The organism is Mycobacterium sp. (genome assembly GCF_019247615.1).
In the GTDB taxonomy this organism is placed as follows: Bacteria; Actinomycetota; Actinomycetes; order Mycobacteriales; family Mycobacteriaceae; genus Mycobacterium.
Genome location: NZ_JAFBAT010000007.1, coordinates 1 through 55,248, shown reverse-complemented (window position 1 = coordinate 55,248; position 55,248 = coordinate 1). Strand labels below are relative to the sequence as shown.

At 66.6% G+C, this 55,248-nt stretch carries 47 protein-coding genes and 2 pseudogenes; 18 read left to right on the top strand and 31 right to left on the bottom strand.

Features of this window, described 5'->3' with window-relative positions:
• On the top strand, window positions 1-1,203 hold a 1,203-nt coding region (locus JO059_RS00575), incomplete at its 5' end, for a glycoside hydrolase family 15 protein (protein ID WP_293313802.1).
• Between the two features lie 7 nt (window positions 1,204-1,210).
• On the opposite strand, the gene JO059_RS00570 is transcribed toward JO059_RS00575, so the two are convergent.
• Entirely contained in the window at window positions 1,211-2,014 is an 804-nt protein-coding gene (locus JO059_RS00570) for a sensor domain-containing protein (RefSeq protein ID WP_293313799.1), read from the bottom strand.
• Window positions 2,015-2,104: 90 nt separating this feature from the next.
• Window positions 2,105-3,995: pseudogene (lepA, locus tag JO059_RS00565) on the bottom strand (translation elongation factor 4).
• 62 nt (window positions 3,996-4,057) lie between these two features.
• Here lepA and JO059_RS00560 point away from each other — a divergent pair.
• Window positions 4,058-4,660, top strand: a complete 603-nt coding sequence (locus tag JO059_RS00560; RefSeq protein WP_293313796.1) for a type II toxin-antitoxin system PemK/MazF family toxin — start codon at window positions 4,058-4,060, stop codon at window positions 4,658-4,660.
• Window positions 4,661-4,679: 19 nt separating this feature from the next.
• On the opposite strand, the gene JO059_RS00555 is transcribed toward JO059_RS00560, so the two are convergent.
• A complete protein-coding gene (locus JO059_RS00555; protein ID WP_293313814.1) occupies window positions 4,680-5,108 on the bottom strand; it encodes a CBS domain-containing protein in 429 nt (142 codons plus the stop codon).
• Between the two features lie 163 nt (window positions 5,109-5,271).
• On the opposite strand from JO059_RS00555, the gene JO059_RS00550 reads away from it, so the two are divergent.
• On the top strand, window positions 5,272-6,114 hold the full coding sequence (locus JO059_RS00550; protein WP_293313793.1) for a ribonuclease Z: 843 nt from the start codon (window positions 5,272-5,274) through the stop codon (window positions 6,112-6,114).
• Here JO059_RS00550 and JO059_RS00545 read toward each other — a convergent pair.
• Genes JO059_RS00545 through JO059_RS00530 form a run of 4 tightly spaced genes read right to left on the bottom strand, consistent with a single transcriptional unit; the run spans window position 6,098 to window position 10,362 of the window.
• Window positions 6,098-6,799 carry a hypothetical protein gene (locus JO059_RS00545; protein ID WP_293313791.1) on the bottom strand — a complete coding sequence of 234 codons (702 nt, stop codon included), beginning with the start codon at window positions 6,797-6,799 and terminating at the stop codon, window positions 6,098-6,100. The genes JO059_RS00550 and JO059_RS00545 overlap by 17 nt on opposite strands.
• Before the next feature lie 34 nt (window positions 6,800-6,833).
• Window positions 6,834-7,673, bottom strand: a complete 840-nt coding sequence (locus JO059_RS00540; protein ID WP_293313788.1) for a transglutaminase family protein — start codon at window positions 7,671-7,673, stop codon at window positions 6,834-6,836.
• Window positions 7,673-8,650: an alpha-E domain-containing protein gene (locus JO059_RS00535; protein WP_293313785.1), complete on the bottom strand. Its 978-nt coding sequence runs from the start codon at window positions 8,648-8,650 to the stop codon at window positions 7,673-7,675. Before JO059_RS00535 ends, JO059_RS00540 begins: the two co-directional genes overlap by 1 nt.
• On the bottom strand, window positions 8,650-10,362 hold the full coding sequence (locus JO059_RS00530) for a circularly permuted type 2 ATP-grasp protein (RefSeq protein WP_293313782.1): 1,713 nt from the start codon (window positions 10,360-10,362) through the stop codon (window positions 8,650-8,652). The genes JO059_RS00535 and JO059_RS00530 overlap by 1 nt, the downstream gene beginning before the upstream one ends.
• 156 nt (window positions 10,363-10,518) lie before the next feature.
• On the opposite strand from JO059_RS00530, the gene rpsT reads away from it, so the two are divergent.
• Window positions 10,519-10,779 (top strand): 30S ribosomal protein S20, encoded by a 261-nt coding sequence (gene rpsT / locus JO059_RS00525; protein WP_293313779.1) that lies wholly within the window; start codon window positions 10,519-10,521, stop codon window positions 10,777-10,779.
• Between the two features lie 108 nt (window positions 10,780-10,887).
• Here the strand turns inward: rpsT and holA are convergent, their stop codons facing one another.
• From holA to JO059_RS00510, 3 genes are all read right to left on the bottom strand, one after another.
• Entirely contained in the window at window positions 10,888-11,856 is a 969-nt protein-coding gene (gene holA, locus JO059_RS00520; protein WP_293313811.1) for a DNA polymerase III subunit delta, read from the bottom strand.
• Between the two features lie 14 nt (window positions 11,857-11,870).
• Window positions 11,871-13,409, bottom strand: coding sequence for a ComEC/Rec2 family competence protein (locus JO059_RS00515; protein WP_293313808.1), 1,539 nt, complete (start codon window positions 13,407-13,409; stop codon window positions 11,871-11,873).
• An 83-nt stretch (window positions 13,410-13,492) separates the two neighbouring features.
• A complete protein-coding gene (locus tag JO059_RS00510) occupies window positions 13,493-14,359 on the bottom strand; it encodes a ComEA family DNA-binding protein (RefSeq protein WP_293313776.1) in 867 nt (288 codons plus the stop codon).
• Window positions 14,360-14,583: 224 nt separating this feature from the next.
• On the opposite strand from JO059_RS00510, the gene JO059_RS00505 reads away from it, so the two are divergent.
• The 5 genes from JO059_RS00505 to JO059_RS00485 all read left to right on the top strand — a co-directional run bounded on the left by JO059_RS00505 (window position 14,584) and on the right by JO059_RS00485 (window position 21,565).
• Complete coding sequence (locus tag JO059_RS00505) at window positions 14,584-15,750, top strand: acyl-CoA dehydrogenase family protein (RefSeq protein WP_293313773.1); 1,167 nt, start codon at window positions 14,584-14,586, stop codon at window positions 15,748-15,750.
• Window positions 15,751-15,757: 7 nt separating this feature from the next.
• Window positions 15,758-16,873: an acyl-CoA dehydrogenase family protein gene (locus JO059_RS00500; protein ID WP_293313770.1), complete on the top strand. Its 1,116-nt coding sequence runs from the start codon at window positions 15,758-15,760 to the stop codon at window positions 16,871-16,873.
• A gap of 142 nt (window positions 16,874-17,015) precedes the next feature.
• The gene (locus JO059_RS00495) at window positions 17,016-18,074 is read left to right on the top strand and encodes a dihydrodipicolinate reductase (RefSeq protein WP_293313767.1); all 1,059 of its coding nucleotides are present in this window, start codon (window positions 17,016-17,018) and stop codon (window positions 18,072-18,074) included.
• 129 nt (window positions 18,075-18,203) lie between these two features.
• Window positions 18,204-18,659 (top strand): MmpS family transport accessory protein, encoded by a 456-nt coding sequence (locus JO059_RS00490; protein WP_293313764.1) that lies wholly within the window; start codon window positions 18,204-18,206, stop codon window positions 18,657-18,659.
• Complete coding sequence (locus JO059_RS00485; RefSeq protein ID WP_293313762.1) at window positions 18,656-21,565, top strand: MMPL family transporter; 2,910 nt, start codon at window positions 18,656-18,658, stop codon at window positions 21,563-21,565. The genes JO059_RS00490 and JO059_RS00485 overlap by 4 nt, the downstream gene beginning before the upstream one ends.
• 59 nt (window positions 21,566-21,624) lie before the next feature.
• Here the strand turns inward: JO059_RS00485 and JO059_RS00480 are convergent, their stop codons facing one another.
• Genes JO059_RS00480 through nadD form a run of 5 tightly spaced genes read right to left on the bottom strand, consistent with a single transcriptional unit; the run spans window position 21,625 to window position 24,993 of the window.
• Window positions 21,625-22,458 carry a DegV family protein gene (locus JO059_RS00480; protein WP_293313759.1) on the bottom strand — a complete coding sequence of 278 codons (834 nt, stop codon included), beginning with the start codon at window positions 22,456-22,458 and terminating at the stop codon, window positions 21,625-21,627.
• Between the two features lie 4 nt (window positions 22,459-22,462).
• Window positions 22,463-23,254, bottom strand: coding sequence for a diglucosylglycerate octanoyltransferase (octT, locus tag JO059_RS00475; RefSeq protein WP_293313757.1), 792 nt, complete (start codon window positions 23,252-23,254; stop codon window positions 22,463-22,465).
• Window positions 23,244-23,930: a glucosyl-3-phosphoglycerate phosphatase gene (gene gpgP, locus JO059_RS00470; protein WP_293313754.1), complete on the bottom strand. Its 687-nt coding sequence runs from the start codon at window positions 23,928-23,930 to the stop codon at window positions 23,244-23,246. The genes octT and gpgP overlap by 11 nt, the downstream gene beginning before the upstream one ends.
• Window positions 23,927-24,328, bottom strand: coding sequence for a ribosome silencing factor (gene rsfS, locus JO059_RS00465; RefSeq protein WP_293313751.1), 402 nt, complete (start codon window positions 24,326-24,328; stop codon window positions 23,927-23,929). The genes gpgP and rsfS overlap by 4 nt, the downstream gene beginning before the upstream one ends.
• Complete coding sequence (nadD, locus tag JO059_RS00460) at window positions 24,325-24,993, bottom strand: nicotinate-nucleotide adenylyltransferase (protein WP_293313748.1); 669 nt, start codon at window positions 24,991-24,993, stop codon at window positions 24,325-24,327. The genes rsfS and nadD overlap by 4 nt, the downstream gene beginning before the upstream one ends.
• A gap of 130 nt (window positions 24,994-25,123) precedes the next feature.
• Here nadD and JO059_RS00455 point away from each other — a divergent pair, with 130 nt between their 5' ends.
• On the top strand, window positions 25,124-26,167 hold the full coding sequence (locus JO059_RS00455) for a methyltransferase domain-containing protein (RefSeq protein WP_293313745.1): 1,044 nt from the start codon (window positions 25,124-25,126) through the stop codon (window positions 26,165-26,167).
• A 9-nt stretch (window positions 26,168-26,176) separates the two neighbouring features.
• Here the strand turns inward: JO059_RS00455 and JO059_RS00450 are convergent, their stop codons facing one another.
• The 5 genes from JO059_RS00450 to JO059_RS00430 form a co-directional block, all read right to left on the bottom strand.
• Window positions 26,177-27,625: a VWA domain-containing protein gene (locus JO059_RS00450; RefSeq protein ID WP_293313742.1), complete on the bottom strand. Its 1,449-nt coding sequence runs from the start codon at window positions 27,623-27,625 to the stop codon at window positions 26,177-26,179.
• Window positions 27,626-28,501, bottom strand: a complete 876-nt coding sequence (locus JO059_RS00445; protein WP_293313739.1) for a MoxR family ATPase — start codon at window positions 28,499-28,501, stop codon at window positions 27,626-27,628.
• A gap of 33 nt (window positions 28,502-28,534) precedes the next feature.
• Window positions 28,535-29,782 carry a glutamate-5-semialdehyde dehydrogenase gene (locus JO059_RS00440; RefSeq protein WP_293313737.1) on the bottom strand — a complete coding sequence of 416 codons (1,248 nt, stop codon included), beginning with the start codon at window positions 29,780-29,782 and terminating at the stop codon, window positions 28,535-28,537.
• Window positions 29,783-29,851: 69 nt separating this feature from the next.
• Window positions 29,852-31,282 (bottom strand): mechanosensitive ion channel family protein, encoded by a 1,431-nt coding sequence (locus JO059_RS00435; protein ID WP_293313735.1) that lies wholly within the window; start codon window positions 31,280-31,282, stop codon window positions 29,852-29,854.
• Window positions 31,282-33,342, bottom strand: a complete 2,061-nt coding sequence (locus tag JO059_RS00430; RefSeq protein WP_293313733.1) for an adenylate/guanylate cyclase domain-containing protein — start codon at window positions 33,340-33,342, stop codon at window positions 31,282-31,284. Before JO059_RS00430 ends, JO059_RS00435 begins: the two co-directional genes overlap by 1 nt.
• A gap of 366 nt (window positions 33,343-33,708) precedes the next feature.
• Here JO059_RS00430 and JO059_RS00425 point away from each other — a divergent pair, with 366 nt between their 5' ends.
• Both JO059_RS00425 and JO059_RS00420 read left to right on the top strand, forming a co-directional pair.
• Entirely contained in the window at window positions 33,709-34,593 is an 885-nt protein-coding gene (locus tag JO059_RS00425) for a ribokinase (RefSeq protein ID WP_293313730.1), read from the top strand.
• Between the two features lie 55 nt (window positions 34,594-34,648).
• Window positions 34,649-35,266 carry an isoprenylcysteine carboxylmethyltransferase family protein gene (locus tag JO059_RS00420; RefSeq protein WP_293313727.1) on the top strand — a complete coding sequence of 206 codons (618 nt, stop codon included), beginning with the start codon at window positions 34,649-34,651 and terminating at the stop codon, window positions 35,264-35,266.
• An 18-nt stretch (window positions 35,267-35,284) separates the two neighbouring features.
• On the opposite strand, the gene JO059_RS00415 is transcribed toward JO059_RS00420, so the two are convergent.
• A complete protein-coding gene (locus JO059_RS00415; RefSeq protein WP_293313724.1) occupies window positions 35,285-37,339 on the bottom strand; it encodes an NAD(+) synthase in 2,055 nt (684 codons plus the stop codon).
• A gap of 59 nt (window positions 37,340-37,398) precedes the next feature.
• Here JO059_RS00415 and JO059_RS00410 point away from each other — a divergent pair, with 59 nt between their 5' ends.
• The 4 genes from JO059_RS00410 (at window position 37,399) to JO059_RS00395 (ending at window position 43,383) form a co-directional block, all read left to right on the top strand.
• Window positions 37,399-37,941: an isochorismatase family cysteine hydrolase gene (locus JO059_RS00410; protein ID WP_293313721.1), complete on the top strand. Its 543-nt coding sequence runs from the start codon at window positions 37,399-37,401 to the stop codon at window positions 37,939-37,941.
• Window positions 37,942-38,060: 119 nt separating this feature from the next.
• Window positions 38,061-42,227 carry a SpoIIE family protein phosphatase gene (locus tag JO059_RS00405; protein ID WP_293313718.1) on the top strand — a complete coding sequence of 1,389 codons (4,167 nt, stop codon included), beginning with the start codon at window positions 38,061-38,063 and terminating at the stop codon, window positions 42,225-42,227.
• Entirely contained in the window at window positions 42,224-42,535 is a 312-nt protein-coding gene (locus tag JO059_RS00400) for an STAS domain-containing protein (RefSeq protein ID WP_293313715.1), read from the top strand. The genes JO059_RS00405 and JO059_RS00400 overlap by 4 nt, the downstream gene beginning before the upstream one ends.
• The gene (locus JO059_RS00395) at window positions 42,532-43,383 is read left to right on the top strand and encodes an NAD-dependent protein deacetylase (protein ID WP_293313712.1); all 852 of its coding nucleotides are present in this window, start codon (window positions 42,532-42,534) and stop codon (window positions 43,381-43,383) included. The genes JO059_RS00400 and JO059_RS00395 overlap by 4 nt, the downstream gene beginning before the upstream one ends.
• Here the strand turns inward: JO059_RS00395 and JO059_RS00390 are convergent.
• Window positions 43,380-44,639, bottom strand: a complete 1,260-nt coding sequence (locus JO059_RS00390; protein WP_293313805.1) for a cytochrome P450 — start codon at window positions 44,637-44,639, stop codon at window positions 43,380-43,382. The genes JO059_RS00395 and JO059_RS00390 overlap by 4 nt on opposite strands.
• A 94-nt stretch (window positions 44,640-44,733) precedes the next feature.
• Here JO059_RS00390 and JO059_RS00385 point away from each other — a divergent pair, with 94 nt between their 5' ends.
• On the top strand, window positions 44,734-45,384 hold the full coding sequence (locus JO059_RS00385) for a TetR/AcrR family transcriptional regulator (RefSeq protein ID WP_293313709.1): 651 nt from the start codon (window positions 44,734-44,736) through the stop codon (window positions 45,382-45,384).
• 179 nt (window positions 45,385-45,563) lie between these two features.
• Entirely contained in the window at window positions 45,564-45,983 is a 420-nt protein-coding gene (locus JO059_RS00380) for a DUF5313 domain-containing protein (RefSeq protein WP_293313706.1), read from the top strand.
• On the opposite strand, the gene proB is transcribed toward JO059_RS00380, so the two are convergent.
• The 9 genes and pseudogenes from proB to JO059_RS00335 all read right to left on the bottom strand — a co-directional run.
• Window positions 45,984-47,087: a glutamate 5-kinase gene (gene proB / locus JO059_RS00375; protein WP_293313703.1), complete on the bottom strand. Its 1,104-nt coding sequence runs from the start codon at window positions 47,085-47,087 to the stop codon at window positions 45,984-45,986.
• Complete coding sequence (obgE, locus tag JO059_RS00370; protein WP_293313700.1) at window positions 47,084-48,526, bottom strand: GTPase ObgE; 1,443 nt, start codon at window positions 48,524-48,526, stop codon at window positions 47,084-47,086. Before obgE ends, proB begins: the two co-directional genes overlap by 4 nt.
• Before the next feature lie 42 nt (window positions 48,527-48,568).
• A complete protein-coding gene (gene rpmA / locus JO059_RS00365) occupies window positions 48,569-48,835 on the bottom strand; it encodes a 50S ribosomal protein L27 (RefSeq protein ID WP_293313697.1) in 267 nt (88 codons plus the stop codon).
• 16 nt (window positions 48,836-48,851) lie between these two features.
• Window positions 48,852-49,163, bottom strand: coding sequence for a 50S ribosomal protein L21 (rplU, locus tag JO059_RS00360; protein WP_293313694.1), 312 nt, complete (start codon window positions 49,161-49,163; stop codon window positions 48,852-48,854).
• A gap of 242 nt (window positions 49,164-49,405) precedes the next feature.
• Complete coding sequence (locus tag JO059_RS00355) at window positions 49,406-52,237, bottom strand: Rne/Rng family ribonuclease (RefSeq protein ID WP_293313691.1); 2,832 nt, start codon at window positions 52,235-52,237, stop codon at window positions 49,406-49,408.
• A gap of 340 nt (window positions 52,238-52,577) precedes the next feature.
• Window positions 52,578-52,988: a nucleoside-diphosphate kinase gene (gene ndk / locus JO059_RS00350; protein WP_293313688.1), complete on the bottom strand. Its 411-nt coding sequence runs from the start codon at window positions 52,986-52,988 to the stop codon at window positions 52,578-52,580.
• Between the two features lie 42 nt (window positions 52,989-53,030).
• Window positions 53,031-53,399, bottom strand: a complete 369-nt coding sequence (locus JO059_RS00345; RefSeq protein ID WP_293313685.1) for a DUF4233 domain-containing protein — start codon at window positions 53,397-53,399, stop codon at window positions 53,031-53,033.
• On the bottom strand, window positions 53,396-54,865 hold the full coding sequence (locus JO059_RS00340) for a folylpolyglutamate synthase/dihydrofolate synthase family protein (protein WP_293313682.1): 1,470 nt from the start codon (window positions 54,863-54,865) through the stop codon (window positions 53,396-53,398). Before JO059_RS00340 ends, JO059_RS00345 begins: the two co-directional genes overlap by 4 nt.
• Window positions 54,862-55,248: pseudogene (locus tag JO059_RS00335) on the bottom strand (valine--tRNA ligase); the annotation flags it as partial. The gene JO059_RS00340 and the pseudogene JO059_RS00335, both read right to left, overlap by 4 nt.

The window sequence follows — 55,248 nt, the reverse complement described above, 5'->3', positions numbered from 1 at the left end:
ATCAACATCGGCAATTTCCCCGATCATCCGTGGCGGGCCTACCTGCAGCGCAGCGCGCTCACGTTGAAGGGGTTGACGTATTCCCCCACCGGCGCGCTGCTGGCCGCCAGCACGACGTCGCTTCCGGAGACGCCGCAGGGCGAACGGAACTGGGACTATCGCTATGCCTGGGTTCGCGACTCGACGTTCGCCCTCTGGGGCCTCTACACCCTTGGCCTCGACCGCGAGGCCGATGACTTCTTCGCCTTCATCGCAGACGTCTCCGGCGCCAACAGCAACGAGCGCCACCCGCTGCAGGTGATGTACGGCGTCGGGGGCGAGCGCAGTCTGGTGGAAGACGAACTGCATCATCTGTCCGGCTATGACCATGCCCGCCCCGTACGGATCGGCAACGGCGCCTACGACCAGGTTCAGCACGACATCTGGGGTTCGATCCTGGACTCGTTCTACCTGCACGCCAAATCGCGCGAGCAAATCCCGGAGACGCTCTGGCCGGTGCTGAAGAAGCAGGTGGAAGAGGCGATAAAGCACTGGCGCGAGCCCGACCGCGGAATCTGGGAGGTGCGCGGCGAGCCGCAGCACTTCACGTCGTCGAAGGTGATGTGCTGGGTGGCGCTCGATCGCGGCGCGAAGCTGGCCGAAAAGCAGGGCGAGAAAAGCTACGCCCAGCAGTGGCATGCCATCGCCGAGGAGATCAAGGCCGACATCCTCGCGCACGGGGTGGACTCGCGTGGCGTGTTCGTCCAGCGCTACGGCAGCAACGCGCTGGATGCCTCGCTGCTGCTGGTGGTGTTGACCCGCTTCCTGCCGCCGGACGACCCGCGCGTGCGCAACACCGTGCTGGCGATCGCCAACGAACTCACCGAGGAGGGCCTGGTGCTGCGGTACCGGGTCGAGCAAACCGACGACGGGCTGTCCGGCGAGGAAGGCACGTTCACCATCTGCTCGTTCTGGCTGGTGTCGGCACTGGTGGAGATCGGCGAGGTGACCCGAGCGAAGCGGCTGTGCGAGCGGCTGCTGTCCTATGCCAGCCCGCTGCACCTCTATGCGGAGGAGATCGAGCCCCGCACGGGTCGGCATCTGGGCAACTTCCCGCAGGCATTCACCCACCTGGCGTTGATCAATGCCGTGGTCCATGTCATCCGTGCCGAGGAGGAGGCCGACGGCTCGGGGACGTTCCAGCCGGCAAACGCACCGGTGTAGCGGGGCGTCAGCTCTGAGCGCCGACGTTTTCCAATATCGCGCGCGCGATGTCCACGGCACTGCTGCGCGGATCCGCGGCTACCGGTTCCGTCGGTTGCGGATGATGTTGCGGATTGCCGAAGAAGGCGACCTCGACCTCGACCAGGCAGTTCCCGCGGACGCCGAGGGCACGCCCCGATGGAATGGCGGCCGAATCGAGGGTGCGCGATGCGAACCCCATCGAAACCGTTGCCGCGACAAGCGAATCCGCGACTTCAACGTTGTTGGCCATCGCCTGCAGCCTGAACACGGTGCCCGACAGGGGCATCGTCGTGCCATCGCACTGCTGCCATTGCTGGGCGAATTTGGCGAACAGCGCCCGGGCTTCGGCGGCGCTGGTCAAGCTCACCACGCCCTCCCGCACGCTGGTCACCTCCACGGAGTTGGGAGCGTGCCGCCACGTTTCCACCGCGACGTGGCGCACCTGGCCGGATTGGTAGACGACTCGCTGCAGCATTGCCGCGACGCCGAGGCAGTCGCCGGGTGCGTCCCAACCGTCGTCCTGCAGCGTCTCCGGCCCCCCGAACCGCGGTGGAAACCGGGGATCGATCCGGAACGATCGGTTGAGAATCCGCGACAGCGCGTCGTCGGCAAGGAGCACCTGCCTGATGGTCGACCCGGTCAGCGATCGCGCGATCAAGTCTGCCGTCGGCCGGGCTGCACCCTCGACAACCGCCGAGCAGCCGGCGATGAGCGACACGAGCGCCAGCGCGGCGAGCGAGCGCGCCCTTCGGCCGCCGCCGGTGCAACTCGCCCGATGCTTTTGATTCACCCTTTATCTCCCTTTGGTTCACCGGGAGTTTACCTATGGGGAGGCGATCACGCCGCAGACACGCCCAAGACCCGGGGCGACCCATCGGCGCTACTTCTTGCCTGACGAGCTGGATTTGTCTGCGGCGGAATCCGTGGACAGCGCGGCGACGAACGCTTCCTGGGGCACTTCGACACGCCCAATGGTCTTCATCCGCTTCTTGCCTTCCTTCTGCTTTTCCAGAAGTTTGCGCTTACGGGTGATGTCACCGCCGTAGCACTTGGACAGCACATCTTTGCGAATCGCGCGGATGTTCTCGCGCGCAATGATTTTCGAGCCGATCGCGGCTTGCACCGGCACCTCGAACTGCTGGCGCGGGATGAGTTCCTTGAGCTTGGTGGTCATCTTGTTGCCGTAGGCGAATGCGGAATCCTTGTGCACGATCGCGCTGAACGCGTCGACCGCCTCACCCTGCAGCAGGATGTCGACCTTGACGAGCTGGGCCTCCTGCTCGCCGGCCTCCTCGTAGTCGAGGCTGGCATAACCGCGGGTGCGCGACTTCAGCGAATCGAAGAAGTCGAAGATGATCTCGCCGAGCGGCATCGTGTAACGCAACTCCACTCGCTCGGGCGACAGGTAATCCATGCCCCCCATCTCGCCGCGACGTGACTGGCACAGTTCCATGATGGTGCCGATGAACTCGCTGGGGGCGATGATGGTGGTCTTCACCACGGGCTCATACACAGTGCGCACCTTGCCCGCCGGCCAGTCCGACGGATTGGTCACCCGGATCTCGGTGTCGTCCTCTCGGATCACCCGGTACACGACGTTCGGTGATGTCGAGATCAGGTCCAAATCGAACTCGCGTTCCAGGCGTTCGCGGGTGATCTCCATGTGCAGCAGTCCCAGAAAGCCGCACCGGAAACCAAATCCGAGCGCCACCGACGTCTCCGGCTCGTAGGTCAGGGCCGCGTCGTTGAGCCGCAGCTTGTCCAGCGCGTCGCGCAGGTCCGGATAGTCGGAGCCGTCGACGGGATAGAGCCCCGAGTACACCATGGGCTTGGGTTCCCGGTAACCCGTCAGCGCCTCCGCCGCACCATTGCGGGCTGTGGTGACCGTGTCGCCGACCTTGGACTGGCGGACGTCCTTGACTCCAGTGATGAGATAACCCACCTCCCCGACACCGAGGCCTTCGCTGGCTTTCGGTTCGGGCGAGACGATGCCGACCTCGAGCAGTTCATGGGTGGCGCCGGTGGACATCATCAAGATGCGCTCACGGGGGGTGATCTTGCCGTCCACCACACGCACGTAGGTCACCACGCCGCGGTAGATGTCGTAGACGGAGTCGAAGATCATCGCGCGGGTGGGCGCGTCGGCGTCGCCCCGCGGGGGCGGCACCTCACGCACCACGTGGTCGAGCAGATCGGCGACGCCCTCGCCGGTCTTGCCGGAGACCCGCAGCACGTCGCCGGGTTCGCAGCCGATGATGTGGGCGATCTCTGCCGCGTAGCGGTCGGGATCGGCGGCGGGCAGGTCGATCTTGTTCAGCACAGGGATGACGTGCAGGTCGCGGTCCAGCGCCAGGTACAGGTTGGCCAGCGTCTGCGCCTCGATGCCCTGGGCGGCGTCGACCAGCAGTATCGCGCCCTCGCAGGCCTCGAGCGCCCGCGACACCTCGTAGGTGAAGTCGACGTGACCCGGGGTGTCGATCAGGTGCAGGACGTAATCTTCGTCGGCGACTTTCCACGGCAGCCGCACGTTCTGCGCCTTGATGGTGATCCCGCGCTCGCGCTCGATGTCCATGCGGTCGAGGTACTGGGCGCGCATCGACCGCTCATCGACGACGCCGGTGAGCTGAAGCATGCGGTCCGCCAGCGTCGACTTGCCGTGATCGATGTGAGCGATGATGCAGAAATTCCGAATCTGCGCCGGCGCGGTGAAGGTCTTGTCGGCGAAGCTGCTGATGGGAATCTCCTGGAAGCGGCGGTTTTCGAGTATCCAGCGTATCCGCGGACGGCGGTCAGGGCCCAATCCTGACCGGGCCCTCGCGTCTATGCTGCGAATATGGCGTCGGCCCGGAAGTCTCAGTGGAAGACGTTTCAGCGCTTCGCGGAGAACTTGGTTTTCGATCGGGCTCCGCGGCTGGTTCGGCAGGTGCAGAACTCGCAGCAGGTACTGCGGGAACTTCAGCAGGCCGTGAAGATCACCGCCAACGTCATCGCCGCGGCCGCCCCGCAACCACAGGTGGCGGTCACCGCCGGCCGACCGGTGACCAGCACAAGCTTCCCCACCGCCCAGCGGGCGCGGAAACTGGTGTACGCCCCGAACCTCGATGGCCGGGCCGATCCCGGGGAGATCGTGTGGACGTGGGTGGTCTACGAGGACGATCCCACCCGCGGCAAAGACCGGCCGGTGCTGGTTGTGGGTCGCGATCGCGGCGTGCTGTTGGGATTGATGGTGTCCAGCCAGGAGCGCCGCGCCGGCGACCGCGATTGGGTTGGAATCGGTTCCGGCGCTTGGGATTACGACGGCCGGCAAAGCTGGGTTCGGTTGGACCGGGTGCTCGACGTCCCCGAGGAGGGTATCCGCCGGGAGGGCGCGATCCTGGACCGCGAGATCTTCGACGTGGTGGCCGCACGGCTGCGCGCCGAGTACGCGTGGAGCTAGTGCTGATCAGCGGGGCAGGTCACCCCTGGGTGATGTAGGACTGCAGCTGCTGGTGTTCGGCCTCCAGCTCTTCCATCCGGGTCTTCACGACGTCACCGATGCTGACGATGCCGATCAGTTTCTTGCCGTCCAAGACCGGGACGTGGCGCACCCGGTTCTTGGTCATCAGGACATTCAAGGAGTCGACGGTGTCCGTCTTCTTGCAGGTGGCCACGGTCGAGGTCATGATCTTCGAGACCGGCCGGGACAGCACGCTGGCGCCATGCGTGTGCAGTTGGCGCACGACATCGCGCTCGGAGACGATGCCGACGACCCCGTCGTCGCCCACCACCACCATGGCGCCGATGTTTTGCTCGGCGAGGCCGGCGACCAACTCCTTGACCGTTGCCTCGGGATTGATGGTCACCACCGCCGCGCCCTTGTTCCGCAAGACGTCCGCAATCCGCATCAGGGCCTCCAGCCAGCCGGTTATGATCAGCTTCACATCAGGCTACGGCTAACTCGCGCGACGGGAAAGCCATCGCCGGCCGCCGAACCGGACAAAGGTCGAGCCGCCCGGTCCGGATTGGTCAACGCCACTGTTCTCACATGCGGCTTGGGAGGATATGGCCATGATCGAGATCACTTTGCTGGGCACAGGCAGCCCCATCCCGGATCCGAACCGTGCCGGGCCGTCGACCCTGGTGCGAGCCGGCGGCCAGGTGTTCCTGGTCGACTGCGGACGCGGAGTGCTGCAGCGCGCGGCGGCCGTGGGAGTGGGCGCCGCCGGGCTTTCGGCGCTGCTGCTCACCCACCTGCACAGCGACCACATTGGCGACCTCGGCGACCTTCTCATCACGCGCTGGATCTCCACATTCGCGCCGGACCCGCCGCCCCTGCCGATCATCGGACCGCCCGGCACCGCCGAGACGGTGGACGCGACGTTGAGGGCGTTCGGCCATGACATCGGCTACCGGATCGCTCATCATGCCGATCTGAACGCCCCGCCGGCGGTCGAAGTCCACGAATACACCGAAGGCCCGGCATGGGACCGCGACGGGGTGACCATTCGGGTGGCGCCCACCGATCACCGGCCGGTGGCACCGACCATCGGCTTCCGCATCGAATCCGGGAACACGTCGGTGGTGCTGGCGGGAGACACCGTGCCCTGCGCCGGCCTGGACCAGCTGGCCAGCGGCGCGGATGCCTTGGTGCACACCGTTATCCGCAAGGACATGGTCGCCAACATCCCCCAGCAGCGACTCAAGGACATCTGCGACTACCACTCATCGGTGCCGGAAGCGGCGGCAACCGCGGCCCGCGCGGGAGTCGGCACCCTGGTGATGACGCACTACGTTCCGGCGCTGGTGCCCGGCCAAGAGGAACAATGGCGGGCGCTGGCGGCCGGCGAATTCGGCGGTCGCATCGAACTCGGCGACGACCTGCATCGTGTCGAGGTCAATCCCCGACCGTGACCGTCGTTGGCTGAATTTCCTTGCGACCCAACGGCAGCAGCGCCCCGGCGACCACCAGCCACACCAACGCCAGGACCCGTGCGATCGGCAGGATCACCCCTAGTTCGGGCCACACCAGCACCAGCGTCCCCAGTTCGGCCAGGCCCGCGGTCACAATGCCGGCCCAGGCCACCGGCCGCGGCGTCAATCCCCGCACAAGACCCGGTACCGCCATGCCGGCGACCAACAGGCCCAAGGCCACGATGTGTCCCGGTCCGCCGACCAGAAATACCAGGAAGTAGACCAACCGTATGAGGGCCGCCTCAGCGCCGACCTCGGGTCGCGACAACGTCCACGCCAGCAATCCGGCGAGGCCCAGTGCGCCGGCCGCCAGGGTGCCGCCCGTGAGCGCGACCAATGCTCCGGGCGCCGAGACGCCCAAACGCCGCAACCGGGCGGCGACCGCCGCCGCGTACACGGCCAAGGGAACCGATGACGCGAACGTGGCGGTGGCGATGACCTGCACCGCCACCGGCTGGGCGTGGACGTAGGCGGTGACCGCGGTGGCGCGCCCGTAGGGCAACGGCAGCACGCCGCCCATGACGACGCCGATGGCGATCCCGCCGAAGAGCAGTCCGAGGCAAAGCAGTCCCAGGCCCGTCAAAACCCACCGACCGGGGGCCGCCGACGCTGACGAGTCGATCATTCGTCAAACCCTAGGGTCCGCAACGAACTGGCGGTCAAGCCAACCGGGTGATCTCCACGATCACGTCGAGATCGGTCGCCCCTTCCCCGGAGTAGATGCCTTTCAGCGGCGGAACGTCGGTGTAGTCACGCCCGGCGCCCACGCTGACGTATTGCTCGTTGATCTCCGTGTCGTTGGTCGGGTCGTAGTGCCACCAAGCCCCCGTCCACGCCTGAATCCAGGCGTGGCTGCGACCGTCGACGGTATCCCCGACGACGGCGTTACGCCTGGGGTGCAGGTAGCCGGAAACGTACAATCCCGGAATTCCCATGGCGCGCAACAGAATCAGAGATAAGTGCACGAAGTCCTGGCAGACGCCCTTGCCTTCGTTCAGCGCGTCCAGTCCGGACCAGTGCACTCCTGTGGTCCCAGGGAGGTATTCAAGCTGGCCCCGCACCCACTTGGCCGCCGCGACGACGGCTTCCGCGGGGTCACACGCTTTGCGAAGCTTCTTGGCCACCGACGCGACGGGCTTGTTCACGGGGGTGTGCGCCGTGGAGCGAAGCAATTCGTCGAAACGGTCGATCACCGCCTCGGATTGCAGCTCGTTCCAACTCACCTCGGATTCGCTCGCGTCCGGCCGCTCGGTCTCCACGACGGAGGATGACGTCACCGTGAGATCGGTGTGCGGCGCGTGCAGGTCGAACGCGGTCACGGCGGTACCCCAATAGTCGATGTAGCGGTAGGACCGGGTGGCGGGAATGGTTTCGACCCGGTTGAGGATTACGTTCTGCCGCGTGTCCGACCGCGGGGTGAGCCTGGCTTCGTTGTAGGAGGCGGTCACGGGCGACTGGTAAGCGTATCCCGTGGTGTGCACCACCCGTAACCGCCACATCAGGATTCGCCCTGCCTGCTGACCCGCCGCACCCGCTGGCCGGCATCCGACCACGCCACCCAGGGGGTGACGTGAAAGTACTGCAGCGACAACGCTTCTCCGACGTCACGGCACGTTCGCTGCAGGCCCGCCAGCCGGCTGTCCAACGACTCGAGCAGCACACCGGGTTGCACGAACTCGAGTTCGCTGCGTGCGCGACCGAGTAACCGTTGCGCCTCGGCGGTGGACCCGATCCGGCTCTGCGGATTGTGCAGCAGCTCGTCGAGGTTGTGTTCGGCCATCCGCAGCGAGTAGAACACCGAACGCGGAAACAGTCGGTCGAGCAGCATGAACTCCACCACCCGGCCGGCGTCCAGGACGCCGCGGTATGTGCGCAGATAGGTGTCGTGTGCACCGGCGGAGCGCAACAGCGTGACCCACGCCGGTGACGACGCGCTGTCCCCGACCCGCGAAAGCAGTAGCCGCACGGTCATGTCGACGCGTTCGATCGCGCGGCCCAGCACCATGAACCGGTATCCGTCATCGCGCGAAAGCGTCGAGTCGGCCAGGCCCGCGAACATGGCCGCCCGGCCTTCGATGAATGACAGAAACTCATGCGGACCAAGGCGTTTCGCGGCACGCTCGCGTTCGGCCAGGGCGTGGTAGGTGGTGTTCAGACACTCCCAGATTTCGCTCGATGTCACTTCCCGGGCCGACTTCGCGTTCTCGCGCGCGGCCGTAATGGCGTCGACGATCGAACAGCCCCCGGAGACGTTGGTGCTGAAGGCGACCAAGTCCGTCAACGACCAGACATCCAAGTCATGCTCCGGGGGGTCGATGCCGAGCACCCGCAGCAGCAGGCGAGATGCCTGGTCGGGGTCGACGCTGGAATCCTCCAGCAATTGGTGCAATGCAACGTCCAGAATCCGGGCGGTGTCATCGGCGCGCTCGACATAGCGACCGATCCAATAAAGCGCCTCGGCGTTGCGGGCCAGCATCAGCCGACCACCTCTTGGTGGGCCTTCTGCTGTTGCTGCTGCTGAGTCTGCTCCTCCTGCGGTTGGGTGCGCTGCGACTGGTGCTGGTTCGGCCGCGGCGCGGCGTCAAGCACCGGGTCCGGTATGGACTTGGGCAGCGAACGCACGACTTCGGCGGCGCCGAGCTCACGGTCGCGAGCGGCCGCGCGCGGCGCCAGAACCCAGGTGTCCTTCGAGCCACCGCCCTGGCTGGAGTTCACCACCCGCGAGCCCTCGACCAGGGCCACCCGGGTCAAGCCGCCGGGCAACACCCACACGTCGTTGCCATCGTTGACCGCGAAGGGCCGCAGATCGACGTAGCGGGGCGCCAGCGCGCTTCCGATCTGCGTCGGCACGGTCGACAGCTCCATCATCGGCTGCGCGATCCAGCTCCGGGGGTCGTCGCGGATCTTCTTGGCGACGGCGCCCAGCTCCTTCTCGGACGCCTCGGGTCCGAACACGATGCCATAGCCGCCCGAGCCCTCGACCGGCTTGAGGACCAATTCGTCGATGCGGTCGAGCACCTCCGCGCGTTCGTCCTCCAGCCAGCACCGGTAGGTCTCCACGTTGGCCAGCACGGGCTTCTCGCCCAGGTAGTACTCGATCATCGTCGGCACGTACGTGTAGACCAGCTTGTCGTCGCCCACCCCGTTGCCGATAGCGCTGGAAATGACGACGTTGCCGGCCCGGGCAGCGTTGACCAAACCGGCCACCCCCAGCACCGAGTCGGCGCGGAACTGCAGCGGGTCCAGGAAGGCGTCGTCGATGCGCCGGTAGATGACGTCGACCTGGCGCTCTCCTTCGGTGGTGCGCATGTATACCTGATTGTCGCGGCAGAACAGGTCGCGGCCTTCGACGAGCTCGACGCCCATCTGACGGGCAAGCAGCGAGTGCTCGAAGTAGGCCGAGTTCGCCACGCCCGGGGTCAGGACCACCACGGTGGGATCGGCCTCGTTGGTGGCCGCTGAGTTTCGTAGCGCCCGCAAGAGGTGCGACGAGTAGTCGTCGACCGCGCGCACCCGATGCGTGGCGAACAGGTTCGGGAAAACCCGCGCCATCGTGCGCCGGTTTTCCATGACATACGACACGCCGGAGGGCGAACGCAGGTTGTCCTCGAGCACTCGGAAATTGCCCCGCTCATCGCGGATCAGGTCGATGCCCGCGACGTGGATTCGCACGCCGTTCGGCGGGACGATGCCGACCGCCTGGCGGTGAAAATGCTCGCAGGAGGTAACTAGCCGGCGTGGGATGACGTCGTCGTTCAGGATCTCCTGCTCGCCGTAGATGTCGTCGAGATACATCTCGAGCGCCTTGACCCGCTGCGTGATGCCGCGCTCCAACCGATTCCACTCCGCGGCCGAGATCACCCGCGGCACCAGATCGAGTGGGAACGGCCGCTCCTGACCCGACAGCGAAAAGGTGATGCCCTGGTCGATGAAGGCCCGGCTCAGCGCCTCGGCGCGGGCCATCAGCTCGGAGGCGTCCGAGGGCGCTAGCTCGGCGTATATGCCCTTGTAGGGGCCGCGCACGTTGCCCTTGGCATCGAACATTTCGTCGAACGCCTTCGAATAAATGCCCGAATAGGAGTCCGACGTGTTGTATCCGCCAAAGATCCGCTCGGAACGCGCGTCCCGGCGCTCAGCGCCGCCGCGCGACCGCCGCCTGGTTTCCTCAAGCTGGCTCGCAAGACTCACTTAAGAGATGGTGCCTTACATCGAGCTTGCGGCCGGCCACAGGTCGAATTTTGGGAGAAAACGTTACGGACTGCTAACCTGGGCAGTCGCCATTGGGTGCGGGGACGCCCCCCAAAACAGGCGCAGCAAACACAGATCCGAAGAAGGAACCAGAGCGTGGCCAACATCAAGTCGCAGCAGAAGCGCAACCGCACCAACGAGCGCGCGCGACTGCGCAACAAGTCGGTGAAGTCCTCGCTTCGTACTTCTGTCCGCGCGTTCCGCGAGGCCGCCCACGCGGGCGACAAGGAGAAGGCCGCGGAGTTGCTGGTGTCGACCAACCGCAAGCTGGACAAGGCGGCCAGCAAGGGTGTGATCCACAAGAACCAGGCGGCCAATAAGAAGTCGGCGCTGGCGCGGGCCCTCAACAAGCTCTGAGGCACGCGGCGGCGCCCACCCCAGCTCCATTGGGGGGCCGCTCAGCGGCCAACTCCCTTGAGGGTCGCTCAGCGGCCAGCTCCATTGAGGGCCGCTCTAGCCAGCACTTCAGCGGCGCCGGCCACCCCCAACCGCCAGCTCGGCAACCCGCCTGACCGCGGATTCCAGCGCATAGTCCGCGTCTGCGACGGCGCCCTTGACGTTGGCGTTGAGTTCCGCCACCACATGCATCGCGGTCGCCACCGCGTCGCGCGACCAACGCCGCGCCTGCTTCTGCGCTTTTTGCACCCGCCACGGCGGCATGCCGAGTTCGGCCGCCAGACGGTACGGGTCGCCGGCGAGTGGCCCGACCCTTCCGATGGCGTGGATCGCTTCGGCCAGCGCGTCGGCCAATACCACCAGTGGCTCCCCGCGAAGCATTGCCCACCTCAGCGCCTCGGTGGCTCCTGCGACGTCGCCAACCACGGCCTTGTCGGCAATGTCGAAGCCCTTCACTTCGGCCTTGCCGCTGTGATACCGCCGCACCGCCGCCACATCGACGGCGCCGCCGGTGTCGGCGACCAATTGCGAACAGGCCGCGGCGAGCTCGCGCACGTCAGAACCGACCGCGTCCAGCAGCGCTGTCACCGTCGCCTCGTCGACCTGCACGCGCAACGCGCGAAACTCCTTGCGGACGAAGTCGACGCGTTCGCTCAGTTTGGTGATCCGGGCGCAGGGATGCACCACGGCGCCAAGCGACTGCAGCTCGTTGGCCAGTGCCTTGGCTCGCCCACCACCCGAGTGCACCACCACGAGCATCGTGCCCGGCGGAAGGTCGGCGGCGGCGCCGGCGATCAGCGCGGCGGCGTCCTTACCCGCTTCGGCGGCAGCCTCGAGGACCACAATGCGTTCGTCGGCAAACAGCGACGGGCTCAACAGTTCGGCGAGCTCGTAGGTGCCGACGTCGCCGGCCCGCGCCCGGCTGATCGGCACCGCATCGGGTCCCAGGTCGCTTCCCGCACTCCGACGCGTCGACCGCATTACCTCGGCGACCGCCCGCTCGACCAACAGTTCCTCGTCGCCCAGGACCAAGTGCAGTTGCGCCGACTCGCTCACCCCCCGATGGTGTCACGTGGCTCTGACGACGGGCCGGCGAGTTCCGACAGTGCCCAGGCCGCCGCGCACACCACCACCGTCGCCGCCGCCAGCCCAAGCGACGTCCGAAACCAGGGCCGCCGCCACAGCAGCGCGGCGGACAGGAGCACCGGCAGCGTGGCGGCGACCACGACCAGCACGCCGGCCGCGCCGCCGGGAACCGGAACGGTCGCCGCGGGTACGCCGGCCGCCCATTTCGCCACGGCCAGGACCCACCAAAGTTCGGGCCCGGTGAACCGGATCAACAACTGAGCGCCGGTCGGCCACACGACGGATAACACCGCCGCCGCGGTGCCCAGCACGGTGATCGGCGCTACCACCGGTGCCACCGCAAGGTTGGCGCCCGCAGCCACGAGGCTGACCCGACCCGAGATGCCGGCCACCAGTGGGGCGGTCACCACGTGCGCAGCCCATGCGACCGCGAGGGCATCCGCCAGCGGCTTGGGCCAGCCGATGGCGACCAACCGCCGGGACCATACGGGCGCGATGAGGACAAGCGCGGCCGTCGCCACCACCGAGAGCGCGAAACCGGCGTCGACTGCCAGTTGTGGAGCTAGTGCCAGCACGATCAGCACCGTGGCCGACAGAGCCGGAATCGCTTGCCGGCGGCGCGAAGACAGCATCCCAGCCAACGCGATAGCGCCCATAACGGCGGCCCGCAGGACGCTCGCAGTCGGTTGCACGACGATGACGAAAGCCACCAACGCCAGCGCGGCGAGCACGACGGCGGAGCGCGGACCGATCAACCGCGCCGTGAACAGGACCGCAGCGCACACGATCGTCACGTTGGCGCCCGATACCGCCGTCAGGTGCGTCATACCGGCCGCGCGAAAGTCGCGGCTGGTGGCGGCGCTGACGGCGGACGTATCGCCGAGGACCATCGCGGGCAGCATGGCGGCCTCGTCGCCCGGCAAGGTGTCGCGGATGGCGTCCACGAACGAACGACGCACGAGGTGTGCGGCTCGCTGCACCGCACCGGCCGTGCCAACGGTGGGCCGGCCCGACGCGGTGAGAACAGCGACCGTCAGGTCACGACGGGACGGGCGGTTGATGCGGGCGGTGAACCGCATCGGCCGGCCGACCATCACCCCGCCGGTCTCCGAGCCGAAATCCGCTGTGCGTGCAAATACCACTACCCGGCCAGACGTTGCGTCGACGCCCAGTCGCTGCAGGGTGGCACGGAACATCAGCCGACCACCGGAGCGCAGTATCAGGGCGCTTTCGGTGGGAGTGACCGTCACCTGCGCGACGGTTCCGAACGCTGCGGAAATCGGGTGGCGACCTACCGCATCGACGCGCAGGGCGATCGCCAGCCCGAACCCCGCACCCACAATTCCGATGGACATCAGGCCCGCGGCGACAGAACTCAACCAGCGAAATCGGCGGGGCCGGCGCACCGCATAACATGCAATCGCGCCCGCGGCGGCCGCGAGCACCACGCCGCAGGACGCCACGGCCCGACCGACCGGCCACCAGATCCCGGCCGCGGTCACCATCCAGCCGGTGAGCGCGGCAGGTACCAAGCGCACATCGACGCGCTCGACGGCCGACTCGCCGGGGCCGGGCAGGCGCACCGTGGTCAGACACGGACCAGCGTGCGGAGCTTGTCGAGTCGCGCCGGACCGATGCCGTCAACGTCGGCGAGTTGGTCGACGCTGGTGAATTTCCCGTTGGCCTGGCGCCACGCCACGATCGCGGCGGCGGTCACCGGCCCGACGCCGGGCAGCGCGTCGAGTTGCTCGGCGGTGGCGGTGTTGAGGTCGAGCACCTCTCCCGCTCTGGGCTTCGCCGTTCCGGATACTCGCGGTCCGGGTCCCCCGGACACCGGCGCGGAACCCGAAGTCACGGAGCTGCCCAGCGCCTTCGACTGTCCGGGGCCGGCAGCCAGTCCCACCACGATCTGCTCACCGTCTGCGACCGGGCGGGCCATGTTCAAGCCGACGGTGTCCGCGCCGTCCACCGTGCCGCCGGCGGCTTGTAGCGCGTCGGCGATGCGCGCGCCGGGCGCAAGGGTCACGAGTCCGGGGGTATGCACCAGACCGACGACGCTGACCACGACCGGCCGGTCGGGACCGGCGGGCTGGGCGGGGCCGGGACTCGCCGACGACCTCGGAGTTGCGGTGGACGCCTTCTCGACCGGCGGCAGCTTCGCCGACATCACCGGCGCGGGCCGGTCACGCATCAGGGTGAACACGGTGACCAGCACAGCGAGGGCGGCGACGATCGCCAACGCTATGGCACCGGCGCGGCCCGGGTCGGCCCGCACCCGGGCCACCCAGCCGCGGCTCTGGGATGCCTCGGGAACCCAGCGTGGCAGCAGCGAGCTCTGGTCATCGCTTTCCTGCTCGGCGGCCACTTCTGTGCCATCGCCATCGGCGTGGGGATCGGTTTCGGGATCGGCGCCGAGTCGCCGGTGTAGCCGCTCTGCCGCAAGTTCTGTTCGCATGAGCCGACCGTAGGTCGGTCGACCGCCATAGCGGCCGTGCGCCGCCCATCGCGACGCCCACCTGTGGACTAATCCGAGGCTGTGCACAACCGCCGTGTGCGATGAGTCAATATGGAAGTCGGAGCGAACGACCGGCAGCGGAAAATCCCAACGACCGTCGAAACATCGGGGATTGTCCGGAGCGGGTCGCCCAGGCTCTTCCCCGCTGACGACAGGAGGTCGCCGTGCAACTGGCGCTCACACCCGAGGAAGCCGCCTTTCGCGACGAGCTTCGTACCTTTTACACCACCCAAATCCCCGAGGAACTGCGCGAGTCGGTACGCCAGGGTGCGCCGGTGACAAAGGAACTCATTGTCACCAGTCACAAGATCCTGAACGATCACGGGCTTGCGGTGCCCAACTGGCCGGTCGAATGGGGCGGCAAGAATTGGACGCCCACCCAGCACCAGATTTGGGTCGACGAAATGCAACTGGCGTGCGTCCCCGAGCCGCTGAACTTCAACGTGAAGATGGTCGGCCCGGTGATCGCCGAGTTCGGGTCCCAGGAGATCAAGCAGCGCTTCCTGCCACCGACCGCGAGCATCGACATCTGGTGGTGCCAGGGCTTCTCCGAACCGGAAGCGGGCTCCGACCTCGCGTCGTTGCGCACCACCGCCGCGCGGGACGGTGACACCTACGTCGTCAACGGGCAGAAGACGTGGACGACCCTGGGCCAGTACGCGGACTGGATTTTTTGCCTGGTGCGAACCGATCCGCAGGCGCCCAAGCGCCAGGCCGGCATTTCGTTTTTGCTCATCGACATGGCAACGCCGGGCATCACGCTGCGACCGATCAAGTTGATAGACGGCGGCCGGGAAGTCAACGAGGTGTTCTTCGAAGACGTTCGGGTGCCGGCCGATCAGCTTGTGGGACAAGAGAATCAGGGCTGGACCTACGCAAAGTTCCTGCTGGGCAACGAGCGCACCGGCATCGCCGGCGTGGGCCGCACCAAGGTCCGCCTCGCCGAGGTGAAAAAGCACGCCAGAGAAACCGGCTTGCTGGCTGACCCGCTCTTCGCCGCACGCCTGGCCGAGGCCGAAAACGAAGTCCTGGCGCTGGAACTCACCCAATCTCGAGTGACCACGGACTCCGCGGACGGCAAGCCCAACCCGGCCTCATCAGTGCTCAAGATGCGCGGCAGCCAATTACAACAGATCGCCACCGAGCTGCTGGTCGAGGTGGCCGGACCCGACGCGCTGCCAGTCGACGGCCCAAACAGTGGAGACATCGCCTCGCCGGCCTGGGCACAGTCGGCCGCCCCGCGCTACCTGAACTACCGCAAGACATCGATCTACGGCGGCAGCAACGAAGTGCAGCGCAACATCATCGCGTCGACGATCCTGGGATTGTGAGGCAGCCATGGACTTTCAGCTCAGCGACGAGCAGGCCCTGCTCCGCGACACCACCCGCGATCTATTGTCGCGCACCTATGACCCGGAGAGCCGCAACAAAATCATCGAGACGGATCTCGGTTGGAGCCGCGAAGTCTGGGGCCAGCTGGCCGACACCGGGATTCTGAGCCTCGGGTTCGAGCCCGAAGAGGCCGGTCAGATAGAGATCATGGTGGTGCTCACCGAGATCGGGCGGCGATTGGCGCCCGAACCGGTCGTGCATGCCGCCCTGGCCCCCGGCGCTCTGATCGCCGAACGGGGAAGCGACGCGCAAACCGCACTGCTGGACGAGGTTGCAGCGGGCCAAAAGCTGCTCGCGTTCGCCCATCTGGAAACGGGCCATCGGAAACCGACCGCTGTTGTCGCCACTTCGGCTGCCCGACAAGGCAATTCGTGGACGCTGACGGGTACGAAGAACCCCGTGCGGGCCGGTGACTGCGCCGACACGCTAGTCGTCAGCGCCGCATTGCCCGACGGCGGCACCGGCTTGTTCCTGGTGGACGGCGCGGCCGTGGAACGGCGCTGGTATCCGACGTTCGACGGTCAGCGGGGCGCTCAGATCGAACTGAACTCCACGCCGGCGGAGCCCCTCGGCGATGCCTCCGATGTCGGCGACGCCTCCCCCGCGATCCGCGACGCGCTGGTCCGCATCCAATCGGCGTTGTGTGCTGAAGCCGTCGGCGCAATGGAGGAAGCGCTGCGGCTGACCACCGATTACCTCAAGACCCGCAAGCAATTCGGCGTGACGCTCAACAAATTCCAGGCGCTCACCCAGCGGGCCGCCGACATGTACGTGTCGCTGGAATTGGCCCGCAGCATGAACTTCTACGCCGCCATGTCGATCGCCGACGGCAACCTGGACCCGGTGATCGCGTCCCGGGCGAAGCTGCAGGTCGGCCGGTCCGGCCGGCACATCGCGCAGGAAGCGATCCAGCTGCATGGCGGCATCGGCATGACCGCCGAGTATCCGGTCGGCCACTACGCCGCCCGGCTCACCGCGATCGAGCACACCCTGGGATCCTCACAGGACCACCTGCAGGTGTTGATCGACCACATCTGTGACCACGACTTGGCAAGGCTCTAGCTTGCGGATGCCTCGAAGTCGAAGAGACAATTCCGGCCACTCAGGCGATCTTGGGCGGCGGTGCCGATCCTTCGCAGATTCTTCGCGGCGCCGTGTTCGTGCGGCAATCTGACTGCCGTCGCCCCGGCGCAAAGGAGGCCCGATGAGCACCACCGGCACAGACCGTCCGCTGCGCGTCATCCAGTGGACGACCGGAAACATCGGGCGGCGCTCGCTGCACGCCATCATCGGCCGGCCGGACATGGAGTTGGTCGGGGTGTACGCCCACGGTCCGGCGAAGGTCGGCGTCGACGCCGCCGAACTGGCCGGCTGGCCCGAGCCGACGGGCATACGCGCGACCGATGACATCGACGCGCTGCTCGCTCTGAACGCCGACGCGTGTTGCTATAACCCGTTGTGGCCCAACGTCGATGAGCTCGTGCGACTGCTGGAATCCGGCGTCAACGTGTGCTCCAGCGCGGCCTGGATCACCGGCGGCAAGCAGACGCCCGAGGACCGCGAACGCATCGTGGACGCCTGCGAACGGGGTAACTCGACCATCTTCGGCAGCGGCGCTCATCCCGGGATGACGAACATGGTCGGCATGGTGCTCAGCGCCGCCTGCGAGCGCGTCGACGAGATCCGAATCACCGAGTCGGTGGACTGCTCGACGTACGAGTCGGCCGAAACCCAAACGGCGATGGGGTTCTCACAAGATCCCGACACACCGGGACTGGCCGAGAGCGTGCGGGCCGAGAGCGAGGTCTTCGCCGAGTCGGCCGCGATGATGGCCGATGCGATCGGGGCGAAGCTGGACAAGATGACCTTCGACGTCACCTTCACCGCGGCCACCGCCGACTCCGATCTGGGCTTCATGAAAATTCCCGCCGGAACGGTCGGCAGCGTCTACGGCTACCACCGCGGCTGGGAAGGCGACCGCAACGTCGTCAGCGTCGGATTCAATTGGACCATGGGCAGCCATGTGGTCCCACCCAAACCGCTCGAGCACGGCCACGTCATCCAGGTGTTCGGATTGCCCAACATGCGCACCGTGCTGCACTGCCTGCCGCCGAAGGATTGGACAGAGCCCGGGTTCATGGGGCTCGGCATGATCTACACCGCGATGCCGGTGACCAACGCGGTGCCGGCGGTGGTGGCCGCCAGGCCCGGAATCGTGACGCTTGCCGACTTGCCGCCGATCACCGGCAGGGTGGCGCCATAAGCGGATGCCTGCGCGCCGCCAAAGGCGACCCGAGGAACGGTTCCGTGCACTAAGGTTTAGGATGCTTAGCCGAGCAAAGGTTCTGCTGGAGCGGGCGCTGCAACCGATCGGTGAGCGGAAGGCGGTCAGGTGGGCGTTAGACCGAAAGCGGGCGCCATAGCCCGCGCCGCCAAGCGGGCGTGGATTCCCCTGTTGCTGGTGGTCGTACTGGCGGTCTCCGGATTGGTCGTCTCCCGCCTGCACAAGATCTTCGGCTCCCAGGATCTCAACGCCAATGCCGGCGCCGGGATCGAGATCGTCCAGTTCAACCCGAAGGTCGTCACATACGAAGTGTCCGGCGCGCCCGGAACCACCGCGGACATCAACTACTGGGACGAGAACGCCAACACTCACCAGGTCAATGACGCGCCGCTGCCGTGGTCCTTCACGATCTCGACGACGCTGCCCGCGGTCAGCGCCAACATCATGGCTCAAACCGACGGCAACCAGATCAGCTGCAAGATCACCGTGGACGGCGTTGTCCGCGAGCAGCAGAACGCCGACGGCCACAACGCGCAGACCTACTGCCTGGTGAAGTCCGCATGAGCGATGTGAACACCCACCGGGGCATCGAGGGCGCCGAGGACGCCGAGGCCACCGGGCCCATCAGGATCCGGAGATCCGCGAGGCCCGAACGCGGCCACTGGCCGCTCATCCCGCACGTCATCCGGTGGTTTGCGGTGCCGATCATTGTGGTCTGGGTCTTCGTCACGGTGCTGGTGAACGTCATCGTTCCCCGGCTCGAAGTCGTCGGTGAAGCACATTCGGCGCCGATGACGCCCCTGGATGCGCCGTCCATGAAGGCGATGATGCGCCTGGGCCACAACTTCAAGGAATTCGATTCCAACAGCACCGTCATGATCGTGCTGGAGGGCCAGCAACCTCTCGGCGACGACGCGCACCGCTTCTACGACAACCTGATTCGGCAGCTGCGGCAGGATCCCACGCACATTCAGCACATCCAGGACTTCTGGGGGGACCGGCTGACGGCGGCGGGTGCCCAGAGCGCGGACGCCAAGGGCGCCTACGTGATGTTGAACCTCGCCGGCAATCAAGGCACGACACTGGCGAACGATTCGGTCGAAGCCGTGCGCAAAGTGATCGAGCGAAATCAGCCGCCACCGGGGGTGAAAGCGTACGTCACCGGGCCGGCGGCGCTGTCCGATGACATGCATATCATCGGCAACGCGAGCCTGGCCAAGATCACGCTGTTCACCTTGGGCGCCATCGCCATCATGCTGCTGCTTGTCTATCGCTCCATCGTGACCACGCTCGTCCAGTTGTTCATGACCGGTATCGCGCTGGCGTGTTCACGGGGAGTCATTGCGGTTCTCGCGTACCACGATGCATTCGGGCTCACCACGTTCGCCGCGAACATTCTCACCATGCTGGCCATTGCGGCCGGAACGGATTACGGCATCTTCTTGGTGGGCCGTTATCAAGAGGCTCGCGCGGCCGGTGAGGATCGGGAAACCGCGTATTACACCACATTTCGCAGCGTGTCTCCGGTTGTGTTGGGCTCGGGCCTCACCATCGCAGGCGCGACGTACTGCCTCAGCTTCGCGCGGTTGCCGTGGTTCAACACCATGGGCGCGCCCGTGGCGATCGGAATGCTGGTGGTGGTGCTGGCGGGCGTGACGCTCGGCCCGGCGGTGATCTTCGTGGGCAGCATGTTCGGGCTCTTCGAACGGAAGCGGGCGGCCAGAGGCCGGCTATGGCGTAGGGTCGGCACCGCTGTTGTGCGTTGGCCCGCACCGATTTTGGCGGTGAGCGCGGCCGTCGTCCTCGTCGGTATGGTCGCCCTCCCGAGCTATGTCACGAGTTACAACGACCGGTACTACCTGCCGACCAGCGCCCCCTCCAATCTCGGATACCAGGCCGCGGACCGGCATTTCTCCCAGGCGCGGATGAATCCCGACATGTTGATGATCGAGTCCGACCACGACATGCGCAATCCCGCCGACATGCTCGTCTTGGACAGGGTGGCCAAGAATGTCATCCGGACCGTCGGTATCGCCATGATCCAGGACATCACCCGGCCGCTGGGCATTCCCATTCAGCACAGCTCCATACCTTTCCAGAACAGCATGCAGAGTCAGACCACCATGCAGAACATGACCTTTTTGAAGGACCGGATAGCCGACATCCTCAAGATGGCCGATGAGCTGCAGGTCCAAATCGACTACACACAGCGCTTGTACGCGGTGACGCAAGATCTTTCGAATGCTGCTGACGACAGTGCCAGGACCACCGCGGAAACTTCGAGAATCACTGATGAATTACGGAACCATCTAGCGGATTTCGATGACTTCTGGCGCCCGATACGTAGTTACTTCTACTGGGAAAGGCATTGCTACGACATCCCGATGTGCTGGTCGTTGCGGTCGCTGTTCGACTCGTTGGACGGGATCGACGAGCTTGCCGGCAAATTTCACGAGCTCACCGCCGACATCCAGCGCACCGCCTCGGCCACGCACGAGATGCTGGTGTTGATCCCGACGATGATTGCGACGCTGAAGACCACGAAGGGCATCACACTGACGCTGTACCAGACCTTTAAGGCGATGATCGACCAGATGGAGGCCATGAGCAACACGGCGGTCGTCATGGGTCAAAGCTTCGACGCCTCCAAGAATGACGACTTCTTCTACCTGCCTCCGGAAGCATTCGACAACCCGGACTTCCAGACGGGGCTGCGGATGTTCCTGTCACCGGACGGTAAGTCGGCGCGCTTTTTCATCACTCACCAGGCCGATCCCATGACACCGGAAGGGATCTCGCGTGTCGCAGCCGAACGAACCGCAGCTCAGGAAGGGCTCAAACAGTCGTCGCTTTCGGATGCCAAGGTTTATCTGGGCGGCACCGCCGCAACCTTCAAGGACATGCACGACGGCGCCAAATACGACCTGATGATCGCGGTGGTATCGGCGCTCACGCTGATCTTCATGATCATGCTGCTGCTCACGAGGAGCGTGGTCGCCGCACTGGTCATCGTCGGCACCGCGGCCAGCTCGATCGCCGCGTCGTTCGGACTGTCCGTGCTGATTTGGCAGGACCTGTTCGGCATCAAGATCCACTGGATCGTGATGGCGCTGTCGGTGATCATCCTGTTGGCCGTCGGATCGGACTACAACCTCCTGCTCGTCTCACGGTTCAGGGAGGAGATCCATGCCGGACTCAAGACGGGAATCATCCGGTCGATGGCAGGCACCGGCGGGGTGGTAACGGCTGCGGGTCTCGTGTTTGCGTTCACGATGGCGTCCATGCTCGGCAGTGAGCTGCGGGTGCTGGGCCAGTTCGGGTCGACCGTGTGCATCGGTCTGTTGCTCGATACGCTGATCGTGCGCACGCTGTTGATGCCTTCGATCGCCACCCTGCTGGGCCGTTGGTTCTGGTGGCCGCAAGTCGTCCACCCCCGCGGTGACAACGCCCGCCGGGCGGTGCGGGCCTGAGACTGCTACGAGTCCCGGCACGACGAAAATCGAGTACCAACCTGCAACGCTTGCGACGGTCAAGACTCGGGCAGTTGCAGGCAGACGCCGACGGCTCCGGCTCCGACATGCAGCCCGAGCACCGGACCCAGCGGGGTGATGATCGCCGGCCCGCAGGCGGGCAGCCGCCTCGCCAGCGCACCCGCCACCTCTGCGGCCCCGTCCGGGTTGGCGACGTGGTGCACGGCCAGGGCGGCCGCGCGTTCACCGACGACCTCGCACACCCGGTCGATCATCGCTGCCGTCGCGTGGGTCACGGTGCGAACCCGTTGGGCCAGAACGAGTTTCCCGTCATCCATGCGCAATAGCGGCTTGAGCGCAAGCGCGGTGCCCAGCCACGCCCTGGCCCCCCCGAGCCGCCCGCTGCGGCGCAGGTTGTCGAGCCGGTGCACCACCACGAACGCATGGCCGCGCGATACCGCCGAACTCGCCGCCTGCGCGACGGCGTCCAGGTCGGCGCCCGCGGCCGCCGCCCGAGCGGCTGCCAGTGCGACAAAGCCGATGCCCATCGCGGCCGACTTCGAGTCGACCACCCGCACGTTCGGGTCGAGGTCGGCCGCGGTCCGTTCGGCGGCGCTGCAGGTTCCCGACAACGCCGACGAAATGTGCACCGCCACCACACCGTCCCCATCGCTTTCGGCCAACGCCTGCTGGTAGGTGTCGGCCAGTTCGGCCGGGGTGGCCGCCGCCGTCGTGGCGTCCTGCTGATAGATGTCCTCCGGGATTTCGTCCACACCGTCGCGCAGATCGCGACCGTCGAGCAAGACATGCAGCGGAACCACGCGTATAGCCCACTTTTCGAGCAAGTCGGCCGGCAGGCGCGACGACGCGTCGGTCACCACCACGACAGCCATGTCGCTACCGGCCCGGCTTCGAGTTCGGCAGGTTGGCTGTCTGAAAGGCTGTCTGAAAGGCCGTCTGCAGGGCCTCGGCCAGCGCCTTGAGCATCAGCTCCGCGACCGCTTGGTGGGCTTCGAAATTCCAGTGAATGCCGTCGGGATTGCCGCGTCCGCTCATGATGTGTTCGGCCACCGCGGCTTTGAGATCCACCAACGGAATGTTGTGGTTCTGCGCCCATTGCGTGATCGCGGCCGCGGTACCCGCGCGGCCGTGGTGCGCCCGGCCGTACGTGTCGGCGATGTGCACCGAGGGTAGCGACGCCACGATGGGAATGCCGGGACGGTTGAAATCGATTGCGCCACGCGTCTGTTCAAGGTATTCGGCGCTCAAACGCGGCGGCAACGCGGGTCTGGCGACTGGCGACAGGCGCGGCTGCAACCACCCATAGCCATCGCGGACCCAGCGCCGCAGCGACGGTGGGCGCACGTAGCGGATGGACTCGCGCAACACGGTCGGCAACACCGAAGGGAGCGAATCCATGCCCCCGGTAGCGAAGATCACCGCGCCCGCCCTCGGCAGCGCCGCCCAGGCCCGCGGATCCTGGGTCGCCGCCCACCAGACGTCTCGGCAGGTCCAGCCGATGCGGCCGATCAGCTCCAAATCCCAATCCAGGTGCGAGGCAACAATATTGGGCCAGATGCGAGGATCGTCCGCGGGCAGCCCGCCGGTGGGCCCGTAATACGCCAGCGAGTCGGCGAACACCAGCAGCGAGGGCCTGGGGCCTTGCCTGTGGGAAGGGTCAGAGGACATCGTTGGGCACCTGGGCCGAAGCGTTCCACACATCGAGGCGCCAGCGGATACCTCCGGGACCTTCCGGGTCAGCGCCGTCGCCGCCAATCGAGTGGCCGGAAAGCTGCACCCAACTGGCGTTCCCCATGCCGCCCAGAATCGGCCAATTGGCAACCGGAAGGCGCAGCAGCGCAGCCGACAGCGCGGCGATCAGGCCACCGTGGGCGACCAACACCACGGGTCGGTCCGGCCCGTTGGGATCGCCCCATTCGGGCTCATCCGACACCAGTTCGCTGACCACGGGCAGGCTGCGGGCGGCTACGTCGACCCGGCTTTCCCCGCCGTGCGGTGCCCAACTTGCGTCTTCGCGCCATGCCAGCCTGGCGCCCGGCGCTTCGGCGTCGATCTGGGCGTGCGTCAGGCCCTGCCAATCTCCCAGGTGGGTCTCGCGCAGGCGCGGATCCACCCTGATCGACAATCCGGTCCGCTCCCCCAGTTTGATCGCGGTGTCGTAGGCGCGGTGCAGATCCGACGACACAATCAGCAACGGCTGCAGCTTTCCTAGCACCTCGGCGGCGGCAACCGCCTGGGCGCGACCGAGGTCGGTGAGCGCGGAGTCGAGTTGCCCCTGCATCCGGCTATCGGCGTTGAAGTCGGTCTGTCCGTGTCGCAGCATCACCAGCCGGCGAACTCTCATTGCGCGCTCGCTGAATCCGCCGAGCCGTCGTCCCCGAGGGAATCCGTGTCCACGGGCACCACCGGGCAGTCACCCCACAGCCGGTCCAGGGCGTAGAAGTTGCGGTCGTCCTGGTGCTGGATGTGCACGACGATGTCGCGGTAATCCAGCAGCGTCCAGCGGCCTTCCCGGGCGCCCTCGCGGCGCGCCGGCCGGTAGCCCGCCTTGCGCATCTTCTCCTCGACCTCGTCGACGATTGCGTTGACCTGCCGTTCGTTGGACGCCGAGGCGATGACGAAGCAGTCCGTGATGACCAACTGACCCGAGACGTCGATGACGACCACGTCGTTGGCCAGCTTGGCGGCCGCCGCGCCCGCGGCCACGGTCGCCATCTCGATCGCTTCCTGGGTCGCCGTCACGTGTTGTTCCCAGTGGTGAGGGTCGTCTTGCTCGCGTTCGGCTCGAGCGGTTGGTCGCTGCGGTACAGGCGACGCTTGGAGACGTACTGCACCACGCCGTCGGGCATGAGGTACCAGAGCGGTCGGCGCTGCGCGGCGCGTCGCCGGCAGTCGGTCGAGGAGATCGCCAGCGCGGGAATCTCGACGAGCGTCAGCGCGTCCTCGGTCAGCTCGCCCAGAACACCGGTGACGTGTTCGCGCCGCAGCTCGTACCCGGGTCGGCTGACGCCGATGAAGCGGGCCAGCCCGAACAGCTCTTCCCAGCCCTGCCACGACAGGATAGAGGCCAGCGCGTCGGCGCCGGTGATGAAGTACAGCTGGGCGTCGGGGTTGAGCGCGTGCAGATCGCGCAGCGTGTCCCTGGTGTAAGTGGGTCCGACGCGGTCGATGTCGACGCGGCTGACCGAAAACCGCGGGTTGGATGCCGTGGCGATCACCGTCATCAGATACCGATCCTCCGCGGCGGATACGTGCCGACTCTTTTGCCACGGTTGACCGCTGGGCACAAAAACCACTTCGTCGAGCTGGAATAGGTCGGCGACCTCACTGGCGGCAACCAGGTGCCCGTAATGGATGGGATCGAACGTCCCACCCATCACACCCAACCTGCGAAGCTGCTTTTGCACGATGTGCCAGCTTACTTGAGCCTACGAAGGCGGCGTCTGCGCAAGAGACGCAGATGGCGGAGGTGAACAGCGCCCGTGGGGTTGATGGCGTTAAGCACCGTAAGCGCCCGTGGTCGTGTAAAAGAGGGCTGTGGACGATTTGTCGCTCGGATCGATCGATTCGGCGCAGCTCGAGGGGTGGATGACCCGGCGGTTCTACACCCGATCGGTGGTCACGGGCGAGATTGCGCTGCCGGCCGTTCCGAGCATGATCGACGAATACGTGACCATGTGCGCGAACCTCTTCGCCGACGTGGGCAGGAGGTTTGCTCCCGACGAGCTCGCCCACCTCAGAAAGGTGCTCGAGAGCCAATTGACGGAGGCCTATTCGGCCTCCCCACGGTCACGCATCGTCATTTCGTACACCGCCCCGATCGGCGCGGCCTTGAATTACGAAGTCAAGGCCCAATGGTGGACGGTGGCCGGTGCCTACGAGAACTGGATCGAGACGCGCGAACCGCCGCTGTTCGGTACCGAACCCGACGCCCGGGTGTGGAATCTGGCCCGCGAGGCAGCCGATCCAGCGACCCATCGAGTGCTCGAAATCGGAGCGGGGACGGGCCGCAACGCCCTGGCACTGGCCAGGCGGGGCCACCCTGTCGACGTGGTGGAGATGACGCCAAGATTCGCGGAAATGATTCGCTCCACGGTCGAGAAGGAATCGCTCGACGTACGCGTCGTTGTGCGCGACGTCTTTTCGACGACGGACGACCTGCGGCGCGACTATCAGCTGATCGTGCTCTCCGAGGTGGTCTCCGATTTCCGTACGACACAGCAGTTGCGCGCGCTGTTCGAAATGGCCACCGACTGCCTGGCGCGCGGCGCCCGCTTGGTGTTCAACGTCTTTCTGGCCCGCGGCGGCTACGCTCCCACCCCGGCCGCACGCGAGTTCGGACAGCAGGAGTACACGAGCATCTTCACTCGTCAGGAGGTGTCGGTCGCCGCGGCCGGACTGGCCCTCGAACTCGTGGCCGATGACTCCGTATACGACTACGAGCAAGCGCACTTGCCGCCGGGCGCGTGGCCGCCCACCAGCTGGTACGCCAATTGGGTCAGTGGCCTCGACGTGTTCCCGGTCGAGCGTGAGACGAGCCCGATCGAGATGCGCTGGCTCGTGTTCCGCAAGACGCGCTGAGGCCGGCGATCAGACCGGCAGCAGCTGGTCGATCACCGCCGCCAACTGCTTGGCCGACCGGCACTCATGCATCGTGATCACCTCTTGGTAGCGTGGCACCGCCGAATCGCCGCTTCCCCAAAGGTGTTTCGGCTCGGGGTTGAGCCAATGTGCGTGGCGGCTGGCGGTGACCATGTGCGCCAGCAGTTCGGTTTCCGGATTGCGGTAGTTGGTGCGCCCGTCCCCGAGCACCAGCAGCGAACTGCGCGGCGACAGCACGTTCGGAAACGCTTGCACGAACGAGGCGAATGCGTTGCCGTAATCGGAATGCCCGTCGCGGCTGTACACACCGGCCTCCCGGGTGATGCGCTGGATGGCCACGGCCAGGTCGGCTTCCGGGCCGAACATGTGGGTCACCTCATCGGTGGTGTCGATGAAGGCGAACACGCGAACACGCGAGAACTGCTGGCGCAGAGCGTGCACCAGCAGCAGGGTGAAGTGGCTGAAACCGGCGACGGAGCCGGAAACGTCGCACAGCACCACGAGTTCGGGGCGCGCCGGGCGGGGTTTGGCCAGCACCACGTCGATCGGCACGCCTCCGGTGGACATGGACTTGCGCAACGTCTTGCGCAGATCGATCGCCCCGGCCCGACTCCGTCGCCGGCGGGCCGCGAGACGAGTTGCCAGTGTGCGGGCCAGTGGCGCCACGACTCGTTGCATCTGCCGCAATTGTTCACCGGAGGCCCGCAGGAATTCCACGTTCTCGGAAAGCTGTGGAATGCCGTACATCTGGACGTGATCGCGCCCGAGCTGCTCGGCGGTGCGACGCTTGGTCTCGGCGTCCACCAATTTACGCAGCTGTGAAATACGCTGCGCTGCAAGGGCTTTAGCTATCTGCTCCTGAGTTGGCGTGGGTTCGTCGCCGTACGGCGCCAGCAGCCCCGCCAGCAGCTTGCCCTCCAATTCGTCCAGCGCCATGGCCTTGAGCGCCTGATACGACGAGAACGATGGGCCGCGACTGGAACTGTACTTGCCGTACGCCTCGACGATCCGCGCAATCATCGCGACCAGACGCTCGTCCATGTCGGCGAGGTCGGGGTTCTCGGTCAGCAGATCCAGCAGCATCTGCCGCATGGCCTCGACGTCGTCGGCGGGCAACAACCCGTCACCGGACGCGTCGCCCGCTCCGTCTTCTGCCACTACCGCCCGCGCGCCGAGTGCCGCGGGGAACCACAGGTCGAACATGGCGTCATAGGTCTCCCGGTGATCGGGACGACGCACGACCGCGCACGCGATACCCTCGCGCAGCACCTCACGATCGCCCAGCCCGAGAGTGGCCATCACCCGCCCGGCGTCCACCGTCTCGGACGGTCCCACCGAAATCCCATGCCCGCGAAGGGCTTCAACGAAGCCAACCAAATGTCCGGGCAGCCCATGGGGGGCCAGCGGACGGCTGGGACGGATGCGGCGAGCGGCCATCTAATTCAGCCTCAGTTCCCCCGTCGCCCGCTGCTGGTCGGACTGATGTTTCAGGACGACACCCAGCGTCTGCGCAACGACCGCATCGTCGATCGTGTCGAGGCCCAGCGCGAGCAACGTGCGGCCCCAATCGATGGTCTCGGCGATCGACGGCACCTTCTTGAGCTGCATCCCGCGCAGCACGCCGATGATGCGCACCAGCTCCTCGGCGAGGTGCGCGGGCAGCTCGGGAACCCGGGACAACAGGATGCGCCGTTCCAGGTCCGGGCTCGGGAAGTCGATGTGCAGGAAAAGGCAGCGCCGCTTGAGCGCCTCGGACAGCTCCCGGGTCGCGTTGGAGGTCAGCACCACGAACGGCGCCCGCTCCGCGGTGAGCGTGCCCAGCTCGGGAACGGTCACCGCGAAGTCGGAGAGCACCTCCAGCAACAGGCCTTCGATCTCGATGTCCGCCTTGTCCGTCTCGTCGATGAGCAGGACCGTCGGCTCGGTGCGGCGGATGGCCGTCAGCAAAGGACGTGACAGCAAGAATTCCTCGCTGAACACGTCAGTCTTGGTCGCCTCCCAGTCGCCGGAACCCGCCTGAATACGGAGTATCTGCTTGGCGTGGTTCCACTCGTACAGCGCGCGAGCCTCATCCACGCCCTCGTAGCACTGCAGGCGCACCAAACCCGAGCCGGTCGCCTGGGCAACGGCGCGCGCCAGCTCCGTCTTGCCCACTCCGGCGGGGCCTTCCACCAGCAGCGGCTTGCCGAGCCGATCCGCCAGGAACACCGCGGTCGCCGTGGCGGTGTCCGGGAGGTAACCGGTCGCGGCCAGCCGTCGCGAGACGTCATCGATGTCGGCGAACAGTGGCGCGGGCCGGGCGGGCACAGTCACAATCTCGGGTCTCCTAAAACTTTGCTCGGGGCGTCAGGCCGGACGGATCTGCCCGTCTCCCCAGGCAATCCATTTCGTCGAGGTCAATTCCGGCAATCCCATCGGGCCGCGCGCATGCAGCTTCTGCGTCGAGATGCCCATCTCGGCACCGAAGCCGAACTGCTCGCCGTCGGTGAACGCCGTCGAGGCGTTGACCATCACCGCGGCGGCATCGACACCGTCGGTGAACCGTTGAGCCGCAGCCAGATTGGTGGTCACGATGGCCTCCGTGTGACCGGTGCCGTATTCGTTGACATGGGCGATCGCGGCGTCTACGCCGTCGACCACCGCCACCGCGATGTCCATCGACAGGTACTCGCGACGCAGATCGTCCTCGTTCGCGTCAAGATGCACCGTCACGCCGGCGTCCTGCAGGGCGGTCACCAGCCTGGGCATCGCCTCGCCGGCGATAGCCGCGTCGACCAGCAGCGTCTCGGCGGCGTTGCACACGCTGGGCCGGCGGGTCTTTGAATTGAGCAGAATCCGTTCCGCCACGTCCAGGTCGGCGGATGCGTGTACGTAAACGTGGCAGTTGCCGACGCCAGTCTCGATGGTGGGCACCTGCGCGTCGCGGACCACCGCGTCGATCAGGCTCGCTCCCCCACGCGGGATCACCACGTCCACCAGGCCGCGCGCCTGGATGAGGTGGGTGACCGTGGATCGATCGGCGGCCGAAAGCAGTTGAACGGCGTCGGCGGGCAGCTCCTGGCCGACCAGCGCGGCGCGCAGCACGTCGACGAGCGCCTGATTGGACTTCGCCGCCGACGAGCTGCCCCGCAACAGGGCCGCATTGCCGGACTTGAGCGCCAGACCGAAGGCGTCGACGGTGACGTTGGGCCGGCCCTCGTAGATCATGCCGATCACGCCGAGCGGAACCCGCTGTTGGCGCAGCTGTAGCCCGTTGGGCAGCATGTGCCCGCGCAGCACTTCTCCGACTGGATCGGGCAACCCGGCGACCTGGCGCAGACCGGCAGCAATCCCGCCTACCCGCTTGGCGTCCAAAGCCAACCGGTCGAGCATCGCGGCGGGCGTGCCGACGGCTCGAGCGTTGCCGAGATCATCGGCATTGGCGGCGAGGATCCGATCGGTGTGGGCGACTATCGCCTCCGCCGCCGAAAGCAGCGCCGCATCCTTGGCCGCGGTCGGCAACGACGCCAGCGCGCGGGCAGCGACCCGGGCGCGGCGAGCGGCGTCGTGGACCTCCTGGCGCAAGTCAGGCTGCGACGGAGCTTGCAGACTCATTGAACCAGGGTATCGGTCCTGAGGCGGCCAGGATCGGCTGCCCCAGCCGGCATGCCGGGAGCGCGGATCTCAGGCGCGTGAACGCACCGGCTCCTCAGCCGTCCGCTCCCCGCGCCTGACCTGCCGCACTTTGCTTCGACGTTCTTCCAGGATCCGGCCGAAGTTCTGCAACAGCAACGGCTCGCGGGTCACCAAGTGCTCGATGTCTTCGCGATCGATCTCCAGTGCGGTCACCTCTTCGAGCGCGTATGCGGTGCCCATATTCGGCTGGCGCGTCAGGGCGGTCAATCCGAGGAACGAGCCCTCGAACAGCGTGCTGACCGGCACCACGGACCCGTCGTCGGCCGTGGCGGTCAGCTGCACGCTTCCGGCGACCAAAAACGTCATGGCGGTGGGTACCTCGCCTGCATATTCCACGATTTCGTCGGCGCCGTAGCGGACGAGGCGGGCACACGAATACAGCTGCCGCTGTTCCTCGGCGTTGAGCCGCAATGCCGGCGCGGCCACGGCGCGCACCGCCTTTTCGACACGCTCGCCGGTCGAGTACTCGTCCGTGCTGTCGTCGAGGTGCAACTCCTCCCGACGTGCGGCGTACCAGACCCAGCGCAGAAACGTTGTTCGCGCGGCACCATCGTCGGCGGGTGACGTCAGCCCGATGCTCGTGCGGTACTCGCCGCCGCCCACGGGGACCGAGCGGGGCACACTGTCGGCCCTGAGCTGCGGCAGCGCACTGGCCACCCGCGACAGCATCGCACAAACCCGGTCGGGCGGGTCAGCGACCGAAAACGTGGTGGTGATCGCCAGTTTGTGCGCGCCGACGGGACGACTGAGGTTGATGAACGACGTCGTGGCGAGCATCGAGTTCGGCATGATGCGCATGCCGCTGCCGGTGTCGATGTGCACGGCGCGCCAGTTCACCTCGATGACGCGTCCCTTCCCCGACGGCGTGTCCAGCCAGTCGTTGATCCGGAAAGGTTGCTCGAACAGCATGAACAAGCCCGATACGACCTGGCCGACGGAGTTCTGCAGCATCAGACCGATCACGACCGATGTGATGCCCAGCGCCGTGAACAAGCCGCCCACCCGCACGCCCCAGATGTACGACAACATCAGCGTCAGACCGACGCCGATCAGGCTGAAGCGGAAAACGTCGAGAAAAATAGCGGGCAGGCGTTTGCGCCAGCTCTCTTCGGGCGCGGCCTCGAACACGGTGGCGTTCACCCCGGACAGCAACACGACCAGCACCAGCAAGCCCAACACCGTGGTCAGCGTTCGCACCCCGACCGCCCCGGCCGGCACTTCCCATGCTTTGACGAGCAGCAGCAAGAGCGTCGCCAGCGGCAGCAGGTAGTTGCGCAGCAGGCCGATCTGGTGGGTCAAACGGCTGTTATGGCGGACGAGCGTCTGGTGGAGCTCGGTGAGAAGGATCAGCCCGACGGGAAAACCGATCGCGATGCCGACCGCCCAATAGAACCAGGGCGAGTGCCAGGCGGCGTTCATCACCGCTCCGACAGTCGGTAGATCGTCTGGTCGGCTCCACCGACCGAAATGTTGCCGGCGGGCGCGAAATGGTGCACGTCCCGCATCGCTTCGTACACCGGGGAGCTGACATAGATGCCGGCCTGGGGTGCGCCCTTGTGCATCTGGTAGGCGAGACTCACGGCGGCACCCCAGATGTCATATGCGAGGCTTGACCGGCCCACCAAGCCGCTGATCGCGCTGCCGGTGTTGATGCCGACCCGAAGGGCTAAACCCCGACCGGTCTGGCCGTTGAACCGATCGATGATGCGTTGCATTTCGAGGGAGAATTCGATGCTCCGGTGAATGCTGTCCAATCGCGGAGTGACCAACCCACAGCTGGCCAGGTAGCCGTTGTGGAACGTGCGAATACGTTCGACGCCAAGGCTTTCGGCAGCCGAGTCAAACTGCCGGAACAGTTCGTCGACGATCCCGACCAATTCGTCGCCGGGAAGGTCGTTGGACGTCTCATCGAGTCCGACGATGTCCGCGTAGATCACGGTGACGTCCTGGTGTTTCTGCGCGATGGTCGCCTCGCCCTCGCGATAGCGCTGGGCGATCGACTCCGGCATCAGCGCCAGCAGCAGGCGGTTGTTCTCGCTGCGCTGTTCGTTGAGCAGCTCTTCCTTGATCGCGAGATTGCGACTCATCTCGTTGAAAGCCCCCGTGAGATCACCGATTTCGTCGCGTGTCATCACCGGAATGTTGATGTCGTAGTCGCCGGAGCTGATCTTCCGGGTGCCCTCCTCGAGGCGCCGGACCGGCCGCATCGCGGCCTGTGCGATGAGCATCGAAGCCACGCAGATGGCGAAAATCAGCGCGCTGATCGCGATCACGAGCGTCTTGCTGAACCTGCCCAGCCGCGCAAAAGCATCGGAGTCGTCTCGCGTCGCGAGGATCGACCAGTGCAGGTCGGAGTTGGGAATGTTCATCGGGGCATAGGCTTCCAGTTCCGGGTTGCCCATGTAATCGGTGGCGCTGACTACCCCGGTTTCCCCTCGTTGGGCGGCACGAAGACCCGTGGTCCCAACCGGCTGCACCAGCGTCGTACCGCCCAACTTGATCGCTTTGTCCGCTACGTCTGGCGGGGTGCCGGCGGCTATCACCTCCCGCCGGTATTGCTGCGGGTCTTCGAGGAAATCCCGTGAGTCGGAACGCATCAGATCGTCGGGGCCGGCCAGATACGTTTCGGTAGAGGGGCCCATGCCGGCGGCTTCCCAGTGCCTGTTCATGGTCATGATCCTGTTGATCTTGGCGATCGGCAGAGGCAAGGCCATCACACCCGCGAATTTGCCGTTCATGCCGACGGGCGACACCACCCACGCCGTGGGGGCGTCGAGCTGCGGCTGATATGGCTGGAAGTCGGTAATCCAAACGAAGTCGACATCATTGGACCGCAAAGCCTTTACGTATGCATCGTGCAGATTTGACTCGCGATAGGGGCCGGTGAGGATGTTCGTGCCGAGGTCGGGGCCTTTGTCCACGCTGTAGACGACGTTGCCCTGCATGTCCAGCAGCAGCGCATCCGGATAGTCGAAGCGGGTGACTATGCCGCGGATGTAGAAATCGAAGCGGGCGTTGGCCGCCGACCACGCGCTGCCGTCGCCTGCGTCCTGGGCGGGCATCGGGTCGGCGGGCGACCTGGGCGGCGCGGTGTAGTACGCCTGAATGTACTTCTGCGCTGGAGAACTCGGCAGAACCGCGTTGATATCGATGGAGTTACCGGTCAACCGTTTGATCGGTTTGATCATGTCGTTGTCGTAGTAGTCGACGAGCGCCTGCTGCTGGGCCGGGCTGATCGTCGCGTTGGCCAATTGGTTGAAGCCCGCGGCGAAGGATGTCGTGGCCTCATTGATGCTGAATCCACCGCTGTAGATGATTATCGAATTCGTCACTTCCCTGAAGAGGCCCTCGACCTGTCTCTTCTGCGACTCGCGCAGTTCGATCAACCGCTCGGATTCCACCTGCCGCAGCGCGTTGCGGCCGGACATTGCCCCGATGAAGCCGATCACCGCCACGCCGAGGATGCCCGACAGCAGCATCGCGACCAGGATCTTGGACTGGATGCCGAACCGAAAGCGGCGCGACAGCCGGGGCCACCGGATACCGTTGCGAGTCTTGTCAACCGGTGCGGATTCGGCTGCGGCTGCCGCGGCGGGAGCGGCGGTCGGTTCAGGGGCCGGTTCAGAAGCCGGGTTAGAAGCCGGTTTGGCGTCCTTCAAGTCGCTGATGTCAATCGCCTTTCCCTCCCTTGCCGGGATTGCCCACCGATCACGCAGCAGACTAACTCGCAAACACCAAGTTATTGGCCATTGCCGCAAAAGCGTGACTGCACCGGTACGAGCATTCTTTGTTTGGTGTCGCCGAATGGCGGCTTTCGGGTCATTCCGTCGACTACCGTCGGCGGAATGGCGACGCGCGTCTGCGTGGTGGGCAGCGTGAACATGGATACGACGTTCGCAGTCCGCGCCCTTCCGCGGCCGGGCGAGACGGTGCTGGCGTCGTCGCTGACCCACGGGCCCGGAGGCAAAGGTGGCAATCAGGCCGTGGCGGCGGCACGGGCGGGCGCGCGGGTGCAGTTCGTCGGGGCGGTCGGCGACGATGCTGCCGGCGAGCGGCTGCGGGCTCATCTGGGCGCGAATGGCGTTGGCCTGGACGGGACCGTCGTACTGAGCGGAGCGAGCGGCGCGGCGATGGTGGTGGTCGATGCCCGGGGCGAGAACATCATCGTGGTGGCGCCGGGCGCCAATGAGCGGTTGGGAGTCGACTCGGCGCATGCTCGCGAGGCCATCGGCGCCTGCGAAGTGCTGTTGACCCAACTGGAGATCCCGGTGACCACGGCGGTGGCGGCGGCGCGCGTGGCGCGTTCGGCGGGTGCGGTCGTCGTCGTCAATGCCTCACCGGCCGGGCAGGATCCGCGCTCCCTGGCCGAACTGGCGACCGCCGCGGACGTGGTGATCGCCAACGAAGCCGAAGCCGGCGAGTGGCCGTGGCGGCCAAGCCACTTCGTCGTCACCCTCGGCGCGCGGGGGGCCCGCTACATCGGCCTCGATGGCGAGCTTACGGTACCCGCCCCGGCGGTCGAACCGGTGGACACCACCGGCGCCGGCGACGTGTTCGCCGGAGTGCTGGCCGCGAGCTGGCCGGCCAACCCGGGTACGCCGGTGGGAAGGCGGGCGGCGTTGCATCGTGCCTGTGCCGCGGGTGCGCTGGCGACCTCGGTACCTGGTGCCGGTGACTGCGCGCCGAGCGCCCAAGCGATCGACGCGACACTGCGGGACGGCTTTTCATGACCGCGAGGCTTGATGTACTGTCGCTGGCCATGACGGCGGTCATGGGAGCTCGCTGATGCCTGCGACAGCCGCCGCCGACATTGCACTGGTGCTCTTCTCGATATTCGGTGTGCTCGGATTCGGTTGGCGCAGTTGGCTGCAGTACCGCCGCACGGGATCTACCGGCTTCCGCGGCGTCAGCGCCGGGGGCCTGTTGGAACGCCTCGCCGGCATCGGCTTCGTCGTCGCCCTGATCGTGGCGGTGAGCGCGCCCATCCTGCAGGAGATCAAGATCATCCAACCCGTCGGGATGCTGGATGAAGTCTGGGTTCAGTATGTCGGCATCGTCATCGCCACGGTCGGCATCGCCGCGACGATGTACGCGCAACTCGAGATGGGTGATTCCTGGCGGATCGGGGTGGACCAGAAGGAAACGACCACGCTGGTGCACACCGGCGTGTTCGGCATCATCCGCAATCCGATTTACAGCGCCATGTTCACGTTCGGCATCGGTATTGTGCTGGTGACGCCGAATCCTGTTGCCTGCGCGGGACTTATCCTGCTCGTCGCCACCGTCGAGCTCCAGGTCCGCCTCGTCGAGGAGCCGTACCTGCTGCGGACGCACGGCGATGCCTATCGCGCTTACGCCGCCCGAGTGGGCCGGTTCCTGCCCAGCGTGGGGCTGATGCGCTAGCACTCACCTTGGCGGGAGCTATTCCTCCGGCACCTGGCGGTCGATCTCGTCGAGCCAGGCACGAGCGGACATGTCCGACGGGGCGCGCCAATCGCCGCGCGGGGACAGCGCGCCGCCGTGTGACACCTTGGGGCCGTTGGGCAAGGCGGAGCGTTTGAACTGGCTGAACGAGTAGAACCGCTGCACGAACACTCCCAGCCAATGGCGAATCTCTTTGAGCGAGTAGGACGGTCGCTTGCCCTGCGGATAACCGGGTGGCCAGTTGCCCCGCTCGGGGTCGCTCCACGCGTGCCAGGCCAAAAAAGCGATCTTCGACGGCCGGAACCCGAAACGCAGCACGTGAAACAGCGAGAAGTCTTGCAGCGCATACGGACCCACCTTGTCCTCGCTGCTCTGCAGCTCCTCCTCCTCGCCGCTCGGAACGAGTTCCGGGGAAATCTCGGTGTCGAGCACCGACTGCAGCACGTCGGTCACCTCGGACTCGAACTGGCCCGATGCGATCACCCAGCGGATCAGGTGCTGGATGAGTGTCTTGGGGATACCGCCATTGACGTTGTAGTGCGACATCTGATCGCCCACACCGTATGTCGACCAGCCCAATCCGATCTCGGAGAGGTCGCCGGTGCCGAGGACGATGCCGCCGCGCTGGTTGGCCAGCCGGAAGAGGTAGTCCGTGCGCAGGCCGGCCTGGACGTTCTCGAACGTGACGTCGTAAACCTTTTCGCCCCGCGCGAACGGATGGTCGATCTCTTTGAACATCAGCTTCGCGGTTTCGGTGATGTCGATTTCGGAGAAGGTGACTCCGAGCGCGCGGGACAGCGCGATGGCGTTGCGCTTGGTGCGGTCGCCGGTGGCGAAGCCGGGCAGTGTGAACGCCAGAATGTCGCTGCGTGGACGTTGTTCCCGGTCCATCGCCCGTGCGGCGACGATCAGCGCGTGCGTCGAGTCCAAGCCTCCGGATATCCCAATGACGATCTTCGGGTAGTTCAATGCGCGCAGCCGCTGCTCGAGCCCGGAGACCTGGATGTTGTACGCCTCGTAGCAATCCTGTTCCAGGCGTTCCGGGTCCGCCGGCACGAACGGGAAGCGCTCGACCTCGCGACGCAGGCCCAGGTCGCCGCCCGGCGGGTCAAGCCGGAACTCGATGCGCCGAAACGATTCCGCCGACAAGCGATGATGGCGCCGGTTGTCGTCGAACGTTCCCATCCGCAGCCGTTCGGCGCGCAACAACTCGATGTCGACGTCCGCGACGCTGCGTCGCTCCCCTTTGGGGAAGCGTTCCGACGTGGCGAGCAGGACGCCGTTCTCCCAGACCATGGTCTGCCCGTCCCACGCCAGATCCGTGGTCGATTCCCCTTCCCCCGCCGCGGCGTAGACGTATGCGGCCAGGCACCGCGCCGATGCCGACCGGGCCAGCAGGCAACGATCCTCGGCGCGGCCGATCGTGATCGGGCTGCCCGACAGGTTGGCCAGCACCGTCGCGCCCGCCAGGGCCGCCTGCGCGCTGGGCGGGATGGGTACGAACATGTCCTCGCAGATCTCCACATGCAGCACGAAACCCGGCAGGTCCGATGCCGCGAACAACAGATCGGGCCCGAACGGTGCCTCGACCGATCCGATGCGGATGACGCCGCGTTCGTCGTCGCCGGGCGCGACCTGGCGGTGCTCGTAGAACTCGCGATAGGTGGGCAGGTAGGACTTCGGTGCCACCCCGAGCACCGCGCCGCGGTGGATGACCACCGCGGTGTTGTAGATCCGATGCCGGTGGCGCAGGGGTGCGCCGACGACCAAAACCGGCAACAGGTTGCTCGAAGCGGCGACGATGTCCGCGATCGCGTTTTCCACCTGGTCGAGCAAGACATCCTGCAAAAGAATGTCCTCGATGGAATACCCGGACAGCGTCAGCTCGGGAAACACGGCGACCCCGACGCCGTCGTCACTGCACTCGCGGGCCAGTCCCAGCACCGACTCGGCGTTGGCCGCCGGATCGCCGATCGTGGTGTGGTGGGTGCACGCCGCTACGCGGACAAAACCCTGCTCGTAGGCGTTATAAAAGTCCTCGCGAAATAACATGGCTCTTCCATTGTCGCCCGACTGTTGTCAACTCGTGCCCGCCGGGTATCCCCGTCGGCATGAGCCATACCGCCGTCGTCGTCGTCGACATGATGAACACCTATCAGCATGACGACGCTGAAGATCTGATACCCAATGTCGAGAAGGTCATCGACCCGCTCGCCGACCTGGTCCGACGGGCGAGGGAGGACGACGGCGTCGACCTGGTCTACGTCAACGACAACTACGGCGACTTCAGCGCCGAGTTCTCCGACGTCGTCCGGGCCGCCCTCGATGGCGCACGCCCCGACCTGATCAAGCCGATCGCGCCGGCCGGCGCCACCCGACTGATGACCAAGGTGCGCCACAGTGCGTTCTACTCGACGGCGCTGGCGTACCTGCTCGGCCGGCTGGAAACCAAGCGGCTGATCCTGACGGGCCAGGTCACCGAGCAGTGCATCCTGTACACCGCGCTCGACGCCTACGTGCGCCACTTGCCCGTCGTCATCCCGACCGACGCCGTCGCCCACATCGACGCGGACCTGGGCAAGGCCGCGCTGAAGATGATGGAGACGAACATGTCCGCGGAGCTCACCACCGCTGCGGACTGCTTGAATTCTTAGCGGACCTCGATCGGCGTTAACCTTCCCGCGTGGCCTGGTAACCGGGGATAATCCCGTGAGGACAGTCGTCCGTGCGGTGCCGCGCCGGACGAGCATCCCCCGCGGACAGGAGGGCCGGGATGACCGCCGCTTCTCACCGCGACGTGGCCGCCGAGGCCGCGATTTCACCCTTCGTCGGCGACAGCGAAATGGCCGCCCGCATGAGGGCTTTCGACTGGTCGAAGTCACTGATCGGGCCGGTGGCCGATTGGCCGCAAAGCCTGCGAACGGCGGTCGGCATCTGTTTGAGTTCCCGCTATCCCATGGTGATCTGGTGGGGCGCGGAGCTGGTGCTGCTCTACAACGACGCCTGGGTACCGATCCTGGGACCGGAAAAGCACCCGGCCCTCGGCCGCGCCGGCGCCGAGGTCTGGCCGGAAATGTGGCACATCATCGGCAAGCAACTCAACAGCGTTCTGCAGACCGGCGCGGCCACCTTCTCTGACGATCAGTTGCTGCCGGCCAACCGGTTCGGGTACCTCGAAGAGGCATATTTCACATACTCCTACAGCGCGATCCGGGACGAGGCCGGCGCCGTCGGCGGGGTGTTCACCGCCGTCACCGAGACCACTCAACGAGTATTGAGCGAGCGCCGTTTGCGAGCACTGCGCGCGCTCGGCGAGAGGACGGCGAACGCCGCGACGCAAAACGGAGCCACGATGGAAACCGTCTGCGACGCCGCGCTGCAATCTCTCGCCCACAACCGAACTGATTTGCCGTTCGCAGCGGTCTTCGCCGTGGATCCCGCCCAAGATGGCGCCAAGCTGATTTGCTCGATGGGTCTCTCCGACCCGTCGGTGCTGCGTCCGCCGCAGGACGAGCTCCTCAAGGCGGTGCGCACCAATAACCCCGTGCCGCTCCTCGACGTGCCGAGGCCATGGGCGCAGGCCGCGTTGGGCGGCGCCAACCCGGTCGGTGATCAGCCACCCGAGAAAGCCGCGGCCATGCCCATCCAGTTGGGCGACGACGGCAGCGCGGCCGCCGTGTTGCTCGGGGGGGTGACGCCCTACCGCAGCCTCGACGATGAGTTTCTCGGTTTCCTCGGGCTGGTGGCGGCGCAGATCAGCCGGGCGGTCAGCGACGCGCTCGCGTATCAGGCTCAGCGCCGGCGGGCCGAGGCCCTGGCCGCCCTCGACAAGGCCAAGAGCGAATTCTTTGCCAATGTCAGCCACGAGTTCCGGACACCGTTGACGCTGATCGCGGGGCCTGCGCAGGACAGCTTGCTCGACGCTCAGGAACCGCTGGGACCGGCCCAGCGTGAACGTGTGGAGGTGATCCGGCGCAATGCCGGACGGTTGCGCCGCCTCGTCGACGACCTGCTGGACTTCGCCACCATCGAGGCGGGTAAGAGGCTGCCCGAGAGGCAGTTCGTCGACCTTGCCGTCGCCACGCGTGAGCTGGTTGCCTCGTTCGCTCCTGCCTTCTCTCACGCGGGACTCGAGCTGCGCTGCGAAATCCAGGAATTGCGGCGACCGGTATCGGTAGACGTGGGCATGTGGGAGAAGATCGTCCTCAATCTGCTCTCTAATGCCGTGAAATACACGCTGGCCGGCAACGTCGAGGTGCGCCTGGAGCAGGACGGCGACGCCGTCCGGCTGACGGTTGCCGACACCGGGATCGGCATCCCCAGCGACGAATTGCCCAAAGTCTTCGAGCGATTTCACCGTGTCCGCGGCCGCGAAGGACGCAGCCACGAGGGCGCCGGCATAGGTCTGGCGCTCGTCGCCGAGCTGGTGCACTTGCACGACGGTGAAATAGCGGTGCAGTCGTGGGAGGGCGAAGGCAGCACCTTCACCATCGAATTGCCCTGTCCGGCGCCGAGTGCTACGGCCACGGCGGAAACGGTTCCAAGCCGGCCGGACGTCAGCCGGGCATATCTGGACGAGGCATTGCAATGGTCCGCAACCCGGCACCACCTTCGCGCTGCACCGGCATCGTCGCCGGACGCCGCCTGCGTGCTGGTGGTGGAGGACAACGCCGACATGCGCGCCTTCATCAGCGACGTCCTCGCACCGTACTGGCGGGTCGTGGAAGCGGCCGATGGCCTTGCCGGACTGGCACTCGCCCGTGAGCACCTCCCGGAGCTTGTCCTGACGGACGTCATGATGCCGCAGATGGACGGCTTCCAATTGCTCTCGGCATTGCGCTCCGATCCGCGCACGGCGGCGACGCCCGTGCTGTTCCTCTCCGCTCGGGCCGGCGAGGAAGCCGCGGTGGGCGGACTCGACGCGGGGGCCGACGACTACCTTGCCAAACCGTTTTCTACCGTCGAGCTGCTGGCGCGGGTGCGCTCCAACCTGGAAATGGCGCGGTACCGCAACCGCGAAGCACAATTCCGCAAGGCACTCATCGATTCCATGCAAGAGGGCTGCTTTGTCACCGACGAGGACGGCACCGTCGTCGAGGCAAATCGTGCCTTCTTTCAGATGACCGGCTGGGACGCGGCGGGCCTCCCGTATCGGTGGCCGCAACCATGGATACCGGCCAAAGAATCCGAACCGGATGCTTGGGCGATTTGCGAGAACGCCTACGCGCGTTCCTTGAGTGACGATGGTGGTCGGTTCACCCTGCCACTGCGCCACCGCGACGGCCATCGATTGTGGGTCGCGTGCTCGGCGGGGATAGTGACTGACCCGCACAACGATCGGCAGCTGTTCGTCGGGACCGCTGTCGATGTGACCGCAGAGCGGCTCGCGAGTCAACGCGATGAATATCTATCGCAATTCGCGGTCGCGCTCGCCGGTAACCGCACCACCAACGGCCTGCTCGGCGTGGCGACCAAGTACCTGGCGAAGGTGTTCGGCGCCCGTCGGGTCGTCGTCGCGCAATGGGACGACCCGGCGGCGAAACCCGATATGCTCGCGTGGCCACCTGACCATATCGATCAACAGGGCCAGAGCGATCAAGAATCAGTGGTCGAGGCGCTGCAAACGGCGCGCAACTGTCCGGCCGCATCCGTGATGACGTTCGTGGGTGACGACGGTACGGCGACGCTGGCTGCGCCGCTCGACGGTGCGGCGACGTCGGCCATTGCCATCCAACGCACGTCGAGCCGACCGGCGCCGCGGGAGGATCGTGAACTGTTCGGTCAGCTGACCAGCCACCTCGCCCAGGCATTGCTCGCCGCCCGCGAGTACGAGAGAACCAGAACCGTCGCGCTGACCTTGCAGCATGCCATTCTCGGGCCCACCAGGTTGCCGCACGGATTCGCGGTGCGTTACAAGCCCGCGGAAGAACCATTGCAAGTGGGTGGCGACTGGTACGACGTCTTCAGGCTGCGCGATCAGCGCGTCGGAGTCGTGGTTGGGGACTGCGTCGGCCGGGGACTCTCCGCCGCGGCGGTGATGGGTCAGCTTCGTTCGGCCGTTCGTGCCCTGCTACTCGCCACGTCAAGTCCCGTCGCGGTGCTCGACTGCCTCGACCAGTTCGCATGGGCCATCCCCGACGCGAAATTCGCCACGGTGATCTGCGCTGTGATTGATCCGGCCACATCGGTGATCACCTATGCCAGCGCGGGCCATCCGCCGCCCGTCGTGGTCAGCGCGGACGGTGAGACGCAATTGCTCGACCGGGGACAATCGCTGCCCGTTGCGGCCACGTCGAGCAACGTCCCGCGGATCCAAGCCAACGCAACGGTGCCACCCTGCGCGACATTGCTGCTCTACACCGATGGGCTGATCGAGCGGCGAGGGGAATCCATCGACTGGGGCGTGCAGCGCGCGAGGTTGACGCTTAGCGACCACCGGCACCTGCATCCTGAGGTGCTGGGCGATCGCCTCATGCATGACCTGGCGCCGCCGGGAGGCTACGACGACGACGTCGCCGTACTGCTCTACCGACAGCCACCGCGACCACTGCGACTGCAGCTTCCTGCGATCGCCGACAACCTCCGTATCATCCGTGAACATCTCCGCCAATGGCTGCCGGCGGCCGCCATCGACGCCGCCACGCTCAACGATCTCCTGCTCGCCGTCGGCGAGGCGGCAGCCAACTCCGTCGAGCACGCGGGTCACGAAACGATTGACCACGACACGATTGACGGGGTGCAACTCACCGTGACCGCAGAGATCACCGATGCTTCGTTGGTGGCGACCGTTTCTGACAACGGCCGCTGGCGACCGCCGCCCGAGGCGCCCGGGAACCGGGGACACGGGTTCCTCCTCATGAAGGCGCTGGTTGACCGCTTCAACGTCACCTGCAGCGCGGCGGGAACCACGGTGGTACTGGAGAAGGATCTTTGTCCATGATCGAGCCGCCACTCACTGTGAGCGTGGACGTCGTGAACCAGCCACCCGTCGTCACCGCCGCGGGCGATATTGACCTGGCCAACGTCGAGGAGTTCAAAGATTCGTTGACGCGCGCCGCTAGGGACACGGCAGCCATCGCCGTGGACATCTCCCGAATCCGCTACTGCGACAGCGCGACCATCGGGGCGTTATTCGAGTTGGCCGCCACCACCGCCGTCACGCTCATCGTTTCTCACACGGGCCCGATCAGAACCTCACTCAGGATTTCGGGCTTGGACCGGATCGTCGCGGTGAGGGTGGCGGAATGACGTGTCCACAGGCGCCGGAACTGGTCGCGCAGCTGGCCGGTCGACGAGTCGCGGTGCTGACGGGTGCGGGGATCTCGACCGACTCCGGCATTCCCGACTACCGCGGACCCGATTCGCCGCCGAGCAATCCCATGACCATCGACCAGTTCAGGTCCGATGCCGTGTTCCGGCAACGGTATTGGGCGCGCAATCATGTCGGGTGGCAGCGTATGCACGACACCGCGCCCAACGCCGGCCACCGGGCGCTGGCCGCGCTGGAAGACGCCGGCGTGGTGAGCGGCGTGATCACCCAGAACGTCGACCTGCTGCACACCAAGGCCGGTAGCCGGAACGTGGTGAATCTGCACGGCACCTATGCGCGGGTGATCTGCCTGGGCTGCCGCGACGGCATGAGCCGAGCCGCGCTCGCCGAACGGCTGGAGGCGCTCAACCCCGGATTCATCGAGCGAGCCGAAGCCGTCGGGGGCCTGGCGGTTGCCCCCGACGCGGACGCCGTCGTCAGCGATACCGCATCGTTCCGCTATGTGGACTGTCCCCGCTGCGGCGGCATGCTCAAGCCGGATATCGTCTACTTCGGCGAAAGCGTGCCCAAAAACATTGTCGCGAAGGCATATTCACTCGTCGACCAAGCCGAGGCGATGTTGGTTGCGGGATCGTCGCTGACCGTGTTTTCCGGCTACCGATTCGTGCGCCATGCCGCCGCGCTGGGTATCCCGATCGCCATCGTCAACCGCGGCCGCACCCGCGGCGACGACCTGGCCACCGTGAAGGTCGACGGCGGATGCTCGGAATTGCTGACGCTGCTCGCCTCCGAACTGGTGCGGGCGTTGGTCGCGATACCGCGTTAGAACGAGCAGGGCATGCTGCGGATGGCGTGAATGAAGTTGCCCGGCACGTAGGACGCATCGCCCGCCTGGATATCCGGTAACTGGACGAGCAGCTCGCGGAAGACGGCCCGCAGCTGCGCCCGTGCCAGATGGGCACCCAGGCAGAAGTGCACGCCGCCGCCGCCGAAGCCGACGTGCGGGTTGGGGTTGCGGCTCAGGTCGAACCGCTGCGGATGATCGAAAACCTCGGTGTCCCAGTTGCCGGACGGATAGAACATAACCACCTTCTCCCCCGCCGAGATCGGTTGTCCGCCCAGCTCGACATCGGTTGCGGCCGTACGGCGGAAAGTCATGACCGGGGTTGCCCAGCGGATGAATTCCTCGACCGCCGTGCCGATGCGATTGTCGAAATCGTCGCGAAGCCATGACCGCTGATCGGGAAAGTCGGTGAGCGCCTTCATCGCGTGGCTGGTGGTCTGACGGGTGGTGTCGTTGGCGGCCACGGCGAGTAATACGAAAAATGCGGCCACGTCAGCGTCGGCCAGCCGGTCGCCGTCCACCTCGGCGTTCACCAGGCTGCTGAACAGGTCGTCGCCGGGATGCTCGCGGCGCTCGGCGGCCAGCGCGCCGGCGACCTGGTGGAGGTACACCTGGTTCTCAACCAAGACCTCGAGCGGGTTGCGCCCGTCGAGATAAACCGGATCGGCCCACGACACCAGCGCATCGGCGGCGTGCGCCACGTGCTCGCGCTCGGACTCCGGAATCCCCACCATGTCGGACAGCGTGCGGATGGGCAATTGCTTGGCGCAGTGGTCGACGAAGTCCGCACCACTGCCGACGGCGGCGAGCCCTTCGACGATCCTCTTGGCGTTCAGATTGATCGAGTCCTCGATGCGGCGAACCTGCCTCGGGGTCAATGCGGCGCTGACGAGCTTCCGCAGCTTGGTGTGCCGGGGTGGGTCCATCGCCAGGAAGGATTGGGAGGCCTCAAGCAGTTCCTCGGGAACGTTCTCGAAGATCACCCCCTTGCCGGACAGGAACACGTCGTTGTTGCGGCTCACCGTGATGATGTCCGAACGTCGGGTGACCGCCCAATAGCCGTGGTCGTCGGGATCATGCATCAGCGTTTCCTCGACCGGCGCGTGCCAGCTCACGGGACGCTCGGCCCGGAGGACGGCGAAGGACCGTTCCCGCTCCGCCGCCGTCGTGGACCAGAACGCGCGCGAGGACAGATCGATCGCGTCGTAACCTCGGCTCGAGCCCGCCGTGTCTGTCATCGCCGTCATGATCGCTCCTTCGTTGCTTATGGCGGACGATATGCCTAGACAGATTGTCTAGTCAATATGTTGATCGCGCGGCTATGCTGGGCGAGTGCCGTCGGTCACCCGTAAGCCAGGGGGCAATCGTGAGCCGGGACGCCAGCAGCGCCGAGAGCAGCTCGAGCGCCGGCTGCTCGACGCCACCGAGCGGCTGATGCGCGACGGTGCCAGCTTCACCGAGCTGAGTGTGGACCGGCTATCGAGCGAGGCCGGCATTTCGCGCGCCAGCTTTTACATCTATTTCGAGGACAAAGGCCACCTGCTCCGCCGACTGGCCGACCAGGTATTCGCCGACCTCGCCGACAGCGCCGGTCAATGGTGGAGCGTGGCATGGCGCCATGACCCCGACGATGTCCGCGCGGCAATGGCCGGCATCATCGGCACCTACCGGCGACACCAACCCGTGCTCGTCGCCCTGAACGAGATGGCCGCCTACGACCCCGCGGTGGGGGCGACCTACCGGGACCTGCTGACCGCTATCACCGCCCGGCTGACCCGCGTCATCGGAGACGGTCAGGCCGATGGCCATATCCGTCCTGAGCTGCCCCCAGTCACCACGGCCAGTGCACTGACCTGGATGGTCGAGCGCACCTGCCAGCAAAACCTGCCCACCGCGCCGGCCTCCTATGACGCCGAGCTGGCCGCAACGCTTGCCGAAATCATTTGGAACACGCTCTATCTCGAGCCGATACCGGCGTGCTGATCGCCGCTTGCCGACCACCTCGGCGGTCGATCCGTCGCGGTTACGAGGCGAAGGCCACGTGGGTGTCGCCGGTGAGTGCCGACAGCGTTGGCTGCGGTCAGCCGGCGGGGGTGGATCAGGCGAAACTGCCCTGCCGCCGAAGCACCGTTATCCTGAAACCGTCAGCCACAGGAGCAACCATGACCGGCAGGACACCCAACCGCTGGCAGCGCATCGGCTACTCGTACGGCCGGTCCCTGCCCAACTCGATGCGCGCCTGGGTCGCCGAAGACCTGGCGGGCCAAGGAGCCGTGCGCCGGAACATGATCCGGTGGGCGATACCACCGCTGTTCGTGCTCGCACCATTTTGGTTGCTGCCCGCTTCGCTGTATGTGCACGCCGAGATGACGGTGCCGCTCTACATCTGGGCGCTGCTGATCTCGCTTGCCTTGAACAAGGTGTGGCGTCGGCACCGGCTGGCGCAGCATGGCCTCGATCCGAACCTGGTCGATGTCATCAAGCGGCAAAAGCAAGCGTGGATGCACGAGGACTACGTCCGCCGCTACGGGCCACGCCCCGAATCGGCGGCGTGGCAGGACAACAGCAACCCCTTCAGCTGACTACACCGCAACCAGGTCGTCGGCGTGCACCGCAGGCCGGCGCAGCTCACCGGGCAGCTCTGAGGTCGACCGGCCCATCATGGTGGCGAGTTCGGTCGCGTCGTAGGCGACCACACCGCGGGCCACCATGGCCGCGTCCGGTCCGCGCAGCTCGACGACGTCGCCGGCGTAGAAGCGGCCCGCGACCGCGGTGATACCCGCTGCCAGCAGCGAGCGGCGTTGCCGCACCACCGCGCGCACCGCGCCCTCGTCGAGCGTCAACGAACCGGCCGCCTCGGCGGCATAACGCACCCAGAACCGGCGGGCCGACATCCGAGCCGGCCGGGCGGCGAACACCGTTCCGGTCGAGGCGTCGCTGAGCGCCGCCGCGGCATCCGCCGCGGCGGCCAACAACACCGGCACGCCCGCGTCGGCGGCCAGCAGCGCCGAGGACATTTTCGACGCCATCCCGCCGGTCCCCAGGTCACTGCCGGGGCCGGCGACCACCCCGCGCAGGTCCTCCCGGCCAGACACCTCCGGGATAAACCGCGCCCCCTTGGTTTTTCGTGGATCGGACTCGTACAGCCCGTCGATGTCGGACAGCAGCACCAGGGCCTCCGCGCCCACCAGGTGGGCCACCAGCGCGGAGAGCCGATCGTTGTCGCCGAACCGGATTTCGTTGGTGGCCACCGTGTCGTTCTCGTTGACAATCGCTACCGCGCGCAGCGCGCGCAGCCGGTCAAGGGTGCGTTGGGCGTTGGTATGGGAGACCCGCAGCGAGATGTCATGGGCGGTCAGCAGTACCTGCCCGACCGTGCGACCGTAGCGGGCGAACGCCGCACTCCACGCATTCACCAGGGCAACCTGCCCCACGCTGGCCGCGGCCTGTTTGGTCGCCAAATCCTTTGGGCGACGCGACAACCCGAGCGGCTCGAGGCCGGCGGCGATGGCACCCGAAGACACGACGACAACGTCGGTGCCCGCCTTCATGCGCGCCTCGATGGTGTCGGCCAGTTCGGCGAGCCGAGCCGCGTCGAACTCGCCGGACGGCGTGGTCAGCGCGTTGGTGCCAACCTTGACCACGAGGCTGCGCGCGGTTCGGACGGCTTCGCGGTGGGCGCTCATTCTTCGTCACCGTGTTGGCGGCGCTGACGCCTGGCGGCCTTGCGCTCGGCGGCCCCGATTCGTTCGCTGCGTTCCAGACGCGCGTCGGTGCCGCGGCCGGACAACGCAACGTGTTCTCCCGCAGGCGTTTGCGGCTCCCAATCGAAGGTCATTTCCCCGATGGTCACGGCGCAGCCCGGTTTCGCGCCGAGCTTCAGCAGTTCCTCCTCGACACCGAGTCGCGCCAAGCGGTCGGCAAGGTAACCCACCGCTTCGTCGTTGTCGAAATTGGTCTGGCCGACCCAGCGCTCGGGCCGGGCGCCGGTGACGACAAAGCCGCCGTGTCCGTCCGGCTCGACGGTGAAGCCGCTGTCGTCGACCGGAACAGGGCGAAGCACCGGCCGCCGGGGCACCACCTGCGGCCGTGCCGCGTTGTAGTCGCAGATCAGCTGCCAGAGGCCAAAGATCAACGGCTGCAATCCTTCCCGGGTGACGGTCGACACGAGGAACACCGGCCAGCCACGCTGCGCGATGTCGTCACGGACGAATTCGGCGAGTTCGCGGGCCTCCGGCACGTCGATCTTGTTGAGCACCACGGCCCGTGGCCGCTCAGCAAGGTCGCCAAGGGCCGCATCGCCTTGCAGGGTGGGCTGGTACGCGGCGAGTTCGGCCTCCAGCGCGTCGATGTCCGAAATCGGGTCGCGCCCCGGTTCCGCTGTGGCACAGTCGACGACGTGCGCCAGTACGGCGCAGCGCTCTATATGCCGGAGGAAATCCAAGCCCAGCCCGCGGCCCGCTGAGGCTCCCGGGATCAGGCCGGGCACATCGGCGACGGTGAACGTGTGCTCACCCGCCGATACCACACCGAGATTGGGAACCAGTGTGGTGAACGGATAGTCGGCGATCTTGGGTTTGGCGGCCGAAATGGCAGACACCAGTGACGATTTCCCGGCCGACGGGAAGCCGATCAGGCCGACGTCGGCGACGGTCTTGAGTTCCAGCGTCAGGTCGCGGGATTGGCCCCGCTCGCCGAGCAACGCAAAGCCGGGAGCCTTGCGGGCACGCGATGCCAGTGCGGCGTTGCCCAGGCCGCCGCGACCGCCGGCGGCGGCTTCGAAACGCGTTCCCGTGCCGACCAGATCGGCCAGCAGGCGCCCGTTTTCGTCCAGTACGACGGTGCCGTCGGGCACCTTGACTTCCAGATCTGCGCCCGCGGCGCCGTCGCGGTTGTTGCCCATGCCCTGTTTGCCCGACGGCGCGGTGATGTTCGGGTGGAAGTGCAAGTCGAGGAGGGTGTGGACCTGCGGGTCGACCACCAGGACGACGCTCCCGCCGCGGCCGCCGTTGCCACCGTCCGGGCCGCCAAGCGGCTTGAATTTCTCGCGGTGGACCGACGCGCAGCCGTTACCGCCCGAGCCCGCCCGAGCATGGATGACGACGCGATCGACAAACCGAGGCATCGAGGGTCCTCCCGCGACGATGCGGCCCGCGCATCGGCGAGCTCAGTCGGCGGACTGACCGGCCGCGACGATGCTCACGGTTTTGCGTCCCCGCTTGACGCCGAACTCGACGGCTCCGGCTTCCTTGGCGAACAAGGTGTCGTCGCCGCCGCGCCCAACGCCGGCGCCGGGATGGAACTTTGTGCCGCGCTGGCGGATCAGGATTTCGCCGGCCTTGACGACCTGGCCACCGAACCGCTTCACGCCCAGCCGCTGCGCGGCGGAGTCGCGACCGTTGCGCGAGCTGGAAGCGCCCTTCTTGTGTGCCATGTGTGGTGGTCCTCCGTTACGTGATCCCGGTGACCTTCAGGACCGTCAGCTGCTGACGGTGGCCCTGACGCTTGTGGTAGCCGGTCTTGTTCTTGAACTTGTGGATACGGATTTTGGGGCCTTTGGTGTGCTCGAGGACCTCACCGGTCACCGCAACACTGGCCAGCGCGGCCGCATCGGTGGTGACGGTGGCACCGTCGACGACCAGGGCGACCGGCAACGACACGCTCGTCCCCGGCTCGGATTCGAGCTTCTCGACCTTGACCACGTCTCCGACGGCGACCTTGTACTGCTTGCCGCCAGTCTCGACGATTGCGTAGGTCGCCATCGTTGCTCCTGCTCTTTCTTCTCGTTCTGCCGGCCGGTGCGGCGCCTCGCGCGCGTACCACCGGCTTCTGCGTGGTGGGTCTGGGTGCGGGTCCGCCCCGGGCGAAACCTGAGCCCTGCAGCCCCGCTCATCGCCGACCGAGAGCCAGCCTGACGACAACTGTCCAAGGGTACGTGACCAGCGGCTAAAGGGTCAAACCGCGCGGGAGACTGCCCGGGAGACTGCCAGCGTGCCGTAGAAAGTCAGTCCGTGTGGATAGGGGGACCAGCCGGCCTGCCGGCCGCGCGCCGGCGGCGCGGACGCGCGAACGGTGAGCTGCCGTCGACCGCAATCGCGACATCGTCGCCGGTCTCGGCCGCCGAGTCGTCGGGCTCCGGGTCGGAATCCTCGACATCCAGATCGTCATCGTCGAGATCGAGATCATCGTCGTCCTCGAGGTCTTCATCGTCGAGGTCGTCGTCATCGTCGAGCTCTTCCTCATCGTCTTCGGTGTCGTCTTCGGTGTCCTCGTCGGCTTCGTCTTCGGTGTCGTCTTCGGTGTCCTCGAAGTCCTCCTGCTCGTCGACCGCAGGTGCAACGGCCGCCTGTTCCTGAGACTCGACCAAGGTCTCGTCCAAGGTCGGGGCGGATTCTTCATCGGACTCATCCGATTGCGTGTCGGCGCCGCCTTGCGCGCCGGCCGCCCCGGCGGAGCCCGCCGCCCCTGCGGCCATGGCCTTGAACATCGGGTGCTCGCCGGGGGCATGCGCAGGCACCTTGGCCACAATGCCCTTGTCGCCGGACTCGTCGGACCCCTTCTTCTTCGATCGCCTGCCTCGGCGACCACCGGAGTCGGACTTGCGTCCGTTCGCCGGAGCCGAGTCGACGGGATCGGCGTGCAGCAGGATGCCGCGGCCCCCGCAGTTGGGACACGATGTCGAGAACGCCTCGATCAACCCGGTCCCCAACCGCTTGCGGGTCAGCTGGACCAAGCCCAGGGACGTCACCTCGGACACCTGATGGCGCGTGCGGTCGCGGGCCAACGCCTCGGTCAGCCGACGCAACACCAAATCGCGGTTGGACTCCAGCACCATGTCGATGAAGTCGATCACCACGATCCCGCCGACGTCGCGCAGCCGCAGCTGGCGCACAATCTCCTCGGCCGCCTCGAGGTTGTTCTTGGTGACCGTCTGCTCCAGGTTTCCCCCGGAACCGGTGAACTTGCCGGTGTTGACGTCGACGACCGTCATCGCCTCGGTCCGGTCGATCACCAGCGTGCCGCCCGACGGCAACCACACCTTGCGCTCCATCGCCTTGGCGAGCTGCTCGTCGATGCGGTGCACCGCAAATACATCCGGGCCGGCAGCCCCATCCGGGCCCCCGGCCGGCTCGTATTTGCTGAGCTTCGAAACTAGTTCGGGGGCAACGGAATTGACGTACTCGTTGATGGTGTTCCAGGCGTCGTCGCCGGACACGATGAGGCCCGCGAAGTCCTCGTTGAACAGGTCGCGAATGACCTTGACCAACACGTCCGGCTCTTCGTAGAGCGCCACCGCGGCGCCGGCTGCCTTCTCCTTGGTCTCGGTTGCCTTGGCCTCGATTTGCTGCCAGCGCTCCTGCAGGCGCGTGACGTCCTTGCGGATGTCGTCCTCTTTGACGCCCTCGGACGCTGTGCGGATGATCACGCCGGCATCGGACGGCACAACCTCGCGCAGGATCTCCTTGAGCCGCTGACGTTCGGTGTCGGGCAACTTGCGGCTGATCCCCGTCGAGGACGCGCCGGGCACATACACCAGGTAGCGACCCGCCAGGGACACCTGCGTGGTCAGCCGCGCGCCCTTGTGCCCGACCGGATCCTTGCTGACCTGGACCACCACGTAGTCGCCGGGTTTGAGGGCCTGCTCAATCTTGCGGTCGGAGCCGCCCAGGCCGGCAGCTTCCCAATTGACCTCTCCGGCGTACAGCACGCCGTTGCGGCCCCGTCCGATGTCGACGAACGCTGCCTCCATCGAGGGCAACACGTTCTGGACGATGCCGAGGTAGATGTTGCCCACCAGGGAGGCGGACGACGCCGAGGTCACGAAATGCTCGACGACGATGCCGTCTTCCAGCACCGCGATCTGCGTGTACCGCGCGCCGGGGTGCGGGGGCTCTTCGCGGACCCGGTCGCGCACCACCATCACCCGTTCGACGGCCTCGCGGCGCGCCAAGAACTCGGCCTCGGTCAGCACAGGTGGACGGCGCCGGCCGGCGTCGCGCCCATCGCGGCGGCGTTGCCGCTTGGCCTCCAGCCGGGTGGAGCCGTCGATGCCCTTGATCTCGGTGTTCGCGGCATTACCGGCATCGTCGGCGCCGCCGTCCTTACCACTGCGGGGTGCCCGCTCGTGCACGACCGTGTTCGGCGGATCGTCGGGCGCCGGACCGTCTTCGTTGTCCTCGGCCGCGCCGGACTTCCGCCGCCGGCGCCTGCGGCGACGCCGACTGGCCGCGTCTGCCGAACCGTTCTCGTCGTCACCGCCCTCGGAGTCGTCGGACTCGTCGGAGTCGTGGCCGTCCAAGTCCTCGGCATCGGCGTCGCCGTCGTCACCGGCCCCTTGCCCGTCGGATCCGGCTTGGTCCCCACGGCCGCGGCCGCGGCCCCGACGGCCACGACGGCGTCGTTTGCCGGCCGGCCGATCGGCATGCTCGTCTCCGTCGGTGTCCGATTCGTCAAGCTCGGCGGCCGAATCATCCGAATCGGTGTCGTCCTCAACGGTCTCGACGGGCTGCGGCGCGACGAACAGCGGCATGTAATGCGGCCGCTCGCTCGAGGTCGGCAGCATCAGCGGTTGCTGGGCGGCGGGCGCGCTGCTGAAGCCGGGGATGTTCGGCAGGGGTTTGGCGAAGAGCAGGTCACGTACCCGCAGCGCATCCTCGCGGTCTACCCCGGAATGCACACTGCGGGCCTGCCCGTCCAGTGCCATGAGCGCCTCGACCACCTCTTTGTTGGTGGTGCCCAGCGCTCGCGCCAGCTGATGGACCCTCAACCGGTCAGGGAGGTCCTCGTCCCGGTTCGGCCCCTGTGCTGATTCTGTGGGCGGTGCACCGTCTACCACGTATTCTCCTTTAGCCCTCGGGCGCGTCGTCTCGACGCGGCCACGCGAGGGCTTCGTATGGACCCGGGTCACTTCTCCCGAGCGTTGTGATGGTCTCGCCCCGAGCGGCTCGGTCCGAACTAGCTCGGTGCCATGCTGAATGACGGCCTGACATGCGGCGCAACACCGCGGAATGGCGATGGTCGCGCTTGCCTAAGTCTTCATTCGGGTGTCTGACGCCGGTCCGGCGACGTTCACCCGCTGTCAGTATCCCACATCGATCGGCGAGCTCACCCGCCCCCGACCAAGGCGCTTGAGCAAACCCCCTCAGGTCCCCCCTACGGCGGCTATGCCGGCTGTGCTAAGCGCCGGGAAACCACAGCGCGATCTCGCGCTTCGCGGAGTCGGCCGAATCCGACCCATGCACCAGGTTGAACTGCGTCTCCAGGCCGAAATCGCCCCGAATCGTGCCCGGCGCGGCCTTCTCCACCGGGTCGGTGCCGCCGGCGACCTGCCGAAATGCCGCCACCGCGCGCGGGCCCTCGACGATCGCCGCGACGACCGGCCCGGAGGTGATGAATTCCAGCAATGAGCCGAAAAATGGCTTGCCCTCGTGTTCGGCGTAATGCTGGCGGCCCAGCTGCTCGCTGACCTGGCGGAACTCCAGCGCAGCGATGGTGAGGCCTTTTCGTTCGACGCGGGCAATGATTTCGCCGATCAGGTGCCGCTCGACGGCGTCCGGCTTGATCAGTACCAGGGTCCGTTCGGTCACGGCGCACAGCGTACAGAACGATTCGCCGCTCGGCCCGGTGGTCTACTGCTGACGGCGCCGGACCTCGGAGCGGAAATAGGCGAGCAGGGCCCACAGCCCGGTAAACAGCACGCCGAGGAAACCCACACCGGGATAGACCGCGAAACCGGCGAGAAGCGCCACTTGGACAACCAGATTCACCCAGATCGCCCAGGATCGGCGTTGCAGCCCGGTAAGCAGGACCAGCACCAGCGCGAGGCCGATCAGGTAGGCCAGCGATGGGCCGGTCAGGCCGCCACCGACCGCGCCGACGACCGGTATCGCCAGCAGCACCACGATCGCCTCGAGGATCAGCGTCGCGGCCATCACCGCGCTGAAGCTCCGCCAGGGGTCGCCCGCCGACGCCGGCGATTTGGGACTCCGGTCCGTCATTCCGGATCACGACCGAACAGGGTGCGCGCGGCCCCGGCGGTGACCACCGAGCCGGTGATGACGATCCCCATACCGGAGAGGGACTCGCCCTGCGCCTCCCCGCGGGTGGCGGCCTCGTCGACCAGCGCGGTGGCGACGTCGATGGCGTCGCGCAGGTTTTCCGCGGTGGTCACCCGATCGGGTCCGAAGCGCTCACGCGCCGCCAGCGCCAGCGACTCCACGTCGAGCGCCCGCGGCGAGCCATTGTGAGTCACGACGACGGCATCGAACACCGGCTCCAGCGCGGCAAGGATGCCGTCCACGTCCTTGTCGGCCAGCACACTGAGAATGCCGACCAGATGTCGGAAGTCGAACTCGGCGGCCAGCGCCTGCGCCAGGGCGGCGGCGCCGGCCGGATTGTGGGCGGCATCGATGAACACCGTTGGTGAGCTGCGCATGCGCTCCAGCCGGCCGGGGCTGGTGACGGCGGCGAAACCGGCCCGGACCGCCTCGACGTCAAGCTGGCGCCGGGCTCCGGCGCCGAAAAAGGCCTCCACGGCGGCCAGCGCCACCACCGCGTTGTGCGCCTGGTGCTCGCCGTGCAGCGGCAAGTAAACGTCGGAGTACACCCCGCCCAGACCTTGCAGCTGCAGCATTTGTCCGCCGATCGCGACCTGACGGCCCAGGACTGCGAACTCCGAACCCTCGCGCGCGACCGCGGCATCGGCGCGCACGGCTTGGGCCAACAGCACTTCCATCGCCTCCGGCACCTGACGCGCGATGACCGCAACGGTCTCCGGTGCACCCCCGGCCGCCTTGCGGATGATGCCGGCCTTCTCTGTGGCGATTCCGGCGATGTCGTCGCCGAGGTAGTCGAGGTGATCGAGGGCGATCGGCGTGATGACCGCCACCGGCGCGTCGATCACGTTGGTGGCATCCCAGCGACCACCCATCCCGACCTCGACGACCGCGACGTCGACGGGCGCGTCGGCGAACGCGGCGAACGCCATCGCGGTGAGCACCTCGAACTTGCTCATTCGCGGGCCCTGCTCCCCGAAAGCGCCGGACTCCGACTGCTCGTCGATCAGTTGCACGTACGGCTCGATCTCCCGGTACGTCGCCACATACCGCGCGGGACTGATCGGTCGACCGTCGACCGCGATCCGTTCGACCGCCGACTGCAGGTGCGGACTGGTGGTTCTGCCGGTCCGCCGGTGCAGCGCGGTCACCAGCGCGTCGACCATCCGGGCCACCGACGTCTTCCCATTGGTGCCCGCGACGTGGATCGACGGATATGCGAGTTGCGGTGAACCCAGCAGGTCCAGCAGGGCGCTGATCCGGGTGAGGCTGGGATCGATGCGGGTCTCCGGCCAGCGCTGGTCCAATAGGTGCTCGACTTGCAGCAGCGACGCGATCTCATCCGGCGTGGGCGGCGGGGCGGTTTCGGGGCCGGTCGCCGGTCCCCACTCGTGCGGCTCCGAACTCATTGCAGGCCGGCCAGTCTCGCACTGATCCGGTCGTGTTCCTCCTGGGCGACGCGCCGACGCTCACGGATCTTGCCGACAACGTCTTGCGGGGCCTTGGCCACGAAGTCAGCGTTGTTCAGTTTGGCAGCCGTCGACGCCAACTCCTTCTGGGCCGCGGCCAGATCCTTTTCCAGGCGGCGGCGTTCCGCGGCGACGTCGATGGTGCCCGACGTGTCGAGCTCGACCACGACGGTGTGGTTCATGCCCGGGCCCAGCCGGACCTCCAGTGACACCGACGGGCGGAACTCCGAACCCGGCGCGCTGAGCCATGCCAGCGACGACACCGCGCCGACCTGGCCGCTCAGATCGGAGTCCTCGATGCCGGCCAACCGGGCCGGCACCTT

Coding starts and splice junctions, on each gene's coding strand:
- JO059_RS00560 (WP_293313796.1), top strand. CDS start 4,058: ATGGCGTCGGCCCGGAAGTCTCAGTGGAAGACGTTTCAGCGCTTCGCG.
- JO059_RS00555 (WP_293313814.1), bottom strand. CDS start 5,108: ATGCGGATTGCGGACGTCTTGCGGAACAAGGGCGCGGCGGTGGTGACC.
- JO059_RS00550 (WP_293313793.1), top strand. CDS start 5,272: ATGATCGAGATCACTTTGCTGGGCACAGGCAGCCCCATCCCGGATCCG.
- JO059_RS00545 (WP_293313791.1), bottom strand. CDS start 6,799: ATGATCGACTCGTCAGCGTCGGCGGCCCCCGGTCGGTGGGTTTTGACG.
- JO059_RS00540 (WP_293313788.1), bottom strand. CDS start 7,673: ATGTGGCGGTTACGGGTGGTGCACACCACGGGATACGCTTACCAGTCG.
- JO059_RS00535 (WP_293313785.1), bottom strand. CDS start 8,650: ATGCTGGCCCGCAACGCCGAGGCGCTTTATTGGATCGGTCGCTATGTC.
- JO059_RS00515 (WP_293313808.1), bottom strand. CDS start 13,409: ATGGTGACCGCGGCCGGGATCTGGTGGCCGGTCGGTCGGGCCGTGGCG.
- JO059_RS00510 (WP_293313776.1), bottom strand. CDS start 14,359: ATGCGAACAGAACTTGCGGCAGAGCGGCTACACCGGCGACTCGGCGCC.
- JO059_RS00500 (WP_293313770.1), top strand. CDS start 15,758: ATGGACTTTCAGCTCAGCGACGAGCAGGCCCTGCTCCGCGACACCACC.
- JO059_RS00495 (WP_293313767.1), top strand. CDS start 17,016: ATGAGCACCACCGGCACAGACCGTCCGCTGCGCGTCATCCAGTGGACG.
- JO059_RS00485 (WP_293313762.1), top strand. CDS start 18,656: ATGAGCGATGTGAACACCCACCGGGGCATCGAGGGCGCCGAGGACGCC.
- JO059_RS00480 (WP_293313759.1), bottom strand. CDS start 22,458: ATGGCTGTCGTGGTGGTGACCGACGCGTCGTCGCGCCTGCCGGCCGAC.
- octT (WP_293313757.1), bottom strand. CDS start 23,254: ATGTCCTCTGACCCTTCCCACAGGCAAGGCCCCAGGCCCTCGCTGCTG.
- gpgP (WP_293313754.1), bottom strand. CDS start 23,930: ATGAGAGTTCGCCGGCTGGTGATGCTGCGACACGGACAGACCGACTTC.
- JO059_RS00450 (WP_293313742.1), bottom strand. CDS start 27,625: ATGGCCGCTCGCCGCATCCGTCCCAGCCGTCCGCTGGCCCCCCATGGG.
- JO059_RS00440 (WP_293313737.1), bottom strand. CDS start 29,782: ATGAGTCTGCAAGCTCCGTCGCAGCCTGACTTGCGCCAGGAGGTCCAC.
- JO059_RS00435 (WP_293313735.1), bottom strand. CDS start 31,282: ATGAACGCCGCCTGGCACTCGCCCTGGTTCTATTGGGCGGTCGGCATC.
- JO059_RS00430 (WP_293313733.1), bottom strand. CDS start 33,342: ATGCTGCTGTCGGGCATCCTCGGCGTGGCGGTGATCGGCTTCATCGGG.
- JO059_RS00425 (WP_293313730.1), top strand. CDS start 33,709: ATGGCGACGCGCGTCTGCGTGGTGGGCAGCGTGAACATGGATACGACG.
- JO059_RS00420 (WP_293313727.1), top strand. CDS start 34,649: ATGCCTGCGACAGCCGCCGCCGACATTGCACTGGTGCTCTTCTCGATA.
- JO059_RS00415 (WP_293313724.1), bottom strand. CDS start 37,339: ATGTTATTTCGCGAGGACTTTTATAACGCCTACGAGCAGGGTTTTGTC.
- JO059_RS00410 (WP_293313721.1), top strand. CDS start 37,399: ATGAGCCATACCGCCGTCGTCGTCGTCGACATGATGAACACCTATCAG.
- JO059_RS00405 (WP_293313718.1), top strand. CDS start 38,061: ATGACCGCCGCTTCTCACCGCGACGTGGCCGCCGAGGCCGCGATTTCA.
- JO059_RS00400 (WP_293313715.1), top strand. CDS start 42,224: ATGATCGAGCCGCCACTCACTGTGAGCGTGGACGTCGTGAACCAGCCA.
- JO059_RS00395 (WP_293313712.1), top strand. CDS start 42,532: ATGACGTGTCCACAGGCGCCGGAACTGGTCGCGCAGCTGGCCGGTCGA.
- JO059_RS00390 (WP_293313805.1), bottom strand. CDS start 44,639: ATGACAGACACGGCGGGCTCGAGCCGAGGTTACGACGCGATCGATCTG.
- JO059_RS00380 (WP_293313706.1), top strand. CDS start 45,564: ATGACCGGCAGGACACCCAACCGCTGGCAGCGCATCGGCTACTCGTAC.
- proB (WP_293313703.1), bottom strand. CDS start 47,087: ATGAGCGCCCACCGCGAAGCCGTCCGAACCGCGCGCAGCCTCGTGGTC.
- obgE (WP_293313700.1), bottom strand. CDS start 48,526: ATGCCTCGGTTTGTCGATCGCGTCGTCATCCATGCTCGGGCGGGCTCG.
- rpmA (WP_293313697.1), bottom strand. CDS start 48,835: ATGGCACACAAGAAGGGCGCTTCCAGCTCGCGCAACGGTCGCGACTCC.
- rplU (WP_293313694.1), bottom strand. CDS start 49,163: ATGGCGACCTACGCAATCGTCGAGACTGGCGGCAAGCAGTACAAGGTC.
- JO059_RS00345 (WP_293313685.1), bottom strand. CDS start 53,399: ATGACGGACCGGAGTCCCAAATCGCCGGCGTCGGCGGGCGACCCCTGG.
- JO059_RS00340 (WP_293313682.1), bottom strand. CDS start 54,865: ATGAGTTCGGAGCCGCACGAGTGGGGACCGGCGACCGGCCCCGAAACC.